This window comes from Streptomyces sp. NBC_00057 (genome assembly GCF_045041165.1).
Taxonomy (GTDB): Bacteria; Actinomycetota; Actinomycetes; order Streptomycetales; family Streptomycetaceae; genus Streptomyces.
This window is the reverse complement of sequence record NZ_CP108256.1, coordinates 2,179,279-2,236,566: the sequence shown is the minus strand read 5'-3', so window position 1 is coordinate 2,236,566 and position 57,288 is coordinate 2,179,279. Positions and strand designations below refer to the sequence as shown.

General features: G+C 69.9%; 51 protein-coding genes and 1 pseudogene (2 of these 52 cut by a window edge). 21 read left to right on the top strand and 31 right to left on the bottom strand.

From position 1 onward, the window contains the following. The 7 genes from OG953_RS10605 to OG953_RS10575 all read right to left on the bottom strand — a co-directional run. Positions 1-1,080: the 5' portion of a hypothetical protein gene (locus OG953_RS10605; protein WP_405683720.1), read on the bottom strand. 936 nt of this gene lie to the left of the window's left edge; 1,080 of the gene's 2,016 nt are visible here — the first part of the coding sequence; its start codon is at positions 1,078-1,080; its stop codon lies off the left edge, out of view. A gap of 309 nt (positions 1,081-1,389) precedes the next feature. Continuing rightward, the gene (locus OG953_RS10600; protein WP_405683719.1) at positions 1,390-2,427 is read right to left on the bottom strand and encodes a signaling protein; all 1,038 of its coding nucleotides are present in this window, start codon (positions 2,425-2,427) and stop codon (positions 1,390-1,392) included. Between the two features lie 166 nt (positions 2,428-2,593). After that, the gene (locus OG953_RS10595) at positions 2,594-4,723 is read right to left on the bottom strand and encodes a 3-hydroxyacyl-CoA dehydrogenase NAD-binding domain-containing protein (protein WP_405683717.1); all 2,130 of its coding nucleotides are present in this window, start codon (positions 4,721-4,723) and stop codon (positions 2,594-2,596) included. Next, positions 4,720-5,973 carry a thiolase family protein gene (locus OG953_RS10590; RefSeq protein ID WP_405683715.1) on the bottom strand — a complete coding sequence of 418 codons (1,254 nt, stop codon included), beginning with the start codon at positions 5,971-5,973 and terminating at the stop codon, positions 4,720-4,722. Before OG953_RS10590 ends, OG953_RS10595 begins: the two co-directional genes overlap by 4 nt. 325 nt (positions 5,974-6,298) lie before the next feature. Continuing rightward, complete coding sequence (locus tag OG953_RS10585) at positions 6,299-7,573, bottom strand: HRDC domain-containing protein (protein ID WP_405683713.1); 1,275 nt, start codon at positions 7,571-7,573, stop codon at positions 6,299-6,301. A gap of 117 nt (positions 7,574-7,690) precedes the next feature. After that, positions 7,691-8,353, bottom strand: a complete 663-nt coding sequence (locus OG953_RS10580) for a response regulator transcription factor (protein ID WP_093899280.1) — start codon at positions 8,351-8,353, stop codon at positions 7,691-7,693. Positions 8,354-8,621: 268 nt separating this feature from the next. Then, complete coding sequence (locus OG953_RS10575; protein ID WP_327272262.1) at positions 8,622-9,281, bottom strand: DUF3000 domain-containing protein; 660 nt, start codon at positions 9,279-9,281, stop codon at positions 8,622-8,624. 91 nt (positions 9,282-9,372) lie between these two features. Here OG953_RS10575 and hemE point away from each other — a divergent pair, with 91 nt between their 5' ends. Further along, positions 9,373-10,446: a uroporphyrinogen decarboxylase gene (hemE, locus tag OG953_RS10570; RefSeq protein WP_405683711.1), complete on the top strand. Its 1,074-nt coding sequence runs from the start codon at positions 9,373-9,375 to the stop codon at positions 10,444-10,446. 28 nt (positions 10,447-10,474) lie between these two features. On the opposite strand, the gene OG953_RS10565 is transcribed toward hemE, so the two are convergent. Beyond that, positions 10,475-11,863 carry an FAD-dependent oxidoreductase gene (locus OG953_RS10565; RefSeq protein WP_405683709.1) on the bottom strand — a complete coding sequence of 463 codons (1,389 nt, stop codon included), beginning with the start codon at positions 11,861-11,863 and terminating at the stop codon, positions 10,475-10,477. 37 nt (positions 11,864-11,900) lie between these two features. Continuing rightward, positions 11,901-12,881 carry a DUF4349 domain-containing protein gene (locus OG953_RS10560; RefSeq protein ID WP_405683707.1) on the bottom strand — a complete coding sequence of 327 codons (981 nt, stop codon included), beginning with the start codon at positions 12,879-12,881 and terminating at the stop codon, positions 11,901-11,903. Between the two features lie 127 nt (positions 12,882-13,008). On the opposite strand from OG953_RS10560, the gene hemG reads away from it, so the two are divergent. Together hemG and hemQ are read left to right on the top strand one after the other, a co-directional pair. Continuing rightward, the gene (gene hemG, locus OG953_RS10555) at positions 13,009-14,496 is read left to right on the top strand and encodes a protoporphyrinogen oxidase (RefSeq protein ID WP_405683705.1); all 1,488 of its coding nucleotides are present in this window, start codon (positions 13,009-13,011) and stop codon (positions 14,494-14,496) included. A gap of 4 nt (positions 14,497-14,500) precedes the next feature. After that, positions 14,501-15,214, top strand: a complete 714-nt coding sequence (gene hemQ, locus OG953_RS10550; RefSeq protein ID WP_405683703.1) for a hydrogen peroxide-dependent heme synthase — start codon at positions 14,501-14,503, stop codon at positions 15,212-15,214. A gap of 286 nt (positions 15,215-15,500) precedes the next feature. On the opposite strand, the gene OG953_RS10545 is transcribed toward hemQ, so the two are convergent. From OG953_RS10545 to OG953_RS10530, 4 genes are all read right to left on the bottom strand, one after another. After that, complete coding sequence (locus OG953_RS10545) at positions 15,501-16,298, bottom strand: TIGR04222 domain-containing membrane protein (protein ID WP_405683702.1); 798 nt, start codon at positions 16,296-16,298, stop codon at positions 15,501-15,503. A gap of 97 nt (positions 16,299-16,395) precedes the next feature. Beyond that, complete coding sequence (locus OG953_RS10540) at positions 16,396-17,433, bottom strand: TIGR04222 domain-containing membrane protein (RefSeq protein WP_405683701.1); 1,038 nt, start codon at positions 17,431-17,433, stop codon at positions 16,396-16,398. 5 nt (positions 17,434-17,438) lie between these two features. Continuing rightward, complete coding sequence (locus OG953_RS10535; RefSeq protein WP_405683700.1) at positions 17,439-18,746, bottom strand: DUF692 domain-containing protein; 1,308 nt, start codon at positions 18,744-18,746, stop codon at positions 17,439-17,441. 356 nt (positions 18,747-19,102) lie between these two features. Beyond that, the gene (locus OG953_RS10530) at positions 19,103-19,861 is read right to left on the bottom strand and encodes a peptidyl-tRNA hydrolase (RefSeq protein WP_405683698.1); all 759 of its coding nucleotides are present in this window, start codon (positions 19,859-19,861) and stop codon (positions 19,103-19,105) included. Positions 19,862-19,933: 72 nt separating this feature from the next. On the opposite strand from OG953_RS10530, the gene OG953_RS10525 reads away from it, so the two are divergent. From OG953_RS10525 to OG953_RS10510, 4 genes are read left to right on the top strand one after another with little or no spacing between them, the layout of a single operon-like run. Next, entirely contained in the window at positions 19,934-20,611 is a 678-nt protein-coding gene (locus tag OG953_RS10525) for an AIM24 family protein (RefSeq protein WP_405683696.1), read from the top strand. Further along, positions 20,608-21,522, top strand: a complete 915-nt coding sequence (locus OG953_RS10520; protein ID WP_405691766.1) for an ATP-binding cassette domain-containing protein — start codon at positions 20,608-20,610, stop codon at positions 21,520-21,522. The genes OG953_RS10525 and OG953_RS10520 overlap by 4 nt, the downstream gene beginning before the upstream one ends. Next, positions 21,519-22,187, top strand: coding sequence for an ABC transporter (locus OG953_RS10515; protein WP_405683695.1), 669 nt, complete (start codon positions 21,519-21,521; stop codon positions 22,185-22,187). The genes OG953_RS10520 and OG953_RS10515 overlap by 4 nt, the downstream gene beginning before the upstream one ends. A gap of 8 nt (positions 22,188-22,195) precedes the next feature. Further along, positions 22,196-22,450, top strand: a complete 255-nt coding sequence (locus OG953_RS10510; protein ID WP_405683693.1) for a hypothetical protein — start codon at positions 22,196-22,198, stop codon at positions 22,448-22,450. A gap of 81 nt (positions 22,451-22,531) precedes the next feature. Here OG953_RS10510 and OG953_RS10505 read toward each other — a convergent pair whose 3' ends face one another. From OG953_RS10505 to zapE, 3 genes are all read right to left on the bottom strand, one after another. Further along, on the bottom strand, positions 22,532-23,908 hold the full coding sequence (locus tag OG953_RS10505; protein ID WP_405683691.1) for an alkaline phosphatase PhoX: 1,377 nt from the start codon (positions 23,906-23,908) through the stop codon (positions 22,532-22,534). A gap of 124 nt (positions 23,909-24,032) precedes the next feature. Beyond that, positions 24,033-24,458, bottom strand: a complete 426-nt coding sequence (locus tag OG953_RS10500) for an OsmC family protein (RefSeq protein ID WP_405683689.1) — start codon at positions 24,456-24,458, stop codon at positions 24,033-24,035. A gap of 80 nt (positions 24,459-24,538) precedes the next feature. Then, a complete protein-coding gene (gene zapE / locus OG953_RS10495; RefSeq protein ID WP_405683687.1) occupies positions 24,539-25,678 on the bottom strand; it encodes a cell division protein ZapE in 1,140 nt (379 codons plus the stop codon). Positions 25,679-25,715: 37 nt separating this feature from the next. Between zapE and OG953_RS10490 the strand changes: the two genes are divergently transcribed. From OG953_RS10490 to OG953_RS10465, 6 genes and pseudogenes are all read left to right on the top strand, one after another. Continuing rightward, a complete protein-coding gene (locus OG953_RS10490; RefSeq protein ID WP_405683685.1) occupies positions 25,716-26,480 on the top strand; it encodes a pyrimidine reductase family protein in 765 nt (254 codons plus the stop codon). A 147-nt stretch (positions 26,481-26,627) separates the two neighbouring features. Next, positions 26,628-27,080: an indole-3-glycerol phosphate synthase gene (locus OG953_RS10485; protein ID WP_351255283.1), complete on the top strand. Its 453-nt coding sequence runs from the start codon at positions 26,628-26,630 to the stop codon at positions 27,078-27,080. A gap of 41 nt (positions 27,081-27,121) precedes the next feature. After that, positions 27,122-28,516: a UDP-N-acetylmuramate--L-alanine ligase gene (gene murC / locus OG953_RS10480; protein WP_405683683.1), complete on the top strand. Its 1,395-nt coding sequence runs from the start codon at positions 27,122-27,124 to the stop codon at positions 28,514-28,516. A 9-nt stretch (positions 28,517-28,525) separates the two neighbouring features. Next, positions 28,526-28,933 (top strand): peptide-methionine (R)-S-oxide reductase MsrB, encoded by a 408-nt coding sequence (msrB, locus tag OG953_RS10475; protein WP_405683681.1) that lies wholly within the window; start codon positions 28,526-28,528, stop codon positions 28,931-28,933. A gap of 1,262 nt (positions 28,934-30,195) precedes the next feature. Beyond that, positions 30,196-34,347, top strand: a complete 4,152-nt coding sequence (locus OG953_RS10470; protein WP_405683679.1) for a carboxypeptidase regulatory-like domain-containing protein — start codon at positions 30,196-30,198, stop codon at positions 34,345-34,347. Positions 34,348-34,535: 188 nt separating this feature from the next. Beyond that, positions 34,536-34,745 (top strand): annotated as a pseudogene (locus tag OG953_RS10465) (peptide-methionine (R)-S-oxide reductase); the annotation flags it as partial. Positions 34,746-34,779: 34 nt separating this feature from the next. On the opposite strand, the gene OG953_RS10460 reads toward OG953_RS10465, so the two are convergent. Continuing rightward, entirely contained in the window at positions 34,780-35,238 is a 459-nt protein-coding gene (locus OG953_RS10460) for a hypothetical protein (RefSeq protein WP_405683677.1), read from the bottom strand. A gap of 308 nt (positions 35,239-35,546) precedes the next feature. Here OG953_RS10460 and OG953_RS10455 point away from each other — a divergent pair, with 308 nt between their 5' ends. Further along, on the top strand, positions 35,547-36,626 hold the full coding sequence (locus tag OG953_RS10455) for a dihydrodipicolinate reductase (RefSeq protein WP_405683674.1): 1,080 nt from the start codon (positions 35,547-35,549) through the stop codon (positions 36,624-36,626). Next, positions 36,623-37,102 carry a carboxymuconolactone decarboxylase family protein gene (locus OG953_RS10450; protein ID WP_093899301.1) on the top strand — a complete coding sequence of 160 codons (480 nt, stop codon included), beginning with the start codon at positions 36,623-36,625 and terminating at the stop codon, positions 37,100-37,102. The genes OG953_RS10455 and OG953_RS10450 overlap by 4 nt, the downstream gene beginning before the upstream one ends. A 54-nt stretch (positions 37,103-37,156) precedes the next feature. Here the strand turns inward: OG953_RS10450 and OG953_RS10445 are convergent, their stop codons facing one another. Further along, complete coding sequence (locus OG953_RS10445) at positions 37,157-38,800, bottom strand: GMC oxidoreductase (protein ID WP_405683672.1); 1,644 nt, start codon at positions 38,798-38,800, stop codon at positions 37,157-37,159. Positions 38,801-38,976: 176 nt separating this feature from the next. Then, positions 38,977-41,415, bottom strand: coding sequence for a GTPase-associated protein 1-related protein (locus OG953_RS10440; RefSeq protein ID WP_405683671.1), 2,439 nt, complete (start codon positions 41,413-41,415; stop codon positions 38,977-38,979). Between the two features lie 405 nt (positions 41,416-41,820). Here OG953_RS10440 and OG953_RS10435 point away from each other — a divergent pair, with 405 nt between their 5' ends. Continuing rightward, positions 41,821-43,089 carry a hypothetical protein gene (locus OG953_RS10435; protein WP_405683669.1) on the top strand — a complete coding sequence of 423 codons (1,269 nt, stop codon included), beginning with the start codon at positions 41,821-41,823 and terminating at the stop codon, positions 43,087-43,089. Positions 43,090-43,299: 210 nt separating this feature from the next. Then, a complete protein-coding gene (locus OG953_RS10430) occupies positions 43,300-43,779 on the top strand; it encodes an RCC1 domain-containing protein (RefSeq protein ID WP_405683668.1) in 480 nt (159 codons plus the stop codon). Between the two features lie 88 nt (positions 43,780-43,867). On the opposite strand, the gene OG953_RS10425 is transcribed toward OG953_RS10430, so the two are convergent. The 3 genes from OG953_RS10425 to OG953_RS10415 are packed head-to-tail and all read right to left on the bottom strand — an operon-like array spanning position 43,868 to position 45,290. After that, complete coding sequence (locus OG953_RS10425; RefSeq protein WP_405683666.1) at positions 43,868-44,113, bottom strand: DUF397 domain-containing protein; 246 nt, start codon at positions 44,111-44,113, stop codon at positions 43,868-43,870. Next, positions 44,110-44,979: a helix-turn-helix domain-containing protein gene (locus OG953_RS10420; protein WP_405691764.1), complete on the bottom strand. Its 870-nt coding sequence runs from the start codon at positions 44,977-44,979 to the stop codon at positions 44,110-44,112. The genes OG953_RS10425 and OG953_RS10420 overlap by 4 nt, the downstream gene beginning before the upstream one ends. Beyond that, positions 44,892-45,290 carry a TetR/AcrR family transcriptional regulator gene (locus OG953_RS10415; protein WP_405683665.1) on the bottom strand — a complete coding sequence of 133 codons (399 nt, stop codon included), beginning with the start codon at positions 45,288-45,290 and terminating at the stop codon, positions 44,892-44,894. Before OG953_RS10415 ends, OG953_RS10420 begins: the two co-directional genes overlap by 88 nt. 75 nt (positions 45,291-45,365) lie before the next feature. On the opposite strand from OG953_RS10415, the gene OG953_RS10410 reads away from it, so the two are divergent. Beyond that, entirely contained in the window at positions 45,366-46,109 is a 744-nt protein-coding gene (locus OG953_RS10410; RefSeq protein ID WP_405683664.1) for an SDR family NAD(P)-dependent oxidoreductase, read from the top strand. Positions 46,110-46,307: 198 nt separating this feature from the next. Here the strand turns inward: OG953_RS10410 and OG953_RS10405 are convergent, their stop codons facing one another. Beyond that, entirely contained in the window at positions 46,308-47,294 is a 987-nt protein-coding gene (locus OG953_RS10405; RefSeq protein ID WP_405683663.1) for an LLM class flavin-dependent oxidoreductase, read from the bottom strand. Positions 47,295-47,485: 191 nt separating this feature from the next. Next, positions 47,486-48,214, bottom strand: coding sequence for a glucose 1-dehydrogenase (locus tag OG953_RS10400; protein WP_405683662.1), 729 nt, complete (start codon positions 48,212-48,214; stop codon positions 47,486-47,488). Between the two features lie 332 nt (positions 48,215-48,546). On the opposite strand from OG953_RS10400, the gene OG953_RS10395 reads away from it, so the two are divergent. Beyond that, on the top strand, positions 48,547-49,371 hold the full coding sequence (locus OG953_RS10395) for an LLM class F420-dependent oxidoreductase (protein WP_405683660.1): 825 nt from the start codon (positions 48,547-48,549) through the stop codon (positions 49,369-49,371). Positions 49,372-49,450: 79 nt separating this feature from the next. Next, a complete protein-coding gene (locus tag OG953_RS10390) occupies positions 49,451-49,879 on the top strand; it encodes a TIGR03668 family PPOX class F420-dependent oxidoreductase (protein WP_405683658.1) in 429 nt (142 codons plus the stop codon). A gap of 177 nt (positions 49,880-50,056) precedes the next feature. Here the strand turns inward: OG953_RS10390 and OG953_RS10385 are convergent, their stop codons facing one another. The 5 genes from OG953_RS10385 to OG953_RS10365 form a co-directional block, all read right to left on the bottom strand. Beyond that, positions 50,057-50,692 (bottom strand): SGNH/GDSL hydrolase family protein, encoded by a 636-nt coding sequence (locus OG953_RS10385; RefSeq protein WP_405683657.1) that lies wholly within the window; start codon positions 50,690-50,692, stop codon positions 50,057-50,059. Between the two features lie 85 nt (positions 50,693-50,777). Continuing rightward, a complete protein-coding gene (locus OG953_RS10380) occupies positions 50,778-51,551 on the bottom strand; it encodes a sugar phosphate isomerase/epimerase family protein (RefSeq protein ID WP_405683655.1) in 774 nt (257 codons plus the stop codon). Between the two features lie 195 nt (positions 51,552-51,746). Next, positions 51,747-53,174, bottom strand: coding sequence for a chondroitinase-B domain-containing protein (locus OG953_RS10375; RefSeq protein ID WP_405683653.1), 1,428 nt, complete (start codon positions 53,172-53,174; stop codon positions 51,747-51,749). A 128-nt stretch (positions 53,175-53,302) separates the two neighbouring features. Further along, entirely contained in the window at positions 53,303-54,736 is a 1,434-nt protein-coding gene (locus tag OG953_RS10370; protein ID WP_405683651.1) for a chondroitinase-B domain-containing protein, read from the bottom strand. A gap of 45 nt (positions 54,737-54,781) precedes the next feature. Continuing rightward, positions 54,782-56,137 carry an alpha-L-fucosidase gene (locus OG953_RS10365; protein ID WP_405683649.1) on the bottom strand — a complete coding sequence of 452 codons (1,356 nt, stop codon included), beginning with the start codon at positions 56,135-56,137 and terminating at the stop codon, positions 54,782-54,784. On the opposite strand from OG953_RS10365, the gene OG953_RS10360 reads away from it, so the two are divergent. Then, positions 56,136-56,402, top strand: coding sequence for a hypothetical protein (locus tag OG953_RS10360; RefSeq protein ID WP_405683648.1), 267 nt, complete (start codon positions 56,136-56,138; stop codon positions 56,400-56,402). The two genes, OG953_RS10365 and OG953_RS10360, sit on opposite strands and share 2 nt — an antisense overlap. Before the next feature lie 19 nt (positions 56,403-56,421). On the opposite strand, the gene OG953_RS10355 is transcribed toward OG953_RS10360, so the two are convergent. Next, positions 56,422-57,288 (bottom strand): carbohydrate ABC transporter permease, encoded by an 867-nt coding sequence (locus OG953_RS10355; RefSeq protein WP_398629859.1) that lies wholly within the window; start codon positions 57,286-57,288, stop codon positions 56,422-56,424. After that, positions 57,285-57,288, bottom strand: partial view of a carbohydrate ABC transporter permease gene (locus OG953_RS10350; protein WP_405683646.1) — the 3' portion only. Its footprint extends 971 nt past the window's final position; the window shows 4 of its 975 coding nt (coding positions 972-975); its start codon lies off the right edge, out of view; it ends in the stop codon at positions 57,285-57,287. The genes OG953_RS10355 and OG953_RS10350 overlap by 4 nt, the downstream gene beginning before the upstream one ends.

Genomic DNA, 57,288 nt, shown 5'->3' with positions numbered 1-57,288 from the left:
CGCATGCTTGATGCGCTCGTAGCGGTCGCGTCCGGCCCGTCCGGCCACCCAGATTTCGTCGAAGACCTTGCTGACGCGGTTACTGCTGGCGAGCTTGTCGCTGTCGCCGTGACCGATGAAGACGTGCTTGACCTCGTGCCGCTGGAGCATGTGCACGTTCTTGCCGGCGTTGCCGGGGTAGAGCGTCACCCGCAGTTCGGGCATCTCGACACGGGCCAGATATTCGGCCTTCGGGACGCAGATGACCGGTACGGAGGTGGCGTCCAGGAACCGCAGGGTGGCCCGCTCGCGCAGCACGATGATGGGGCGCAGATCCAGCGACTCAAGCGACTCCAGCCACATGTTCACCTGGTACATGAAGTCCCGGGAGACGGCGGCGAAGGTGAAGTAGAGCGCGACCTGCGGCCGGTACTCCCGCAGCTGCCAGTTCAGCTCGTCGATGGCGTCATTGGCGGTGGGCAGGATGAGCGCGTTTCGCGCCCCGGGCAGCAGGACCAGGAAGGCCACGAAGGCGAACCAGACCGAGGCGATCCCGCCGAACGTCACGTACTCCCACCGGTCGGTGGCGATCGTGCCTATCGCGCCGCCCACCAGCGGGACGTCCAGATGCAGCGTCTTGCGGACGTGCTTGTTCATCAGGAACGGGTGCGGCAGCCGCCGGATCCCCAGTGCGTCCAGGTCGAGTCCGCGCGTGGTGAAGGGCAGCGCGGCACGCTCCGTTTTGACCCGCTTGAGCAGAGCACCGTAGGCGAGCTGCAGGACGAAGAGCAGCAGTAGCCCCACTGAGGTCATCTGGACGACGAACGAGTCGAGGTCATTGATGGAGCCGCAGAGGGCCAGCAGCAGGAACTGCCGGATCAGGAACCGGATGGTGAGCCCGAATCGCGAGTCCCGCAGCCGGTCCAGGGTCGAGGACTCGGAGGTGTGCAGGAGCAGGTCGGCCGCGTAGCTGACCGCTGCGGCGTACGCGAAAACGGGCAGGGACGCCATCACCACCGCCGCCAGCATGGCGACGAAGCTGAGCACCAGGGCCGCGGTGATCAAGAACCCCAACGCTGCCTGACGTTGTGCTTTGCCCATGGGCGGCCGGCTCCTCCTTCAGTGTCTGGGTGCGGCGCATGGCTGCGTTGCCAGCGCGGACAGGGACTGCCGCACGTCACAGTGGGGGCCGAGCCGCGGTCTGACGGAATGCGGACGGTGCGTAAGGAACTTGTGAAGCATCCGACCGAACTTTAGACACCCATGATGCTTTCGGTGAACTTTCACAGGGTCAAAAGTCGAACATTTGACGTCTGGATACCGAACAGTTATGAATCAGGGGGCTCTGTGTGATCTCCGTAACGCCGAATCTCACGCTTGGTGATCAAGGCCGATGTGCGTTGCTCCCGGTCAGGACTGACACGAGTAGACAGTCAGCTCTCGCCGGCCCGGCGTCTTGACCGAGAAGGCCACGCACAGCCGCGGTTCCGGGCCCGGCCGCACGGCGATCCCTTCCGGCTCGCGGAAGTCCAGCCCCGGTGCCACTGTCACCTTCTGGCGCCCGGCGGCCCGCCCGCTCCGTATGTCGATCGCCGACACATAGGTGTTGCCCCCGCCGGACGGCGGATTGCTGCCCGCCGCGTCCGTGTAGGGCTTTCCGGTCAGCTGGTAGATGTGGTCTCCGTGCAGGGCACAGCCCTGGAACGTCTCGCCCTCCTGGAGGGCACTGTCCTCGACGTGATGCAGCGGCTCGTACCGCCCGGTGAGGAATTCGTCCATGCGGTAGACCGTGTAATGGTGGGTACGGCCGACCCAGTGGCTCACCAGAACACGGCGGCCCGGGAGGTCCAGCGCCGGATGGATCTTGTGGCTGCCGGGCAGCGGGCGATGATGCCGTACCCGCGGTGACGAACTGTCGATCACCGCGCCGTTACGGAACGGGATCCGGGCGATGGCGCGTCCGTACCCGGTCCGGACGTCCACGTCGGACTCCACCCACAGCAGCGCGTCCCCGCCCGAGGGCTCCACCCCGTGCGAGATCCCGTGTCCGAACCCCCGGAGGTACATGTGCCCGGCCTCGGCACCCGAGGGGGAGAGGACCGTCACACACATGTCGCCGGCCAGCCGCCGGGTCCGGCCACCGAGTGGCCCCTCCTCGTCGGGCAGCCGGACAGAGGCCGGCACGACCTGGAGCGCGTACACCTCGCCGGGCTCGCTGCCGTACGAGATCGACTGCGGGCCCGAGACATGGTGCAGCGGGCTGAGCGGCAGCAGCTTCGACGCCGTGTCGATGTCGAAGAGTCCGGCCTGTCCGGCGGGCGGCTCGCCGTCGCCCGCACCGACACCCGGGGTTCCGCCCAGGAGGACGGTTCCGGCCGCCGCGACCAGGCCCCCACAACTCGCGAAGAGCAGCGATCTGCGAGTGATGTGGCTTCTGGTGCCCACCATGCCTGCCCGTGACCGCCGTCTCTCCTCAGGGACGGGACACCGTCCACCTCTGGGGTTGGATCAGACATCCTGTCACGACCCCGTCGAGTCCGGACGACCTGGGCAATGCGTACGGAGGGTACGGCCCGTCCACCGAGCCGCACCCTCCGCCGGTCAGGCAGTGGTGTTACGCCGGAACGCTCGCCACACCCTGCGCCAGGAACTTCTTGCCGTTCACCCGCTCCGAAACGCCCTCACGGTCCAGGTACGGAGTGATGCCGCCCAGGTGGAAGGGCCAGCCCGCGCCGGTGATCAGGCAGAGGTCGATGTCCTGGGCCTCGGCGACTACGCCCTCGTCCAGCATCAGACCGATCTCCTGCGCGACCGCGTCCAGGACTCGGTCGCGGACCTGCTCCTCGGACAGGACGACATCGCCCTGGTTGAGGAGAGCGGCGACCTCCGGGTCGAGCTCCGGCTTGCCGGAGCCGTATACGTAGAAGCCGCGCTTGCCGGCCTTGACGACCGCCGCGAGGTTCTGGGAGACGGTGAAACGCTCCGGGAAGGCACGGTTCAGGGTCTCGGAGACATGCAGACCGATGGCCGGGCCGACCAGCTCCAGGAGCACCAGCGGCGACATCGGCAGACCGAGCGGCTCGATGGCCTTCTCGGCGACCTCGACCGAGGTTCCCTCGTCGATGACGTTCTGGATCTCGCCCATGAAGCGGGTGAGGATGCGGTTGACGACGAACGCCGGGGCGTCCTTCACCAGCACCGCGGTCTTCTTCAGCTTCCGCGCCACACCGAACGCCGTGGCCAGCGAGGCGTCGTCGGTCTGCTCGCCGCGGACGATCTCCAGCAGCGGGAGGATCGCGACCGGGTTGAAGAAGTGGAAGCCGACGACCCGCTCCGGGTGCCGCAGCTTCGACGCCATCTCGGTGACCGAGAGGGACGAGGTGTTGGTGGCGAGGATCGCGTGCGCCGGGGCGACCGCCTCGACCTCGGCGAACACCTGCTGCTTGACGCCGATCTCCTCGAAGACGGCCTCGATGATGAAGTCGGCGTCGGAGAAGCCTTCGGCCTTGTCCAGCACACCGGAGACCAGGGCCTTGAGGCGGTTGGCCTTGTCCTGGTTGATGCGGCCCTTGCCGAGCAGCTTTTCGATCTCGGTGTGGACATAGCCCACACCCTTGTCGACGCGCTCCTGGTCGATGTCGGTCAGCACGACCGGCACCTCCAGACGGCGCAGGAACAGCAGCGCCAGCTGCGAGGCCATCAGACCGGCACCGACGACGCCGACCTTGGTGACCGGGCGGGCCAGGGACTTGTCCGGGGCACCGGCCGGGCGCTTGGCGCGCTTCTGGACCAGGTTGAAGGCGTAGATCCCGGAGCGCAGCTCGCCGCCCATGATCAGGTCCGCGAGGGCCTGGTCCTCGGCGTCGAAGCCGGCGCTCAGGTCGCCGTTCTTCGCCGCGGCGATGATGTCCAGCGCGCGGTACGCGGCCGGGGCCGCACCGTGCACCTTGGAGTCGGCGATGGCCTTGCCACGGGCGACGGCCTGGTCCCAGGCGTCACCGCGGTCGACCTCGGGGCGCTCCACCGTGACCGTGCCGTTCAGCACGTTCGCGGTCCAGATCAGCGACTGCTCCAGGAAGTCCGCACCTTCGAAGAGGGCATCGGCGATCCCGAGCTCGAAGACCTGCTTGCCCTTGAGCTGACGGTTCTGGTTCAGCGAGTTCTCGATGATCACCGAGACCGCGCGGTCGGCGCCGATCAGGTTCGGCAGCAGGGCGCAGCCGCCCCAGCCGGGGACCAGACCGAGGAAGACCTCGGGCAGCGAGAACGCGGGCAGCGCCTTGGAGACGGTGCGGTACGAGCAGTGCAGACCGACCTCGACGCCGCCGCCCATCGCCGCGCCGTTGTAGTACGCGAATGTCGGGACCGCGAGGCCGGAGAGGCGGCGGAAGACGTCGTGGCCGCCCTTGCCGATGGCGAGCGCGTCGTCGTGCTTCTTGAGCAGCTCGACGCCCTTGAGGTCGGCGCCGACCGCGAAGATGAACGGCTTGCCGGTGATGCCGATACCGGCGATCGCACCCTCGGCGGCCTCCTTCTCGACCTGGTCGATGGCGGCGTTCAGGTTCGCCAGCGACTGCGGTCCGAAGGTGGTCGGCTTGGTGTGGTCCAGGCCGTTGTCCAGTGTGATGAGGGCGAACCTGCCCGCTCCCGCAGGAAGGTCGAGGTGACGTACGTGCGCCTGCGTGACGACCTCGTCGGGGAACAGCTCGGCCGCACCCTTCAGAAGCTCAGTGGTGGAGCTCACTTGCTGCCTCCGTCTGCCTTGTCGAAGTGCGGGTTCTCCCAGATGACCGTCGCGCCCATGCCGAAGCCGACGCACATGGTGGTCAGGCCGTAGCGGACCTGCGGCTGCTCCTCGAACTGGCGGGCCAGCTGCGTCATCAGACGCACACCGGACGAGGCCAGCGGGTGACCGTAGGCGATGGCGCCGCCGTACTGGTTGACGCGCGCGTCGTCGTCGGCGATGCCGTAGTGGTCGAGGAAGGCGAGCACCTGCACGGCGAACGCCTCGTTGATCTCGAACAGGCCGATGTCACCGATCGACAGGCCGGCCTTGGCGAGGGCCTTCTCCGTCGACGGGATCGGGCCGTACCCCATGACCTCGGGCTCGACACCCGCGAAGGCGTACGAGACGAGGCGCATCTTGACCGGGAGGCCGAGCTCGCGGGCGACGTCCTCGGCGGCGAGCAGCGAGGCGGTGGCACCGTCGTTGAGCCCCGCGGCGTTACCGGCGGTGACGCGGCCGTGGGCGCGGAACGGGGTCTTCAGACCGGCCAGGGATTCCAGCGTGGTACCCGGACGCATCGGCTCATCGGCGGTGACCAGGCCCCAGCCCGTCTCGCCGGCCGAGCCCGCGGCGGAGCCGCTATCGGCTGCAGCGGTGCGGCGCACGGAGATCGGCACCAGGTCCTGCTGGATCTTGCCGTTGGCGTATGCCTTGGCGGCCTTCTCCTGCGAGCGGACCGCGTACTGGTCCGCACGGAGCTTGGTGATCTGCGGGTACCGGTCGTGCAGGTTCTCCGCGGTCATGCCCATGAACAGCGCGGACTCGTCGACCAGCTTCTCCGATACGAAGCGCGGGTTCGGGTCCACGCCCTCGCCCATCGGGTGGCGGCCCATGTGCTCGACACCACCGGCGACGACGACGTCGTACGCGCCGAAGGCGATGGAGCCGGCCGTCGAGGTGACGGCGGTGAGGGCGCCCGCACACATGCGGTCGATGGAGTAGCCGGGGACGGACTGCGGCAGACCGGCCAGGATTCCGGCGGTGCGGCCCAGCGTCAGACCCTGGTCGCCGATCTGGGTGGTCGCGGCGATGGCGACCTCGTCGATCTTCGCGGGGTCCAGGTCCGGGTTGCGGCGCAGCAGCTCCCGGATGGCCTTCACGACGAGATCGTCGGCGCGGGTCTCGTGGTAGATGCCCTTCGGGCCCGCTTTGCCGAACGGGGTGCGGACGCCGTCGACGAAGACGACGTCCCGGATGGTACGAGGCACGGTGGCTCTCCTCCAGGGTGCGGGATGGCACTGCTGCGGGGCACGCCCACAGGCGCGCCGCTCCCCTCATGCTACTTGCGGGTAACCAGACTGCCCAGCCCCTGTGGCGGGAGCGGCGAAGGTCACATGCGGGTGGGGCGGGCGCGAGGGCCGTTCGGCCTCGAAGGCCGGACGGGCCGGCAGCGGACTGCCCGACGTGTCGAGGCCGCGCCGGAGACGGCAATCGCCGGACGGGGCGGTGAGAACAGCCCGTCCGGCGATTGAGGACAGAGCGCGGCCGGAGGCCGCGCAACCTGGCGTGATTACGACCCTCAGGGGCGAGCCCTCAGGCCGCCGACACCAGCGCTCGGACCAGAATCGGGGTCACCTGTTCGATCTGCCAGCGCCGCGCGCCGTACCCGGTGAGCGCGGACTCGATCGCGTCCGTGGTCGGATTCTTCGGCGGCTCCCAGCAGACCCGGCGCACCGTGTCCGGGGTGATCAGGTTCTCCTGCGGCATGTGGAGCCGCTCGGCGAGCTCCGACACCGCGGCGCGGGCGGCCGAGAGCCGCGCCGCTGCCGCCGGATCCTTGTCCGCCCAGGCGCGGGGCGGCGGCGGACCGGCGAGGGTCTGGCCGGGCTGGGGGAGCTCGGCGTCCGGCAGCGCCTTGGCGCGGTCGATGGCCGCCTGCCACTGCTCGAGCTGACGCCGCCCCATGCGGTGGCCGAACCCGGGCAGCGCGGTCAGCGCATGCGTGTTCGGCGGGAGCGCGAGCGCCGCCTCGACGATCGCGGCGTCACCCAGCACCTTGCCGGGGGAGATGTCCCGGCGCCGGGCGACCTGGTCACGGGCGGTCCACAGCTCCCGTACCACCGCCATCTGACGGCGGCGGCGGACCTTGTGCATGCCGGAGGTGCGGCGCCACGGGTCCTTGCGCGGGGGAGCGGGCGGCGCCGAGGCGATCGCGTCGAACTCCTCCCGCGCCCACTCCAGCTTGCCCTGCCGGTCGAGCTCGTCCTCCAGGGCGTTGCGCAGATCGATCAGCAGCTCGACATCGAGCGCCGCATAGCGCAGCCAGGGGTCGGGCAGCGGACGGGTTGACCAGTCGACGGCGGAATGGCCCTTCTCCAGCGAGTACCCGAGCACGCTCTCGACCATGGCGCCGAGGCCGACCCGCGGGAAGCCGGCCAGCCGTCCGGCCAGCTCGGTGTCGAAGAGCCCGGTGGGAGTCATCCCTATTTCGCGCAGACAAGGCAGGTCCTGAGTGGCGGCGTGCAGGATCCACTCGCTGCCGCTCAGGGCGTCGCCGAGCCCCGACAGATCGGGGCAGCCGACAGGGTCGATCAGCGCGCTGCCCGCGCCGTCGCGGCGCAGCTGCACCAGGTAGGCGCGCTGGCCGTAGCGGTAGCCGGAGGCGCGCTCGGCATCGACGGCCACCGGGCCGGAGCCCGCGGCGAAGGTGGCGATCACCCGGGTGAGGGCGTCGTCGGATGCCACCACCGGGGGAATGCCCTCTCGAGGTTCGAGCAAGGGGATCGGCGCCGGGGCGACGTCGTCCGGGGGAGCGCCCCCGGTGGTTCGCAGTGAAGTGTCTGCTGCGGTCTCTTGGGCGTCGGTCACGTGTCAAGGGTATCTGTGTATGTACGGCGCCCGTCGACGGAACGTTCCGTCGACGGGCGCCGATGAATGTAAACCAGCCGGTGTGTATGGCTGTGTGTACTTGCCGGGGTGCGGGGGTCAGTGGATGATGCCCGTTCGCAGGGCGACGGCGACCATTCCTGCGCGGTCTCCGGTGCCGAGCTTGCGGGCGATTCGGGCGAGGTGGCTCTTGACGGTCAGGGCGGACAGGCCCATGGAGACGCCGATGGCCTTGTTGGACTGGCCTTCGGCGACCAGCCGGAGGACCTCGACCTCGCGGCCGGACAGTTCGCGGTAGCCGCCCGGGTGGCTCGGGGTGCCGGGGGGCCGGCGGTGCATACGGGCGGCAGTGGCGCCGATGGGAGCGACGCCTGGACGGGTGGGGTGGCCGATATTGGTTCGGGTGCCGGTGACGACGTAGCCCTTCACGCCGCCCGCGAGGGCGTTGCGTACGGCGCCGATGTCATCGGCGGCGGAGAGGGCGAGGCCGTTCGGCCAGCCGGCGGCTCGGGTCTCGGACAACAGGGTCAGCCCGGAACCGTCGGGCAGGTGGACGTCGGCTACGCAGATGTCGCGTGGATTGCCGACGCGGGGACGGGCCTCCGCGATGGACGACGCCTCGATGACGTCACGTACTCCGAGTGCCCACAGATGGCGGGTGACGGTGGAACGGACGCGCGGGTCGGCCACGACGACCATGGCCGTCGGCTTGTTCGGGCGGTAGGCGACCAGGCTTGCGGGCTGCTCTAGGAGAACGGACACCAGGCCTCCTGGGGAGTGGCGGGACGGGCCGGCTCGGGGATGAAGCCGGGGCGAACCGTGCTTGAAGGGTCATTGACCTCTTCGGCAGCAGACCCGTCCTCCTTTAGAGGAAGATCACTATTTGGTGAGTAACAATTCGGGCAAATCGGACATGCGATCGATTGTACGAAAAAATTGCCGGTGACATTGCGACGGTTGTGACGCAGTGTTACCGGCAAGGGGAAGGGCTCGGGGTTCGGGACAGATTCAGGACAGGTTCAGGACAGGTTCAGGGAACCTGGGGGCCGCGCCGCTGGGGGAGTGTCACCACCGCGGCATCGGCGGGGCCGGATGGTGGCAGGCCGGCGATCTGACACAGCAGATCGCCCCACGCCATCAGATGCGCCGCAGTGTCCGGCACCCCGCCACGGCCCTCGCGCGGTGTCCACGACGCCCGGATCTCGATCTGCGTCGCCGGGCGTCTCGTGGCCAGCGCACCGAAGTAGTGCGACCCCGCCCGGGTCACCGTGCCGCCCGCCTCCCCGTACGACAGACCACGCGCCTCCAGCGCACCGGTCAGCCATGACCAGCACACCTCCGGCAACAGCGGATCGGAGGCCATCTCCGGCTCCAGCTCGGCCCGTACCAGCGTCACCAGGCGGAAGGTGCCGTGCCAGGCGTCGTGCCCGGCCGGATCGTGGAGCAGTACGAGGCGGCCGTCGGCGAGATCGTCCTCGCCGTCCACGACCGCGGCCTCCAGGGCGTACGCGTACGGAGCGAGCCGCTTGGGCGGCCGTGTCGGCTCCACTTCCAGCTCGGGACGCAGCCGCGCCGAGCGCAACGCGTCGACTGCCGACCGGAACGCGGGCGGGACGGAACCACCCTCCGCGCTGTCCTTGCTGTCAGCGCCATCGGTTTGATCGGAGAACTGTCCCTGAGCCGGAGCCATGCGGGGAAGAGTAGGCGGAACCGGAGCCTCGCGCAGGGAGGGACACCCGGGCGGGCCCGGCTGCTTGCGGCTTCGTGCGAAGATTCTGTGTGTGAGTGCCAACGACCGCCCCATGGGCCAGCAGACGAAGACATCCGCCACCCATGAGTCGGCGTTCCTGAAGGCATGCCGACGTGAGCCCGTGCCGCACACGCCGGTCTGGTTCATGCGCCAGGCAGGGCGTTCGCTGCCGGAGTACCTGAAGGTGCGCGAGGGCATCCCGATGCTCGACTCCTGCATGATGCCGGAGCTGGTCGCGGAGATCACGATGCAGCCCGTCCGCCGCCACAAGGTCGACGCCGCGATCTACTTCAGCGACATCGTCGTACCGCTCAAGGCCATCGGGATCGACCTCGACATCAAGCCCGGCGTCGGCCCGGTCATCGCCGATCCGATCCGCACCCGCGCCGATCTGGCCCGGCTGCGCGACCTCACGCCCGAGGACGTCAGCTACGTCACCGAGGCCATCGGCCTGCTCACCGCCGAACTGGGCTCCACCCCGCTCATCGGTTTCGCGGGCGCGCCCTTCACGCTCGCGAGCTACCTCGTGGAGGGCGGCCCGTCCCGCAACCACGAGCACACCAAGGCCCTGATGTACGGCGACCCGCAGCTCTGGGCGGATCTGCTCGACCGGCTCGCCGAGATCACCGGCGCCTTCCTCAAGGTCCAGATCGAGGCCGGTGCCTCGGCCGTCCAGCTCTTCGACTCCTGGGTGGGCGCACTGGCCCCCGCCGACTACCGGCGTTCGGTGCTCCCCGCCTCGGCGAAGGTCTTCGAGGCCGTCGCCCCGTACGGGGTCCCGCGCATCCACTTCGGTGTCGGCACCGGCGAACTCCTCGGCCTGATGGGCGAGGCCGGCGCGGACGTCGTCGGCGTCGACTGGCGGGTTCCCATGGACGAGGCCGCGCGCCGCGTCGGCCCCGGCAAGGCGCTCCAGGGCAACCTCGACCCCGCGGTGCTGTTCGCGCCGACGGCGACGGTGGAGGAGAAGACCCAGGAGGTGCTGGACGCGGCCGCCGGTCTCGAGGGCCATGTCTTCAACCTGGGCCACGGCGTCATGCCGTCGATGGACCCGGACGCGCTGACGCGGCTCGTGGAGTACGTGCACGAACGGACCGCGCGCTGAGCGGGAGAGGACACCGGGCGCCGCGCACTCAGGCGGTGCCCGCCCTCCGCAGTACCGTCACCGCCTTGCGGGCCGCCACCAGGACGGGGTCCCAGACCGGTGAGAACGGCGGGGCGTAGCCCAGGTCCAGCGCGGTCATCCGGTCCACCGTCATCCCGGCCGTGAGCGCCACGGCCGCGATGTCCACGCGCTTGGCCGCCCCCTCCCGGCCCACGATCTGCACGCCGAGGAGCCGCCCCGTGCGGTACTCCGCGAGCATCTTCACGGTCATGGGCTGCGCCCCCGGGTAGTAGCCCGCCCGGCCCGTCGACTCGATCGTCGCCGTGACGAACCGCAGGCCCACCGCGCGGGCGTCCTTCTCCCGCAGCCCGGTGCGGGCGATCTCCAGATCGCACACCTTGCTCACCGCGGTGCCCACCACCCCCGGGAACGTCCCGTAGCCGCCGCCCACATTGGCCCCGATGATCTGGCCGTGCTTGTTGGCGTGGGTGCCCAGCGCGATATGGCGGGTACGGCCCGCCACCAGGTCGAGGACCTCGACACAGTCGCCGCCCGCATAGATGTTGTCGTGCCCGACGACCCGCATCGACAGATCGGTGAGCAGACCGCCGTGCGGGCCCACCGGAAGGCCGACGGCCCGCGCCAGCGTCGTCTCCGGCTCCACACCGATACCGAGCACCACCACGTCCGCCGGGTAGGAGGTGTCGCCCGCGACGACGGCGCGGACCCGGCCGTCCGGGCCGGTGCGGATCGCGGTGACCTCGGCCCGGTTGACCGTGGTGATGCCCAGGCCGTCCATCGCGTCATGGACCAGCCGCCCCATGTCGGGGTCGAGCGTCGCCATCGGCTGCTTGCCGCGGTTGAGCACGGTCACCTCGAAGCCGTGCTTCAGCATCGCCTCCGCCATCTCGACGCCGATGTAGCCCGCCCCGACGACGACCGCCCGCCTGCGCCCCGGCGCCACCCGGTCCAGCGACTCCAGCAGCGCCTGCCCGTCGTCCAGCGTCTGCACCCCGTGCACCCCGGGCGCGTCCATGCCGGGCAGCGCCGGACGCACCGGCCGGGCTCCCGTCGCGATCACCAGCTTGTCGAAGCCCGTCCAGTACGTCTCACCGGTTTCCCGGTCCAGGGCCCGCACCCGCTGCCCGGCCACATCGATCTCCGTGACCTCTGTTCGCATCCGCAGGTCGATGTCGCGGGCCCGGTGCTCCTTCGGCGTACGGGCGATGAGGTCGTCCCGCTCCTCGACGTCGCCACCGACCCAGTACGGGATGCCGCAGGCGGAGTACGAGGTGAAATGGCCCCGCTCGAAGGCGACGATGCTCAGCTCGTCGGGACCCTTGAGCCTGCGGGCCCCGGACGCGGCGGACATGCCCGCCGCGTCACCGCCGATGACCACCAGTCGCTCCGCCGTCATGTCTGGTCCCTTCGACGCCGAGTCCGAAGGGACCACGCTACGACGCCGGGGGCGTGGACGAGGACTCGGACCGCTCGGGCGCCCGCGGCGCGCGGCGTCCGGGCAGGCGGCCCGGGAGCAGCCGCCACAGCAGCAGCAGTACGGCGGCCGCGGCCAGGAACGGGGCCGCGGCACCCACCGCCATCGCGAGCCACCGCAGCATCGTGACGAACGCGTGCCAGCCGCCGCCGAGCGCGTCCAGGAAACCGGGGTCGTCGTCGCCGTCCTTCGTCACCGTCTCCGGCTCGGAGAGGTCGAGCGTGATCGTGGCGAGCGTGGTGCGGTCCTTCAGCGACTCCTGCTGGGCGAGCAGCGACTCCAAGGATGCCTGACGACTGCTCAGTTCACCTTCCAGCGCGACCACATCGGTGAGCTTCTCGGCCCGGTCCATCAGCTTGCGCACCCGCGCCACACTCGCCCGCTGGGTGGCGATCCGGCTCTCCACGTCGACCACCTGGTCGGTGACGTCCTTCGCGGACGACGTGCGCGACAACAGCTTCCCGGCGCCCGCGAGATCCCGCAGCACCGCGTCGTACTCACCCTGCGGAACACGCAGCACGATATGTGACATTTCATGCGTGTCGTCGACCCGCTCCGTCTCCTCGCGGGCCACCAGACCGCCCGAACTCTCCGCGACCGAGCGGGCGGCCGCGGCGGCCTTCGGCACGCTCTTCACCTCGACCGAGAGCGTGGCGGTACGGATGACATGGGTGCCGGCGGGCTGGGCGTCGGGCTTCTTCCGCTCCGCCGAGGAACCGCCGGCCTCCTGCGGATCCTGTGCCGTCTTCCCGGCCGCGGCGTCCGCGGCGCCCCGCTCGTCCGCGGAGAGCGCCTTCTTGTTGTCCCCGGAACTCGCGTCGCTCGCACTGTCGGCCGCCCCGCAGCCGCTCAGTGCGAGGAGGCCGGCCAGCAGCCCGGCGGCCAGGATCGTGCGCGAACGACGGACGGATGAACGGCCAGGATGCCGGTCTGTCTGCATAACTGCTCCCCCGAGGTGGGTGGTTGATGGTGCCGGTTCGACGTGCGGGGCGGTGGTGCGGGTTGCCGGATACCGGTTTCGAAGCGGTCACGTTCAGGACTCGGAAGAGGTTTGAGAGAGTGGAGGCATGCAGCGTTCAACAAACCGCGCGGACACAGGTACGGGTCATGTCGTCGTCATCGGCGGTGGCATCACCGGTCTCGCCGCCGCCCACCGGCTCCTCGGAGCAGGGCTGCGGGTCACCCTCCTCGAGGCCACCGACCGGCTCGGCGGCAAACTCATGACCGGTGACATCGCGGGTACCCGGGTCGACCTGGGCGCCGAGTCGATGCTCGCCCGGCGCCCCGAAGCGGTCGCCCTGGCGCGCGCCGTCGGGCTCGGCGACCGCCTCCAGCCGCCCGTCACCGCCACCGCATCGGTCTGGACGCGCGACGCCCTGCGGCCCATGCCCAAGGGCCATGTGATGGGCGTACCCGGCGACCCGGCGGCGCTCAGCGGGGTGCTCTCCCCGGAGGGCCTCGCGCGCATCGCACAGGAGCGCGACCTCACCCCGACCACCGTCGGCGACGATGTCGCGGTCGGCGCTTACGTCGCCGACCGGCTGGGCCGCGAGGTCGTCGACCGGCTCGTGGAACCGCTGCTCGGCGGCGTGTACGCGGGCGATGCCTACCGGATCTCGATGCGCGCCGCCGTACCGCAGCTCTTCGAGGTGGTGCGGGAGGGCGGCTCGCTGCTCGACGGTGTCCGGCGCATCCAGGAGCGGGCCGCGGCCCGGCAGCAGACCGGACCGGTCTTCCAGGGCATCGACGGCGGCATCGGCACCCTGCCGTACGCGGTCGCGGACGCCGTACGCGCGGCGGGCGGGGAGATCCTGACAGCCACCCCCGTCCTCGGCCTGACCCGTACCACCGACGGCTGGGACGTCCGCACGGACACCCGGGTGATCACCGCCGACGGCATCGTGCTCGCCGCCCCGGCCTGGTCCGCCTCCACCCTGCTCGCCGCCGAGTCCCCGGCCGCCTCCGCCGAGCTCGCCGGTGTCGAGTACGCGTCGATGGCGCTCGTCACCATGGCGTTCCGCCGCTCCGACGTGGCCGCCACCGGCGCACTCGACGGACGCTCCGGCTTCCTCGTACCGCCGGTCGACGGCCGCACCATCAAGGCCTCCACCTTCTCCACCCACAAGTGGAACTGGGTCGCCGACTCCGCCCCCGATCTGTTCGTCCTGCGCACCTCCGTCGGCCGGTACGGCGAGGAAGACCACCTGCACCGCGAGGACAGCGAGCTGGTCGACGTATCGCTGCGTGATCTCGCCGAGGCGACCGGACTGGCCGCGAAGCCCGTGGACACCGAGGTCACCCGGTGGATCGGCGGACTGCCCCAGTACCCCGTGGGCCACCTCTCCCGGGTCGCCCGGATCCGTGACGAGGTCGCCAAGCTGCCCGGCCTGCGGGTCTGCGGAGCGGTCTACGACGGGGTCGGCATCCCGGCGTGCATCGCGAGCGCGCACCGTGCCGCCGACGAGATCGCCCGCGACCTCACCGGCGGTTCCGGGGAAGAGATCATCGCCACGTCGACCCTGGTTCAGGGCACTCGGAGCGAGGCGGGACAATAGCCGTATGAGTGCGCCTGAGAAGATCCCCAACGCCGGCAAGAAGGCCAAGGACCTCAACGAGGTCATCCGCTACACGCTGTGGTCCGTCTTCAAGCTGCGCGATGTCCTGCCCGCGGACCGTGCCGGTTACGCCGACGAGGTCCAGGAGCTGTTCGACCAGCTCGCGGCGAAGGACATCACCGTCCGCGGCACCTACGACCTCTCCGGCCTGCGTGCCGACGCCGACATCATGATCTGGTGGCACGCCGAGACCGCGGACGAGCTGCAGGAGGCGTACAACCTCTTCCGGCGCACCAAGCTGGGCCTGGCGCTGGAGCCGGTCTGGTCGAACATGGCGCTGCACCGCCCCGCCGAGTTCAACAAGTCGCACATCCCGGCGTTCCTGGCCGACGAGACGCCGCGCAACTACGTCAGCGTCTACCCCTTCGTGCGCTCCTACGACTGGTACCTGCTGCCGGACGAGGACCGTCGCCGCATGCTCGCGGACCACGGCAAGTTGGCCCGCGGCTACCCCGACGTCCGGGCCAACACCGTCGCCTCCTTCTCGCTCGGCGACTACGAGTGGATCCTCGCCTTCGAGGCCGACGAGCTGCACCGCATCGTCGACCTGATGCGCCACCTGCGGGCCTCCGAGGCGCGGATGCACGTCCGCGAGGAGGTCCCGTTCTACACGGGGCGCAGGAAGTCCGTTGCAGACCTGGTGGCCGGACTCGCGTAGCGAGCGGGCTCCGACCACCCCAACCCGGAAGATCAGACGACGGGCACCGGCGCGTTCCGCGCTGCCCGTCGTTCCAGCGACACCGGGTTCGGCTCCGGGTTCGCCGCAGGCTCCGACCTGCGGCGACCCCGGAACCCACAGGGAAGCACACGGAGCACGGTTCGATGTGACAACCGACTGGACCGGCTGCGATGCGGGGGCATCAGCCCGTCCTGGTGTCGGCCCGTCGTGCCGCTGCTGTCCCTGCTTGTCAACAGCGGCCTCCATGACGAGAACTGACTCCTCATCAGCGATCAGCTGGACGGTGGACCCCGAGTGCGGCCCGCAACACCGGATCGTCCACGGCGCGCACACCCAGCACGGCAATCGCCGCCAGGAGGCCATGGTCCTTCGACGCCGCCGGGATCTCGTTCGCGGCAAGCAGTCGCCGCCCGGCGGGTGAGGCCCAGGAGCTGTACGGATGGATCTCCATCCGGGCGATGACCAGACAGCCCAGCGTCAGTGCGAGCGGCAGCCCGAACCGGACGAGCAGCGGGACCACCGGACCGTCGGCGCCGCGCTCCTGATCGGGTATCAGCAGCGCGACAGCGCCCATCGCGACCACCAGCAGAGCCGCGCCGCGCACCGCCCGGACCGCGGCGGCGACATCGGTTCCGGCGCCGCCGGGGACGGCCAGGCCGGCGGTGACGAGCCGGTCGGCCAGGGCGCGCACGGTTTCGGCAGCCGCCGCGGCCGTCCGTACAGGCGGTATGGGGGACTGGCCCTGCGGACCGATGGCACGGATCACCGTCCGCTCCATCTCGTCCCGGCCCTCCGGGTCGACGACCGTCGCCCACCCGGTGTGGGCGAGCAGCAGCCGCTGCCGCAGATGCATGGTGACCAGCGCCAGATCGACCACCCGGTGCGGGCCGCCGGCCAGGAACGCGGTCTCGTACAGGGTCAGTTCAGGAGTATCCGGCACCTTCCGTACGGAATCCGCGGATGCGTCGTGCAGCAGCCCCGTGCGGGCGGCGACGATACAGAGCCGGATGCACGAGATGGCTGCCGCACCCCATGCGACCAGCAGAAACAGTACCCAGAGCATGGCGGATTTCTATGCGAGACGGGCGTGGAACGCCATGGCCTGTTCATCATGCGGACGGTTCGGCGGCGTGGGCCGAGGAGCGGGACGCCGCCGTCGCTCAGGAGCTGCTGCCACAACTGGACCCGCCACCGCAGCTGGAACCGCTGCTGCTGGAGCAACTGGAGCCGCTCGACCCGCCGCAGCCGGACGCTGAGCTGCAACTGGACCCCGAACCACAGCTCGACCCCGAACTGCATCCGCCGCCCCCTCCGCTGCTGCCACTGCCATTGGAGCTTCCGTAGCTGCCGTTGCCGGGGCCCGTACCGGCGCACCACACCGCCGGTGCGACGAACATCGCGGAGGAGTCCGAGGACGAGCGCGAGCCCGGGCGCAGGGGCTGTCCCGCCGGGCGCATCCGGGCCGCCGCGATCAGCTGCGTCTGCAGTACGGGATCGGGGAGGGCCCGCAGTCCGTGCGTGGCCACCAGATGGGCCGGGTGCGGGTTGTACGCATGGGCGGTGCGGTATGCCTCGGCGGCCCGGCGCCCCGCCTTGGTGACCCGCCCCCGGGCGACAGCGGCGCAGACGAAGCCGATCGGGAAGCCGACCAGCAGGAAGGGGAGGACTTTGAAGATGAACGGTACGGAGAAGTCCACGTCGGCCGCGTAGTCGGCCGTGGACTGCACAGCCGTCATCACGACCGCGAGCGGGATGGCCAGCACACAGACCAGCCCCTGCGCGATGCCCCAGCGACGCCACGTACGGCTCGTCGTGGGCGAGGCCAGCAGACCGCGGGCCGCGAGCCCGTCGCCGATCTCCTGCACCGCGGGGTGCCGCATCACCGCATCGCGCAGGGTGTGCAGCGCGCCGCTGGGTGCCATGGCGTGTTCCTGGAGCACCGCACGCTCCACCGGGTCACGGGCGTCCATCTGCTGGACGGCGACGATGCCGGGACCGCCGATGGCGAGCCGCCCGTCCGTCTGCATCGCGGTGAGCGCGGTGTCCACCACTCTGCCCGGACCACCGTTCAGGAAAGCGATTTCGAAGAGGTCGTGGGCGGGGCCGCCGGACCCGCCACGGGCACGGGTGAGCCCCACGATCAGGAGGACCGACGAGACCACGATGCCGAGATCCACCAGCACTGCGAGGGTGTTCATGCCGGTCACCTTCCGACCAGGGCCGCGCGGGCCGCTCGTACCAGCCGGGTGGAGCGGCGCGGCGGTCGCGCGGAGGCCCGGTCCTGCCACCAGTGGGTCAGCCGGCGCCGTGCCGCGTCGTCGGCGGGCCGGCCGGCGATCAGCAGCTCCTCGACGAAGTCCAGCGCGTCGCGCCGGTAGCCGGCGGACATGGGACGGGTCCTGGCGTACGCGAGGAAGGCGTCCCGGTAGCCGGCGCCCAGAATCTCCGGCAGTTCGGGCGCCACCTTGGCGACGACCCCGGCCCGTTTGGCGGCCAGGGCACGGCTCTGGATCCCGAGTCGGCGGTGTTCGAAGCCCTGCGGGGCGGGGGTGCCCGCGACGAGGGAGGAGAGCAGCGCGGTCTGGGCGACCGCGACCCGGTCGCGCACGGATTCCGGGGACGGACCGGGTCGCCGGACAGGTCGCGATACGGAATTCCCGGCGTGCGCCGACGCACCGGCGCCGAGGGCAGCCGCCCGGTCCAGCGTGGCGCGGATCGTGATCAGTTCGCCCGCCAGCTCCTCGGCCGGCGGGAAGTCGTCGTCCCGTTCCAGGAGTACGCCGGGCGGGTCGACCCGGGAGCGGAGTTCGGCGAGGACGTCGAGCACGGGCTCGGTGACCGGGTGGGCGTGGGTGTCGTGCCAGACGCCGTCCTTCTCGACGCCGCCTGCCACATGTACGTACGCGATGGCCTCCACCGGCAGCTCGTCGAGCGCGGTGGCCGGGTCCTCGCCGCGGTTGACGTGGTTGGTGTGCAGATTGGCGACATCGATCAGCAGCCGGACGCCGGTGCGCTCGACCAGCTCCGCCAGGAACTGCCCTTCGGTCAGCTCCTCGTCGGGCCAGGAGATCAGCGCCGCGATGTTCTCCAGTGCCAGCGGCACGGGCAGCGAGTCCTGGGCGATCCGTACGTTCTCGCACAGCACGTCCAGCGCGTCCCAGGTCCGCGGCACGGGCAGCAGATGGCCCGCTTCCAGCCCCGGCGAAGCGGTGCGCGGCCCCCCGGCACGTACGAACGCGATGTGCTCGGTGACCAGTGGCGTGGAGAGCAGCTCGGCCCGGGCCGCGAGATCCGCGAGCCGGCCGGCGTCGGGGCGCTCCGCCCCGCCGAGGCCGAGCGAGACGCCGTGCGGGACGACAGTGACACCGCGCGCCCTGAGCCGCACCAGCGAATCGGGCAGATGGTCGGTGCATATGTTCTCCGCGACCGCCTCCACCCAGTCGATCCCCGCCAGCGCCTCGACGGCGTGCGCTATCTCCGGCCGCCAGCCGATGCCGATTCCCAGCTTCATGTCGTCCCCCTCCTCCACTCCGTGCAGGGCTAATGGCCCCGGCGGGCGGTGGTGAATCCGAAGAGGGGGACGTTCAGAGGTTGATTTGAGGTTCCCGGCCCGGGGTGGTCAGGGCACCGGCATCGTGGAGGGCCGCGAGGTGAACGACATGTCCCCGGTCGGCTCCGCCGGCACCGGCACCGGAGGTACGACTGTGCGGGCCGGGTCCCGTCGGGCCGGCCGTCGCCGCGCCCGCCGCCTCGCGTGCGATCGCGTCGAAGTCGAATACTGCCGGTACGGCAGTACCGGCAGGCACGCATCACCGCACCGGGATGTTCAACGGCCCGCGGACAAAGGGGGAGCGGCCCCGTCCCCGCTCAGCCGCGCAGCGCGGGATGGTCGGCGACCACGGTGCACGACCCCGGAGCGATCTCGGTGAACCCGGCGTCATGCACCACCGGAAGCCCGCTCACCGTGAGTTCCTGCCAGCGGCCCGCCTCCGCAGTGGCGACCGACAGCGGGAAGCCCGCCTCGCGCCACGCCTTGCGCTCCGTCTCCGACAGCTCCCACCAGGCGAGCTGCGCACCGTGCCCGGCCTGCGCCATCGCCTTGCCCGCCGACATGTCCAGCTCCGGGTTCAGCCACAGCACCGGGCCCGCGGGATCGGGCGCGGCCGGCGGCTCGGGGTCGTCCAGATCCGTTCCCGAGACCTGGAGCTTCGCCAGTTCCTTCGGCCAGCCGTCCAGAGGCACGGGCGGGAAGACCCGCACCTCGGCGCTCTCGCCGGTGACCGTGATGCCGGGCAGCGCGGACGCCTTGCGCCACTCCGCGCCGCGCGCCCGGCGCACCACCTTGCGGATCCGGGCGTCCTGCCAGTCCCGCATCGCCTGCGCCCACTCACCCTCGCCGGCCGACCGCTCGTCGGAGAGCATCACGAGCACAGCGCGGGCGGCGGTCCGCAGTGCGTCGGTACGGGCCGGGGGAGCCGTCTTCTCGATGTGCACGACCAGCGGCAGCACGTACTGCTGGGCCTCGTCCCGGCGCGTCCGCTCGGACCTGAACGGGCTGTCCGCCGCGGGGGAGTAGGACGTGGCCGGGGATACGGACGGGGATACGGGGGTGTCGTTGTCGCTCACTCGCCCCAGTCTGCCAGCCGCCCGAGAATCGCTTCTTGGCGGAATGAATCGCTCCGGGTGAGGATGCACCGCATGAAGAGCGATCTCTTTTCCAGTGAGAACATGGCGCAGCAGGCAACCGCCCCCGGGATGACCCTGCAGAACGCCAAATCCATCAAGTACGCCGTCAACGGTGAGATGCACGCCCGCCAGGGATCGATGATCGCCTTCCGCGGCGATCTGCAGTTCGAGCGCAAGGGCCAGGGCCTCGGTGGCTTGCTCAAGCGCGCCGTCACCGGCGAGGGGCTGCCGCTGATGGCGGTCCGCGGCCAGGGCGAGGCATGGTTCGCGCACGAGGCCGCCAACTGCTTCATCGTGGAGATGGAGCACGGCGACGTCCTCACCATCAACGGCCGCAACGTGCTCTGCTTCGACGCCACGCTCTCCTACGAGATCCAGACTGTGAAGGGCGCCGGGATGACCGGTGGCGGCATCTTCAACACCGTTTTCACCGGATATGGCAAGCTCGGCCTCATGTGTGAGGGCCACCCCATCGTGATACCCGTCACGCCCCAGCAGCCGGTCTGCGTCGACACGGACGCGGTGGTCGGCTGGAGCGCCAACCTGACCACATCGCTGCACCGCTCGCAGAGCTTCGGCTCGATGATGCGCGGTGGGTCCGGAGAGGCCGTCCAACTGCGGCTGGACGGGGAAGGATTCGTGATCGTACGACCCAGCGAGCTCAAGCCCGAGAAGGCGTCGGCCAACTGAACCTGCGCGGGGTGGGCCGCCGGTACGGCCTCGGCGGGCCATGGGTGCTGCGCGGGGTCGACCTCGACCTGCCCGCGCACGCCCTGATCCGGATCGAGGGTGCCAACGGCACCGGCAAGTCGACGCTGTTGAGGCTGCTCGCCGGTATCGACGCCCCGACAGAGGGCCGGGTCACCGGCCGCAGGCCCCGTACGGCATACGTCCCCGAGCGCTTCCCGGCCGCGCTGCCGTTCACCGCGGCCGGGTACCTGGTCCACCTCGGCCGGATCCACGGCCTGCGGACCCCCGAAGCGGCAGACCGGGCGCAGTCGTGGCTCGCCCGTTTCGGGGCCGCCGACCATGCCCGTACACCTCTTCCGGAACTCTCCAAAGGGACCAGCCAGAAGGTCGCCGTCGCTCAGGCGCTCCTTGCCGAACCGGAGCTGCTGGTCCTGGACGAGGCATGGACCGGCCTGGACGCCGCGGCCCGCGACGAGCTGGACCGGGCCGTGGCCGAGCGGGTCGCGGCGGGCTCCACCGTCGTCTTCGTCGACCACGATCCGCGCCGGCTCGCCGGGGTGGTCGACGCCGCGTTCCGGGTAGAGAGGCACGGGCTCACCGCCGTACCCGTGGCGCGAGCCGCGCGGACCGGGCCGCAGGTACGCATCGAGGCGGCGGCCCCACCGGGCGCCGCACTCCCCGCCGGGCTGCCGGGTACGCCCGAGCGCATGCCCGCGGCAGACGGGGCCGTACGGCTCACCGTCGCGGCCGCGCACTCCGACGCGCTGCTGCGCGCCCTGCTCGCCGCGCGTCCGCCCTGGCACATCCGACACCTGACGACCACCCCCGGCGCCGCTCCGAAGCCGGAGGCCGCTCCGCATACGAAGGCTGCCCCGGCCCCCAGTGCCCGCTCGACCCCCGAGGCACCATGACCGCCCTCCTCCGCTACCAGACCGCCCTGTTGATCCGCTCCCAGCGCTGGCTCGCCCCCGTTCTGCTGTACGCGGCCTTCCTCGGCATCGGCGTGCAGTCGGGGCAGCCCGTCCTCGACTCGCTCGGATACGCCGCCGCCGGGCTCCTGCCCGTCACCGCCTGGCTCGTACAGCTCTGTGTCAACCAGGAGCCGCCCGCCGCCCGGACCGTCACCGCCGCGGTGGCGGGATCGCCGCGGGTCCATCTGGCGTCGCTGCTCGCCGCGCTCGGTTGCGCCGGGCTGCTGGGCGCGGCCGCCACCCCGATCGTGCTGCTGATCAGCAAGCCGGCCAGTACCGACAACGCTGTCCGGGTGCCGCTGCTGCCCGCCGGGCTCGCCGGACTGCTCGCCGCCGCCCGTTGCGTGCTGCTGGGGGCGGCTGTCGGTGCGCTGTGCACCCGGCCACTGCTGCACCGGCGCGGCTGGTCCGTCGCCACCACCGTGCTCGCCGCACTGCTGGCCCTGGTGACCAGCGGCTCGCCCGCGAACCACGCCGTGACGGGCCTGGTCACCGGCTCGCGGACCGGCACGGTGCACATGCCGCTCCTGCCGTTCGTCGCAGCCGCCGCTCTCGCAGCGGCGGTGGCCGCGCTCGCCTGCCGGCTCACTTCGCTGCGCGGCTGAGTACGCTCGTGTCTGCGAATGGCAGGAGGCCCAACGCACGGCGTGCTCCGGCCAGGACGGGCGCGAGCGCGCAGCGACGCATCGTTGTAGCAGCCGCCGGCCTCTTCATCGAACGGCCCACGGTCCTCCCCGGGCGGGCCGAGCGCAGCGACCTGCCCGGTATCGGTGTCGTCATCGACCGCGACGAGGCCCGCAAGTACCGGGCCACTGCCGCCGAACGACCTCATCTGCGCACGGCGGACGGGGCGTTCACCAATGGGTAGAGGCTTCGCAGGTGCCCGGCCCGTAGTGCGCAGGGGGCGGGCAACAGCTGCCCACCCCCTGCGCATCAACGCATCAACGCATCAACGCCACGGCCCCGTGACCGCGAACGTCGTCCCCGGCGTATAGCAGTTGACGAACATCGTCCCGCCGTCCGGAGCGAACGTGACCCCGGCGAACTCGCCCCACGCGGGCTCCTCGGACGTTCCGATGTTCTGCCGGCCCCGCGCCATGGCGTACACCTCGCCGCCCCGCGTCAGGCCGAACACATGCTGCGCGCCGTCGCCGTCCTCGCACACCATCAGTCCGCCGTCGGACGCCAGGCAGATGTTGTCGGGGGACTCGCCGGGCAGTTGCACGTCCGTACCGGGACCGAAGGCGATCACCAGCGTGAGACGGCGCCGCTTCGGCTCGTACTTCCACACCTGGCCGTAGTGGTCGGCCGCCGAACCCTGCGAGCTGTGCGCGAAACTGGAGACGAAGTAGACCGCGGACCCGCCCCAGTAGCAGCCCTCCAGTTTCTGCGCGTGCGTGATGCCCTTCGGGCCGAAGTCCTGGAACCGGATCGGGGTCCCGGCCGCCTGCGGATCCGGTACGGGAACCCACTCGACACCCTCGAAACTCGCACCGGTCTCCTGGATCACGGAGAGGTCGGGGACGCCGGGCACCCGCATGGCCTCCAGATGGCCGCCGGCCCGCAGCGAGCCCGTCCCGCCGAGCGGTTTCCTCGGCAGGAAGCGGTAGAAGAGCCCGAACGGCTTGTCGAACGCGTCCTCCGTCTCGTACACGATCCCGCTCTTCGGGTCGATCGCGATCGCCTCGTGCTGGAAGCGGCCCATCGCGGTGAGCGGCACGGCTCCGGTGCGGTGCGGATCGGCGCCGTCCACTTCGAAGATGAAGCCGTGGTCCTTGGTGTAGCCGTTGGTGCCGGCCTTGTCCTCGGTCTCCTCGCAGGTCAGCCAGGTGTTCCAAGGGGTGCGGCCGCCCGCGCAGTTCACCGCCGTACCAGCGATGGCGACGCGTTCGCCGAGGACGTTGTTGCGGCTGTCCAGCTCCAGGGCGGTACAGCCGCCCTTGCCCATCGGGTCGTAGGTGAGGCCCTCGACGGTCGGGACCGGGATTCTTCCGGTGGCGCGGTTCTCGTGATTGCGTACGAGACGGATGTGTCCGTGCCGGCCCGTGAAGGCGGCCATGCCGTCGTGGTTGCTGGGGACCTGGCCCTCGCCGGAGCGGAGCGGGTCGCCCTCCCGGGACAGGACCCGGTAGCGGAAGCCCTTCGGGAGGTCGAGCAGACCGTCCGGGTCGGGCACGAGCGGGCCGTAGCCGCTGTGTCCACGGGCGGCGGCGGTACCCGCGAAGAGTTCGGAGAACGCCCCGGCGAAGGCGATCGAGGCAACGGCCGCGCCGCTGCCGGCCAGGACCTGTCGTCGTGTTGCGAGTCGTCGTGCTGCTGATGACATGAGGCAACTCCCTGCTGGCGGACAGGAGATGTGACCCGCATGTGTGTACCACGTGTATCGCCGCGCGGGAACCATGCGGGTCACTGAGCCTCGTGTGTGTCACGGGCCCACAGGGGCCCGTGGGTCAGGCCAGGGACGCGGTGAGCGTGATCGTCGTGCCCGTGAGCGCCTGGCTGACCGGGCAGTTCGCCTTGGCGTCCTCGGCGGCCTTGACGAAGCCCGCCTCGTCGAGACCCGGCACCTCGCCCTGGACGGTGAGGTGAATACCGGTGATGCCGGTACCGGGCTGGAAGGTGACCTCGGCCCGGGTGTTCAGCCGGGTCGGCGGGTTGCCGGCGGTGGCCAGGCCGTTGGACAGCGCCATCGAGAAGCAGCTGGAGTGTGCCGCCGCGATGAGCTCCTCGGGACTGGTCTTTCCGTTCGCCTTCTCCGCGCGGGACGGCCAGGAGACCTCGTAGTCGCCGATGCCGGAGGAGTCGAAGGTGACGACTCCCTTGCCCTCGATCAGGTTGCCTTCCCAGACCGTGTGCGCCTGACGCGTGGTAGCCATGCTGGATCCCTTCAAACGGTGTGCGCGGTGATACGGGAGATGCGAGGCGCCGCGGGCGCCTCGGGTGGTACGCCCCGAACCTACTGCGCCACCAGGCCCTTCGCGTCGCGCGCCAGCGCCGTCAGCCGGGAGATCGCCCGGAAGTACTTCTTTCGGTACCCGCCGTTCAGCATCTCCTCACTGAACAGCTTGTCGAACGGGACCCCGGAGGCGAGCACCGGAACCTCCCGGTCGTACAGCCGGTCGGCGAGGACGACGAGCCGCAGCGCGGTCGACTGGTCCGGCACCGGCTGGACCTCGGTGAGGCAGACTGCCCGCAGTCCGTCCGTCAGTGCGCCGTAGCGGCTCGGATGGACCCGGGCGAGATGGTCGAGGAGCGAGGGGAAGTCGTCCAGGCTGGCGCCCTCGGTGGCGTACGCGGCCTTGGTGACCTGCTCGTCGGAGTACGGCGCGGGGGCCTCGGGCAGCCCTCGGTGGCGGTAGTCCTCGCCGTCGATCCGCAGCGGACGGAAGTGCGAGGACAGTCCCTGGATCTCCCGCAGGAAGTCGGCGGCGGCGAACCGGCCCTCACCGAGCTTGCCGGGCAGCGTGTTGGAGGTGGCGGCGAGCGCGACCCCCGCCTCGACCAGCCTGCTGAGCAGCGAGGACACCAGTACCGTGTCGCCCGGGTCGTCCAGCTCGAACTCATCGATGCACAGGAGCCGGTGCCCGCTCAGTGTCTGCACGGTCTGCTGGAAGCCCAGCGCACCCACAAGGTTGGTCAGCTCGACGAAGGTGCCGAACGCCTTCAGTGACGGTGCGGCGGGCGTGGCGTGCCAGAGGGAGGTCAGCAGGTGCGTCTTGCCGACGCCGTAGCCGCCGTCGAGGTAGACCCCGAGAGGCGCCGCGGGCGCCGCCGGCTTCTTGCTGAACCGCCCACCCGTCGCCCGCCACCACCCCTGCGAGGATGCGCTTCGCGCTCTTCTGTTCTTGCCGGAGCCGGTGGCGTGCGCCCCGCCGAGCCCGGTCGCGAAGCCGCTCAGGACCTTGACCGCCTCGACCTGGCTCGGCCGGCCGGGGTCCGGGACATACGTATCGAAGCGTACGGAGTCGAAGCGCGGCGGCGGCACCATCTCGGCGACCAGGCGGTCGGCGGGGACGTGCGGCTCAAGGGCACACAGGGACAGCGGGGCCGTTTCGGCTATGGGGCTCTGCCCCGGCACGGCGGTGGAGGACGACACAACTCTCAACCTTAAGCGCCGTGCCAGACTGCAGAACATGCGACGCCTCTTCCCTGTGACCGACCTGACACCGGCTGACGACGAGGGGGAGTGGGATCTGGACCATCTGGCCGACGCCTACGCGTACCCCGAGCAGGACGGCCCCTGGCTCCGCGCCAACATGGTTTCGACGCTCGACGGCGCCGCTCAGCACGACGGGCGCTCACAGCCGATCTCCTGCGAGAGCGACATGCGGATCTTCGGCACCCTGCGCGGTCTGGCCGATGTGGTCGTGGCGGGGGCGGAGACCGTACGGCTGGAGGGCTACCGGCCCGCCAGGGCCCGTGAGGCCTTCGCCGCCCGCCGGGCAGCGGCCGGGCAGGGGCCCGCACCGGCGATCGCCGTGGTGAGCGGCAGCCTGGACCTGGACTTCTCGTTGCCGCTCTTCGTCTCGCCGCTCGTCCCGACCCTCGTACTGACCGGCGCCGGAGCCCCTGCGGACCGGATCGAGGCGGCGCGGAAGGCGGGCGCCGAGGTGGTGATCGCGGGGGAGGGCTCCAGGGTGGACCCCGCCAGGGCCGTACGGGAGCTGGCGGACCGTGGACTCAAGCGGCTGCTGACCGAGGGCGGACCCAGGATGCTGGGCCAGTTCGTGGCGGCCGGGGTGCTGGACGAGCTCTGTCTGACCCTCTCGCCGATGCTGACCGCCGGAGACGCGCAGCGGATCGCCGGTGGCCCCTCGGTGGCCGTGCCAGAACGATTCGCCCTGACATCGATGCTGGAAGAGGCCGGGTTTCTCTTCACCCGATACCGTCGGATCTGACTATCGGCGGAATTTACCGTTCCGGTTAGCTTCCGGTGGGCACAATTACTCGCAGACCCCGTGCGAGCACGGGGAAGGATGGTTTCAGCAGAGACCGGCGACGGTTACTGAAGCAGAAGGGCGCCCGTGGTGTTCACCAGCGTTTTGATGATCGAGAAGCCCCTCACTTCCGAGGACGTCGAGTTCGTCACCACTCTGCACGGGGAGGAGCGGACCTCCTTCGTCGTGCTCATGCAGCCGCGCGGTGACCAGGCCGATGTGCTGTTGCGGGCCATCGACGACCTGGCGATGGGCGAACTGAAGGAAGCCGCCCGCGAGGGTGAGGAGCCGGAGGGCAAGAATGCCAGGCAGTCCGCCGAACTGGCGCTCGAAGTGTCGCTCGAGGCCCTGCGGCAGGCAGGCTCCGAAGCGGTCGGGCAGGTGATCGAGGAGCACCCGCTGGACAAGCTGAAGTCCGTGGTCGACGACGCGGAGGCTGATGAAGTCATCGTGCTGACCGCGCCGCACTACGTGGAAGAGTTCTTCCACAGGGACTGGGCGTCCAGGGCCCGGCACAAGGTCGGCGTACCGGTGCTCAAGCTCTTCGCGCACAGCGAATAGGCTGGGCGGGTACTCGTTTCGACTTCTGGGGAGACACACGCATGGCACCCGGTATTCCTGCCGCCATGGAACGACCGCACTTCATCGGCATCGGCGGCGCCGGAATGTCGGGCATCGCGAAGATCCTCACCCAGCGCGGTGCGAAGGTCGCGGGCAGTGATGCCAAGGAGTCGGGAACGGCCGAGGCGCTGCGGGCGCTGGGGGCGACCGTCCACATCGGGCACGCCGCCGGAAATCTGGCGGACGACGCCTCGTGCGCGGTCGTCTCCAGCGCCATCCGCGCCGACAACCCGGAGCTGGTGCGCGCCGCCGAGCTGTCGATCCCCGTCGTGCACCGCTCCGACGCGCTGGCCTCCCTGATGGGGGGCCTGCGCGCGATCGCGGTGGCCGGTACGCACGGCAAGACGACCACCACATCGATGCTGGCCGTCGCCCTGTCCGAGCTGAACCTCGACCCCTCGTACGCCATCGGCGGCGACCTCGCGGGCCCCGGCACCAACGCCGCGCACGGCGAGGGCCAGATCTTCGTCGCCGAGGCGGACGAGAGCGACCGCAGCTTCCAGAAGTACGACCCCGAGGTCGCGATCGTCCTCAACGTCGAGCTGGACCACCACGCGAACTACGCCTCGATGGACGAGATCTACGAATCCTTCGAGACGTTCGCAGGCAAGATCGTCCCCGACGGCACCCTGGTGATCGCCGCCGACCAGCCCGGCGCCGTCGAGCTGACCAGGCGGGTGCGCGCCCTGTCCTCGGTGAAGGTCGTCACCTACGGCGAGTCCGAGACCGCCGACGTACGCGTGCACAAGGTCACCCCGCGTGGTCTGACCAGCGAGGTCACGGTCATCCTGAACGGGAAGTACCTCACGTTCACGGTCTCCGTGCCCGGCCGCCACTACGCCCACAACGCGGTCGCGGCCCTCACCGCCGGTGTCGCCCTCGGTATCCCGGCCCACAACCTGGCCTCGGCCCTCGGCAAGTACACCGGGGTCAAGCGCCGCCTCCAGCTCAAGGGCGAGGCCGCGGGCGTGCAGGTCATCGACTCGTACGCACACCACCCCACCGAGATGACCGCGGACCTCGAAGCGATGCGCGGCGCCGCATCCGACGCCCGCCTCCTGGTCGTCTTCCAGCCCCACCTCTTCTCCCGCACCCAGGAGCTCGGCGCCGAGATGGGCCAGGCCCTCGCACTGGCAGACGCCTCCGTGGTCCTGGACATCTATCCGGCCCGCGAGGACCCGATCCCCGGCATCACCAGCGACCTGATCATCGACGCCGCGAGGTCCGCGGGCGCCGATGTCACCGCCGTCCACGACAAGGCGGCGGTCCCCGAGGTCATCGCGGGAATGGCGAAGCCCGGCGACCTCGTTCTCACCATGGGGGCGGGCGACGTCACGGACCTCGGCCCGCAGATCCTGGACCACCTGTCGAGCTGAGGGAGCGACGTGTCGTACGACATCGAGAAGCCGGACGAGCAGTGGCGGGCGGAGCTGACGCCCGCCGAGTACGCGGTCCTGCGCCAGGCCGGCACCGAACCCGCCTTCGTCGGCGAGTACACCGACACCAAGACCACGGGCGTCTACTCCTGCCGCGCCTGTGACGCGGAGCTGTTCCGCTCCGACACCAAATTCGAGTCGCACTGCGGCTGGCCGTCCTTCTACGACCCGAAGGACACGGACGCGGTCGAACTGATCCAGGACCGCAGCCACGGCATGGTCCGCACCGAGGTCCGCTGCGCCCGCTGCGGATCGCACCTCGGCCATGTCTTCGAGGGCGAGGGCTACCCGACCCCGACGGACCAGCGGTACTGCATCAACTCGATCTCACTGCGCCTGACGCCCGACGAGGACTGACGTCCGCGCCTTCCGGGCTGACGTCCCCCGTGCGAGTGACGCAGAGGGGATGCCGGCTCGGTGGGTCGATGCTTGCATTAACCTCTGCCGGTCTCCGCCTCGTTGTCGATACTTGCGGCGCTCGGCCTCGGCGGCTTGCCGCACGGAAAGCCGTTCGATCAACCTGGCCAGGTCCTGGAAACTCATCCCGGTCAGCTGCGGGTCGCCGAGGGTGGCCAGACGGTTCGGCCGTGCTGGCATGGTGTCGGTGGCCAGGAAGCGGCCGTCGGCGCCGTCAGGATTCCGCCGCAGGCGACGGCCGCGGTGGTGAGCGCGATGGCGATGCGCTTGGAGGGTCTCATTTCGTGTCCCTTCCCATGCCGGCCCGGTCGTCACCGAGCCGTCGAGGTCGCATTTCGTGGTTCCAGGAGTGGCGGCGTGACCGGACCGGCTCGGCACAGCCCGAGCGCAGCGGCCGGCATGTCACGAAGGCAACTCACCCGGGTCAGTACGACGACGTCCTGCCTTCGTAGGTGCGAGCGCCGCTGTCCCACATGCCCATGGCGAACGAGGTGACGTTCGCGTCGCTGACCATCTTGGTGTAGCAGCCGGTTCCCCCTGTGGCACATAGCAGGTGTACTGGCGCCCGTCGCTGTTCCGTCGAACGGTGGCGTACGGCGCCGGCGAGTCGTACACGTTGTAACTGGCTTACGGGATACCGGCCCACGCTGCTCGGCGGCTCGGGCTGTAACGCAGCTCCAGGTACGCCTGGCCGAGCCAGACGCCGCCTCTTCTCGCCGGCTGCGCTTGTACATCAGCCCATCACCGGCCAGGCGGTCGAACGACTGTCGGAGCCAAAAGAACCTGGTACGGCGGTACCAACGAACCCTCGTACAAACAACCTGACGGTTGATTCAGGGTTGAAGCCCGGCCGCTGAGCACCGCCGTCACCGAGGCAACAACGCTGTGCGCCCCTGCGCCGAGGAAAGCGGAGTGTGCAGCCGGTCCTCATGGCGCAGCTCACGGAAACGCATGGGGAGCGGCCGGGCAATATGGTGATGGTTCATCGGAAAAGTCTTGTTCGGTACATGGCGAATTGCCGCCATGTCACGCATCCGCCATACGTGGCTTCTTGCTGCGGTGGCGGGTTGCCACGCCAATGGGTGACCGGCGGATGAATGCCATTCGCTGTCGACCGGGAACCAGCGCACGGGTCGACCCCAGCTCAACAGCATGGGAGTCACACATTGCGCACTTCGAGGCAATTGAGACCAGCTGCGCGGATGATATCCGCGCAGCTGGCCGCACTGGCCGCGGCGGCCGTGGCCGTCATGGGCGCGGGCTTTCCCGCCGCTCAGGCCGCCACGGGTAGCGCGGCCGCAGCTTCGGGTACCTCCGTATCAGCGGCCCGTCCCGGGGTGGAGCAGGTCTGCAGCACCCCCAAGAAGGGCGAGTTCAGCTGCTTCGCCCTGCGTCGCACCGACATCAAGGGCGTCAAGGGGGTCCAATTGGCGGCCGCCGCACCGAGCGGCTTCGGCCCGGCTGACCTGCAGAGCGCCTACAATCTGCCGGCGGACGGTGGCGCGGGCCAGACGATAGCCATCGTCGACGCCTACGACAATCCGAACGCCGAGGCGGACCTGGCCGTCTACCGCCAGCAGTACGGCCTGCCCCCGTGCACTACCGCCAACGGCTGCTTCCAGAAGGTCGACCAGCGCGGCGGCACCAACTACCCGTCCCCGAACGCAGGCTGGGCGGGCGAGATCGCGCTCGACCTCGACATGGTCTCCGCGGCCGCCCCCAATGCCCACATCCTTCTCATCGAGGCCGACAGCGCCGGCTTCGCGGACATGGGCGCGGCCGTCGACCAGGCCGTCGCCATGGGTGCCAAGTACGTGTCCAACTCCTACGGCACCAACTACACCAGCACGGCGGGCAGTGGCGAGGACTCGTCCGAGCTCCTGCTGGACGCCCACTACAACCACCCGGGTGTCGCCGTGGTCGCCTCCTCCGGCGACAGTGGCTACGGCGTCTCCTACCCGGCGGCCTCGCAGTATGTGACCGCGATCGGCGGCACCGCCCTGAAGCGGGACATCACCACCAGCCGCGGCTGGTCCGAGTCGGTGTGGAACAACGCTTCAGGCGGCACGGGCTCGGGCTGCTCGCTGTACGAGCCCAAGCCGGCCTTCCAGACCGACACCGGCTGCCGCAAGCGGTCCGTCGCTGATGTGGCCGCGGTCGCCGACCCGGCCACCGGGGTCGCGGTGTACCACACCTACAGCGGCTCCGGCTGGGCCGTCTACGGCGGTACCAGCGCCTCGGCGCCGATCATCGCGGGCGTGTACGCGGCCGCAGGCACCCCCGTCACGGGCAGCTACCCCAACTCGTACCCCTACCAGAACTCCCAGAACTCGTCGGCGCTCAACGACGTGACGACGGGCGCCAACGGCAGCTGCAACCCGGCCTACCTGTGCACCGCCGGCCCCGGGTACGACGGCCCCACCGGTCTGGGCACGCCCAACGGCACCGCAGCGTTCCGCAGCGGCCCGCATGGCAAGGTCTCGGGAACCGTCACCGACACCTCCGGCGCGGCCCTGTCCGGCGTCTCCGTCGCCGCCGGCGACTACCGGGCGACCACCGACGCCAAGGGCCACTACAGCCTGGTCGTGCCGGCCGGCACCTATGACGTCACCGCCTCCGCCTACGGCTACGCGACCAAGAAGACCACCGGGGTCACCGTCCTCGACAGCGGCACCGTGAACGCCGACTTCGCCCTGGCCGCGGTGCCCCGCCGGACCATCACCGGCAAGGTGACCGACGGCTCCGGCCACGGCTGGCCGCTGTACGCGAAGATCACCGTCGACGGTGTGCCAGGCGCACCGCTGCACACCGACCCGTACACCGGCGCCTACAGCATCGAGCTGCCGCAGGACACCTACACCCTGCACATCGACGCCCAGTACCCCGGCTACCAGCCCGTCACCAAGCAGGTGACCGTCGGCGGCTCGGCGCAGACCCTGGACGTCGCCGTCCCGGTGGACGCAAAGGCGGCCAGGGCCCCCGGCTACGCGGTCAAGCTGACCGGCCCGACCGAGCCCTTCGACTCCACCACGTCCGCTCCCGAGGGCTGGAGCGTCGTCAACGCCGATGGCACCACCGGCGGCTGGGACTTCAGCAACCCCGGCAAGCGGACCAACATGACTGGCGGCTCCGGCGGCTTCGCCATAGTCGACAGCAGCTACTACGGCACCGGCAAGAATCTGGACAGCTCGCTGCTCTCCCCGGTCTTCGACCTGACCGACTACGCCGACCCCAAGGTCGCCTTCGACACCCAATACCTGAGCGTCGGCGACATCCAGACCGGCACCATCGACGTCACCACCGACGGCGGTGCCACCTGGACCAACATCTGGAAGCGCACCGCCACCCTGACCGGCCCGAGCCACGTCGAGGTCCCGCTGACCGCCTACGCCGGCAAGTCCGGTGTGCAGCTGCGGTTCCACTTCACGGGCTGGGGCTACTGGTGGGCGCTCGACAACGTGTTCGTCGGTCAGCGCACCTACGAGCCCGTCCCCGGCAGCCTGGTCGCCGGCAACGTGACCGACGACAACACCGGCGAGGCCATCGTCGGCGCCACCGTGGTCAACGGCGACGCCCCGCAGGAGAAGGCCATCACGGCCGCCACCCCGGACGACCCGGCGCTCGGCGACGGCTTCTACTGGATGTTCACCACCAAGACCGGCGACCGTGCCTTCACCGCCTCCAGGCCCTACTACTCCGACCTGGCCAAGACGGTGAACGTCGCCCCGGACAGCACCACCCAGGCCGCCTTCGCCCTCAAGGCCGGCCGGCTCACCACCACCCCCGGGTCCGTCAACAAGACGCTTGACTGGGGCAAGCAGACCACCCAGGACCTGACGGTGAAGAACACCGGTGGGGCGCCCGCAACGCTCACCCTGGGCGAGCGGTCGGGCGGTTTCCACATGCAGGCCGCCGGAGGTGCGCCGCTCAACCTGGTGAAGGGCACCTTCTCGCCGCTGGCCACCAAGGCCGGCACGGGAACCGGGACGCAGCCCGAGGTGACCGCCAACGCGGCCGGCGATGCCTGGCAGCTGGCGGCCACCCTGCCGACCGGCCTGCAGGACAACGCGGTGGACGCCGGTGGCGGCAAGCTCTACTCCGCCTTCGGCTACACCGGTACCGAGGACACCAACGCGCTGTACGCCTACGACCCCGGCACCGGCTCCTGGTCCCAGCTGGCCTCCGCGGCCGACACCCGCAGGGCCCCGGCCCACGGCTTCATCGGCGGCAAGCTGTACGCGGTCGGCGGCTGGGGCGCCTCCGGCAGCCCCGACGCCAAGCTCGAAGTCTATGACCCGGCCTCGAACGCCTGGACCACCAAGACCCCCTCACCCAAGCCGTACGCGGGCTCGGGCAGCGCGGTGGTCGACGGCAAGCTGTACGTCGTCGGCGGCTGCACCACCAGCTCCTGCGGCACCAAGGACGTCACCGTCTACGACCCCGCGTCCGACAGCTGGTCGCAGATCGCGCCCTACCCGGAGCCGACCTCCTGGGCGGCGTGCGGCGGCATCGGCGGCAAGCTCTACTGCGCCGGCGGCGTGACCGACACCGCCTCTGTGAAGCACACCTACGTCTACGACCCGGCGTACGACAGATGGTCTGCCATCGCCGACCTGCCCACCGACCTGTGGGGCTCGGCGTACAGCTCGGCCAACGGCCTGCTTCTGGTCTCCGGCGGAGTCACCGCACAGGGTGTCACCAACCAGGGCTTCGCCTTCGACCCGCGCACCGGCGGCTGGACCGCCCTGCCCAACGCCAACCTCGGCGTCTACCGGGCCGGCGGCGCCGCCGGCTTCTACAAGGTCGGCGGCAGCCCCGGCGGCAGCGTGACGCCGGTGACCATCGTCGAGGTGCTGCCCGGCTACGACCAGGTGGGCTCCTCGGACGTCAGCTGGCTGTCCACCTCCCAGCAGAAGGTGACGCTCCAGCCCGGGGCGAGTACCACGGTCACGGTCACCCTGGACGCTTCGGTCCCCGAGATCACCCAGCCCGGCGACTACTCCGCCGCGCTGACCGCCCGGACCGACACTCCGTACGCGAGCGACAGCATCGACGTGACCATGCACGTCAACCCGCCGACCAGCTGGGGCAAGTACGCCGGCACCGTGCTCGGTGAGGACGGCAAGGGCGGCACCGTGCCGCTTGCCGGGGCCACGGTCCAGATCAACGGCTCGACGGCGAGCTACACGGTGCTGACCGCCAAGGACGGCACCTTCGCCCTGTGGCTGGACAGCCGCAACAACCCGCTCACCGTGATCGTGTCCAAGGACGGCTACCAGCCGACCACCACCAGCGCGAAGATCAAGAAGGGGGAGACCACGATCGGCAACTTCACGCTGAAGAAGGCCTCCTGACCGTGTCCCTCTGACACAGCGCGCGGGCCGGTCCTCCGGGACCGGCCCGCGCGGCACTCAGATACCAACCGTCGTCGAGGAAAGCGGGGTGTACCGCTGGCAGGTCGGGGCACGGGTGGGCACGGCAGATCTGCGCACCCAGGGGACGGAGGCGGTCTGCCGGAGAAGTGTGAATGGCCAAGGCCGACGGCCGGCCGTCCTTCTACGACCCGAAGGACACGGACGCCGTCGAACTGATCCAGGACCGCAGCCACGGCATGGTCCGCACCGAGGTCCGCTGTGCCCGGTGCGGATCGCACCTCGGCCATGTCTTCGAGGGAGAGGGCTACCCGACCCCGACGGACCAGCGGTACTGCATCAACTCGATCTCGCTGCGCCTGGCACCGGACGAGGGCTGACGGGCACGACCCGGGCGAGAGCTGACGCCGGGCGTCAGCCCTCGGGGTTCTCCGGCCGCAGCAGCGGGTGGGCGACCCCCGGGAAGACCCTGGCCCGCACGACCGGCTCCGCGGACCCGCCCTGGACCACCGTCTCGGCGACACCCCAGGGGCGGCCGCGCAGGACGACGATCAGCGTGTACGAGGACGAGCACCCCATGCAGTCGTACCGGTCCGCCCACGTCTCCACATCCATGGCGCTGCCGGGGTAGCGCGCCACGTGCCGGTGCCGGGCATGGCAGTGGTCGCACCTCTCGCCGGGCTCGCAGGTCCCGCCGCAGGGGCACGGCATGTCGAGTGAGTCCGCCGGGTGCCAGCGCTGCGTGAGGACGGCGTCACGCGTGGCGCCCATGTCCTTCATCGCCTTCAGATTGCGGGCGGCGACGTTGTACGACTCGCCGGTCGCGGCCATCCGGTCCCGGATGACGTCCTTGCGTCCGCGGTTCGTCGTCATGGCTTCCTCATCTGTTCCTCTGGCGGTTCACGCAGCCCGTCAGGAGGCCCACGAGATTGTACGTTCTACGGTACCGGTCGCTCCGAGGAAGCCGTGACGTATGTCCGGCCGGGTCCGGAAGCTCAGGACGGGCCGCAACCTCACCGCCACCCTTCGGTGCGCCTGGGTGTGCCTCAGCTCGTGCCGGAATTGCTGGAACGGCACGCTGTCCGGGAAAGCCCACTCATCGCCCTGCTACGCACGAGCGATTGGAATTCTTTCCGGTCACGCCACTATGAACTGATGCGCTCTCTCGCTACCCTCCGCGCATGATTTCCACGGTTGTCTGGGGTACTGGCAACGTCGGCCGCGCGGCGATCCGTGCCGTCGATGCCCATCCGGCGCTGACGCTCACTGCCGTGCTCGTCCACAACCCCGACAAGGTCGGCCGCGACGCGGGCGACCTCGGAGGGCTCGACCGCGGTCTGGGGGTTGCCGCGACCGACGACATCGACAGTGTGCTGGCCGCCGGTCCCCAGGCGGTGGTGTACGCGGCGTCCGGCGACATCCGCCCCGACGAGGCCCTCACCGACATCGTCAGAGCCATCCGGGGCGGAGCCGTAGTCGTCACCCCTGCGGTGTACGCGCTCTACGACCCGTTGGGCGCCCCGCCGGAGTTGCGGGATCCGGTGCTGGCTGCCATCGCCGAGGGCGGCGGCTCGCTGTTCGTCTCCGGTGTCGACCCCGGCTGGGGCAACGACGTGCTGCCGCTGCTGATCAGCGGACTCGGCACCACCGTGGACGTGATCCGCTGTCAGGAGATCTTCGACTACTCCACCTACGACCAGGAGGACTCGGTCCGGTACTTGGTCGGCATGGGACAGCCGATGGACTATGAGCCGCTGATGCTCGCGCCGACGGTCCCCACGATGGTCTGGGGCGGCCAAGTGCGGCTGATGGCCAGGGCCCTCGGTGTCGAACTCGACGACATCCGCGAGACGTTGGACCGGCGCCCTCTTGAGACCATGGTGAGTACCAGGACGATGGGCGAGTTCGAGGCGGGCACCCAGGGCGCTGTCCGGTTCGAGGTGCAAGGCATCGTCGAGGGCGAACCCCGCATCATCATCGAGCACATCACGCGCATCCATCCGTCCTGCGCACTGGACTGGCCGACGCCGCCCGACGGCGACGGCGCACACCGGGTGGTCATCGAGGGCCGCCCGCGCATCGAGGTCACGGTCGAGGCCACCGACGAGGGCGAGAACCGGTCCGCGGGCGGGAACGCCACCGCGGTCGGCAGGCTCGTGAGCGCCATCGACTGGCTTGTGGGCGCGGAACCCGGACTTTATGACGCGCTCGACGTCCCACTGCGCCCCGCGGTCGGCAGGCTCGGAAGGAGACAACGATGAACATCGATATCCCCGAAGGCAAGGATGCGATCGAGTACGTGTGGGGGGAGATGATCCCCGGGATCGGGATCGCCGCCGCGAATTTCTCGATGTCGGTGTATGCCCATACGACCCTCGGACTACGCGAGTTCGAGGCCGCGCGGTTGCGGATCGCACAGATCAACGGGTGCATCTTCTGCCTTGATTGGCGGACCGAACGGGACGGAGCGAAGGTCGAGGAGGAGTTCGCCGACGCGGTGGCCCAGTGGCGCACCACTGATGCCTTCGACGACCGGACCCGGTTGGCCGCCGAGTACGCCGAGCGGTACGCCCTGGACCACCATGGCCTCGATGACGAGTTCTGGACTCGGATGACCGCGCACTACAGCCAGCCCGAGATCGTGGAGCTGAGCATGAGCATCGGCTCGTGGCTGGCGTTCGGCCGGCTCAACCATGTGCTGGGCCTCGACACCGTGTGCGCGCTGCCCGGGCGCTGAAGTGGTCCGGGGCCGCTCGGTGAGCCCGCCCGGCCCCGGGCTTCGATCTCATCGTTACAGGTCGGCGGCGATGATCTCTTCGATGTTCCGTTCGGCGAGCGCGGTGATGGTGACGAACGGGTTGACACTGGTGTTGCCGGGGATCAGCGAGCCGTCGATGACGTACAGGCCGGAGTAGCCGTGGAGGCGGCCGTAGTTGTCGGTGGCCTTGTTCAGCACCGCGCCTCCGAGCGGGTGGTACGTGAGGTGATCGCCCCAGATCTTGTAGGTGCCGAAGAGGTCGGTGCGGTAGATCGTCCCCTCCGTCTTGTTGATCTTGTCGAAGATCGTCTTGGCCGCGTCGATGGACGGCTGCTTCCAGGAGGTCTGCCAGCTCAGATCGACCTTGCTCGTCGCGGTGTTCCAGGAGAACTCGGCTCGGTTCGGGTTCTTGGTGATTGCCAGATAGAACGAGGCGTACGTCTCGATCCCGGTGGGCAGCGGTGCGACCTCGGCGAACGCACCACCAGTAGCCCAGTTGTCGATGCCGCCCGTGGGTATGGACGCCTGGACCTTGCCGGTCGGGTCCCACAGGTGGTTGGCGCGGCCGCACATGACGTTGCCGTTGTCGCCCCAGCCCTTGCCGATCTCGTCGTTCAGGCGGGGCAGCGCTCCGGTGGCCTTCAGCGTGACCAGCAGCTTGCTGGTGCCGACGCTGCCTGCCGCGAAGAACACCTTGTCCGCGGTCACGGACTTGGTGGCCGTGGTGTCCCCGTTGGTGTCGATCTGGTCGATGACGACGGTGTAGCCGCCACCGGCCGCCGGGGCGACCGAGGTGACTTTGTGCAGTGGAGAGATGGTGACCTTGCCGGTGGCCTTGATCTGGGCGATGTAGGTCTTCGGCAGCGACTTCTTACCGTAGTTGTTGCCGTAGAGGATCTCGCCGTCCAGCGCCGATCTGGGGACGGTACCGGCCGCCTCCTGCTTCATGTAGTCCCAGTCGTACACGGCGGGAACGAAGACGAACGGGAAGCCGGAACGCTGGGCTTGCTTGCGGCCGACCCGGGCGTACTGGTAGCACTCGGCGGTTTCGAACCAGGCCGGGTCGATGGTGTTGACCCCGAGCCCGGCGTTGGCACGCGGGTAGTAGATGCCGTACATGTCGTCGGCGTTCACCGACGGGAGGATGGCGCCGAAGTTCTCGCGCTTGGGAGTGACCGCCATGCCGCCGTTGACCAACGAACCGCCTCCGACACCGCGCCCCTGATAGACCGTGATGCCGCCGAATTCCTCGGCGTCCAGGATCCCGGTGTAGCGGGAGATGTCCTTGTCGATGGGGAAGCCGAGGAAGTTGCTGAGGGGCTGTTTGGTTTTGGTGCGGAGCCAGTAGGACCGGTTGTCCGGCTGGGTCGTGTTGGCGAAGATCTTGCCGTCCGGGCCGGGCGTGTCCCAGGCCATGCCCATCTCGATCATGTGTACGTCGACGCCGGCCTGGGCGAGACGCAGGGCGGCGACGGAGCCCCCGTATCCGGTGCCGATCACCAGGGCCGGGACATGGGCCCCGGAGTCGATCGGAGCGGCAGTGGAGACAGCTTTCGCCTGAGCCGAGGAGGCGTGGCCGATGAGAGCCAAGGCTCCCAGAACAGAACTGGTTCCTGCGATGAACCTTCGACGCGAGACACTCTTGGATCCAGCATCATGCATGGTGGTGTCACTCATGTGGCGTCCTTCACTCTCGACAGAGTGAAGCAGGTTCTACTGTCGATTGCGCGCAAAGTCACTACATACTTATAGGTAACTTCTGCCTGATCGCGGACTCCGGGCAGCACGGTCCGGCACAACTGACGCCCGCGGGTTGCCCGAGGACTCGCGACCTCTTGATGCTCTGAGCTCGGCTACGACCGCCGCACCCGTGCCGTCAGCCTGCTGCCGAGCCGTCTGCCGAAGCCACCCGGCCGGTTCCACGCCCGGAACGCCTCCGCCGTTCGGCTGCTGCCCGTACGCTCGGCGGCCTCCTCCACGGCCGCCACCTCGCCGGCGGACAGTCCGCGCACCACAGGCCGCAGCACCTCCTCCAGCAGCGCCGCCCGCGTCTCGCTCCAGGCGCGGCCCGCATGCGGGTGTGAGCTCCAGACGGTGAAGCAGTCGGCCACATAAGCAGGTTCGGAACGCAGCCGGGCGAGGACGGTGTCATGGCGGGCGGCCCTGCCGTAGGCCGCGATGAGGTCCGCGTCGTTGCTGTGGACGAACGCGTACAGCTCCGCCTCGGGCCGGTCCGGAGCGAGCAGCCTGCCGGCCAGTGCGCCGAGCGCCCGGTCGCGCACGCCCGGCTCCACCGGGCCGGCCCCGGCGCACAGCTTCCGGGCCCGTTCCGTCCAGCCGGGCTCCGCCGCCCCCGACCGCATGTCCCGAGCGAACTCCAGGAGCAGCAGGGCGCCGCGCGCCCGCGCGTCGATCTCCTGCGGGAAGCCGCGCAACAGGTCATGGGCGAGTTCGGGGGCCTCCTCGTCGTCGGCGGGGGCGCCGAGCGCCGCCGAGACGAGAGCGGACCACGTACCGGCCGTACGGTGCGCGTCGGAGGTGGTCCCGCCCAGCAGCAGCCGGGCCTCGCCCGCTGTGGGCGTGTCCTCGCCCCAGACCAGCCCCACCGCCGTGCGCAGCACCAGTGGTTCGGTGAAGGGTGACATTCCACCGGCGCGGAGCACCGTGTGCAGCACCTTCACCCGGTCGCCGCCGCCCGCCCTGGCGTCCGGTGCCGCCGCGCACATCCGCAGATGTGGCAGCGCCTGCGTCCCGGTGAACGGCAGGGCGACACCGGTCAGCAGCCGCTCCGTCCCCGCCGGATCGTGCGGGGCGATCCGGTCCAGCTCGCCCAGCAGCGCGGTACGGACATCGAACTGTTCGTCCAGGAGGTCGAGCAGCACCGGCCCGCAGCCGGCCGCCCCTTCGTCCAGCAGGGACCGGGCCATCCGGTGTACGACATCGGGGAGCAGGTCCGCGCAGTCCACGTCGAGCAGCCGCGCGATCCGCAGCAGCTGCACGGTGCGCGCCACACTGCGGCCGGGCACGGTGGGCACGGCGGGCGCACCGGTGGCGAGTTCGGTACGGAGGTCGTCGCCCAGGGCCGTGACGAGTGCGGCGGCGGCACGCTCCCCGGCCGGTTCGGCGAAGGCCGAGCGCGCGGGCGGTTCGAGTGTGACATTGCCACCGCGTACCGCCTCCGTCACCAACAGAGCGGCGAGCGATGCGGTCGTGGCGGCGGGAGACCGTCCGTCGAGTGCGGTCAACAGCCTTGCCACGCAGGACAGTTCGGCGCTCGTACGGTCGACGCCGGAGGCGGTCAGCGCGTCGGTCAGCCGCCGCGTCCGCTCCTCGTCCAGCGCGTACGGCCGCTCGGCGGCCCAGTCGGCGGCCGCGGCACGCTCGGCGGGGCCGAGCGCGACGCCCGCGCAGAGTGCTGTGACGGCGAGTGGTCCGGCGGCGTAGGGCTCTCCGGGCAGCTCCGCCGCCGCCCGGAACAGCTCCGGGGACCGACTCCGCCAGATCCGGGCGCAGGTCTCGGCCCAGGCGTCGTCCACCGGCCCCGCCGGGCGTGGCCCGGTGCAGGTGTGCACCCGCAGTCCGTTGTCGGAGCCGTTCGGTTCCGGCGTGTCCTCCGGCAGCACTCCGACAACCCGGTGCGGGGAGTGCGCCGGACGGCGGGTGTAGGTCGTGAAGGTCAGCCGCTGTACGTTCTCCGGCGGGAGTACGGCTCCGGCCAGGGCGATCCACCGGGCCACATCGGTGCTCTGCCGCTCCACGAGAACCACTCGCGCCGACGACGATTCCTCGCTCGCCCGGCGCAGGTCGGCGAAGACCGCCGCCAGCCAGGGGCTCCGGGAGACCGCGAAGTCGTTCAGCGCCTCCGGCCCGAAGGCGGCGGAGGCGGGCAGGGAGGCCATTCGGCCGGGCAGGCCGCCGTCCGGTGTGGTGGAGGCCCAGTTCGGTGACCGCCAGGCCGTGATCGCCGGCACGTCGCCCGGCAGCCCGGTACCGGCCGGGAGGTGCACCGCGTGCGCGTGGAATCGGCCGGCTCCGGGGCCGCCGAGCGCCACCGTACGGCTCAGCAGATGGCTGCCGTCGGACAGTGCGCTGAAGCTGAACGCCTCGGGGAACGACCGGAGTTCAGCGGTCGTGGGGTGGTACGGGGCCCCGGCCGGCGGCTCGTAGCCGAGGAGCTGCTCGGCCTCGGCCAGCACCGGCGTGGGTATACCGGCGCTGACCGCCGTGAACCGTGCGCCGCCCCTGTCGTCCCCCGCAGAGGCAGAGGTGTAGTGCAACTGCGCGAGGCTCATGCGTCGGCCCTCTTCGTCCTTGCCGCGAACGTCCCCGTACCGTCAGCACGCCCGCTCGTCGGCCGTCCGTCGAGGGCAGGCCGTCCGGGCGCAGCGGCGACCCCGGCGGGGAGCGGTCCGCAATCGCGGGAGCGACGCTATCAAGGCACACCGCTCCGGCATGCACCCTGCCGGAAGGTCACCTGAGCAAACCCCGGCCGAGGCGTTCAGCCCAACGGGACGGTACGCAGCGCCCGTACGCCGGCGGTCGGGGTTCCGACGTTCAGCCGGCCCTTGTGGGCCACTCAAGGCGCCGAGAGGTGAAACCACCCCCATCATGACAGTTCAGCGGCCCTTTTTCGTAGGACCGACGGCACAGCTCCGGAGCCTTGTCCCGCCCTGTTTCCGGCTCTCAGAATCACCGTCATGAATCACTCCGAGAACGTCGATCAGGACGCAGTGTTGCGAGCACGGACGATGCTGCTCGGATCCGGTGGGCTGAGCGTCGAGCAAGAGATCGAGGCGTACCGGGTGCTGGCCGAGGTGAGCCCGCTGACCTACCTGCCGAAGCTGTCCGAGGCACTGGTCTCGTTCGGTTACGCGCAGGAGTTCCGGGACCGCCCGGACATACAACTGGCTCTGCACGCCCAGGCGGCGGCCGCCGCCCGACGGATCGACGCAGGCGAGCCGAGAAGGACGGACTTTCTTATCCGTGCCCTGACCGCCTACCAGCACCAGCTGTACTCCGTCGGCCGACGAGTGGATGGTTTCGCGATATGCGAGGAGATGGCCGAGGCCGGGCGGCAGGGGTTCAAGCAGGGGCAGGTGCAGAGCCCCGTGCACGGGCACGGGCGGCTGGCCGCCGTACTGGCCGAGGAGGGACGCCACCGGGAGGCTGCGGAGATCTGCGGGAGGATCGTCCAGGCCGCACGCTCGGAAGGCTCGGCCGATGTTTCCTTCTGGGCCACGGTGGAATGGGCGGCTGAACTGGACGCAGCCGGATTTCACGACGCGGCCCTGGACGCCTTCGCGGAAATGGTGGACGCCGACCGCAGCAAACTCGTTGCCGGGAGCACGTCGCTGGCCATCCTGACGTGGGAACTGGTCCGCCATTCCCAGATGCTGGACGCCGCCGGGCACCGGGCCGGGGCCGGAGCGGCCCGGAAAGAGGCTCTCGGCCTCCTTGCCGAGCTGGGGGAGACCGGGGAGCGCAGGAGCTGGAGCGACATCCTCTCCTGGTGGATCATGCTGCTCGGCCTGTCGGGCCGAGCGCAGGAGCCGGCGGCGTCTCCCCGTGCACCGGCACCGCCGTTCGGTTCGACTCTCTGGTCGCACGACACCAGGCAGGCTTACTTCGGCAGCCTCCCTGCCCTCGAAGAGGAGACCGCCCGACTGACCGAGGCGGCCGCGGCCGACCCCCGCCGCCATCTCCCGGGGCTGATCGCCACCCACCGCAGGGTGACCATCCGTTCGGCGCTCCACCGGGAGAACCGCACCCACTGCATTCTGAAACCGCTGCGGCCGCTCTTCGACAACGGTGTGGCACTCGCCCGCCGCCTGGACGACCTGGGAGCGGAGGAGGGCCGGGCCCTGCTGGCCAGGGCCCTGACCGACCGTTCCATGTTCCTCCTCGCCGCCAAGCAGTACGGCGAGGCTCACGACGACTTCCTGGTGGTCACGGCCCTGCTGGACTGAACAGTCACGAAGGCGTGGGGGCGCGCCCGATTCGGCTGCGACGACCGGGCGCGCCCGCCGGCCCGGGCATTCGTGCCGGGCTTGCCAACCCTTGTCGGGGCGTTCAGTTCAACGGGACGGGACGCAGTGCTTGTACGCCCGGCGCGGTCGGAGTTCCGACGTCCAACTGGCCCTTGTCGGCGGAGGATGCCGCCGAATCCGCACCCACCGGTGTGCTGGTCATCGGCCGGGACGCGACGCAACGCTGCTTCTCCGCCTCGGACATGGGGCCGGTGCCCTGGAGGATGCGGTCCGGTACGGCCCGCGAGGGTCAAGGACGTCGGCGCCGGCTGCACCTTCAGTGCCGCTCTTCGCCAGGACGGCACCGTCTGGACGTGGGGGGCGGGCGCCAACGGCCGCCTCGGCACCGGCGACAACAACGACCGCAACACTCCGCAGAAGGTCGAGGACCTCACCGACGTCGTCTCCATCTCCGTCGGTTGCTACCACGTCCTTGCCCTTACGGCGGACGGCGCCGTCAAGTCCTGGGGCTGGAACGGCAATGGCCAGCTCGGCAACGATTCTCTGACCGACAGCAACGTCCCGGTCGACGTCCAGCAACTCGAAGGGGTCGCCAAGCTCTCTGCCAACTCGTACAACAGCTTTGCCATCCTGGAGGCCGACAACGTCATAGAGTTGGCGCTGCCCTGACGCATGATGCTTGACCACTGATACCCGCCGCGCCGCGCAACGGAGTTGATCCGGTGCGCGGCGCAGTGTCGTGCCCGTCTGCCTACGGTCAGCCGTTCACGGCGTACGCGACGAAGCCGGTCCAGGCGGCGGGGGAGAGAGCGAGCTGGGGGCCCTGCTCGACCTTGGAGTCCCGGACGTGGACGGTGGTGGGGCAGGTGGCTACCTCTACGCAGTCGTCGCCGGACCCGCCGCTGTAGGTGGACTTGTGCCAGGAGAGGGCGACTTCTACGCAGGAGTCGCCTGAGCTTCCGCTGTAGCTGCTCTTGAACCAGTCCAGGTCTGTGGTGCTCATGCCGCTCCTCGCATCCGCTGCAACAAGCTCACGGAGTATTCGGGAGAGTGAGCCTGTGAACGCATCCTGGCATACCGCATCTGGAGCATGCTGACCACTTTCGAGTCGGAGATGAACTGGCCGCTCTCCTGTGCCTCGCAGTAGCCGAACCACATGTTGTCGGGGGTCTCCAGCAACTGAATGGGACCGTCCAGCCCGGCGTGGTCGTTGCAGACCAGGGGCATCAGCTGGACCTCGATGTTTCGTAACTGTGTCAGGTCGAGTAGGTGATCAATGAGACCAGCGGTGACCTCCGGTCCGCCCGCCTGTCGCAGTAACAGATGCTCTTCGATAATGAAGCTGTACGACGTGTTGGGCCGCTCACGCAACAGCCGCTGGCGCTCCATCCGCGCCGTGAGCCGAGCCTCGATCTGATCGTCATCCAAGGGCGGCAGACGGTTGACGAACAATGCTCGCGCGTACGCCTCCGTCTGCAACAGGCCCGGAATCAAGCGGCATTCGTACGTGGATAGGCTGACCGCCTCCGTCTCCATCTGCGCCCACTGCCGGAACCAACTCGCCAATCCTGGTCGCCGCGACAAATGCTTGGCCGCGGCCTTGATGACCCCGAACGCATCCAGCACGTCCTCCGCCCGGTCTACGAAGGCCGGTGGCGGAAACCGGCGCCCCTGCTCGATCGAGGCGACCGTCGGCACGGAGTACCGCACTTGCGGGGCGAACTGCTCCTGTGTCAGCAGCGCTCGTTTACGGAAGACCTTGACGACCTCCCCGAACGCCTTCAGGCTGTCCGAGGGTTCCGGCTCCCCGTTCGCGCCCGTCGCCCCGCCCGTACCGCCGACGCGGCGCTCGCACTGATGAACGCGCAGCCACGGAATCCCGGCTCGGTGAACGACAGCCCCTGCACCTCGAACGCGCCGACCAGGCGCTCCTTCGGGGTGTCGTAACGCGCTTCGAGCTCGTGTGGCATGCGCTCGGCGTTCGCGGCATGCCGTGCCTGGAGGTAGGCCCGGACCAGGCCGTCCTTGCTGCCGAACGCGCTGTACAGCGTTGCCTTCGCGACTCCGGCGTGCGCGATGACTCGGCCGATCCCGACCGACTGGACTCCCTCGGCGTAGAACAGCTCGTTGGCGGCGGCCGGCAACCACGCCCGCGCTGCCGTGCTGCGTGCCTGCGGCATTCGGGCAGGTTTGTCTAGATTGGAAGTGTTACCGGACATTCCGGTCTGGAGAACAATTCGGAAAGGCGCATCCCCATGTCCGTGGAGCACGCGAACCCCGACCTGCACCCCATTACTGCCCTGGTCACCGGGGCTACGTCCGGCATCGGCCGGGCGGTCGCCAAGAGGCTGGCCGCCGACGGAATGTCCGTCGTCGTGGCCGGCCGTAACGCCCAGCGTGGCGCCGAGACCGTCGACGAGATCACCGCGGCCGGTGGCCACGCGCGGTTTGTCGAGGCGGACCTTGAGGACCCGGCCGGCATCGACCGGCTCGCCTCGGAGGTCGGCGAGATCGACGTCCTGGTCAACAACGCCGGGCGAGCCGTCTGGGCACCGACTGAGGAGATGAAGGTCTCCGACTACGACGCGATGTTCGCCGGCAACGTCCGCGCACCGTTCTTCCTCGTGGCGGCCTTCGCCCCGGCCATGGCGGCGAAGGGATCGGGCAGCGTGATCAACATCGGCAGCATGGCCGGCAGCCTGGGCCTGGCCAACGGCGCCGCGTACGGTGCGACCAAGGCCGCGCTGGCGTCACTGACGCGAGGCTGGACGGCCGAGTACAGCGGCCGCGGCATCCGCTTCAACACCGTTGCCCCCGGCCCCGTCTACACCCGGCCCGAGGCACGCGACCTGTTCGACGCAATCGCCGAGACCACCGCGATGAAGCGGGCGGCCGAACCCGCCGAGATCGCCGAAGTCGTCGCATTCCTCGTCTCGCCGAAGGCCGGCTACGTCACCGGCGCGACCGTCGCCGTCGACGGCGGCCGCACCGCCATCTGAGCCCGCCAACTCTGAGACTCGCCCACTTCTGGGTCGAGGCGTTCCAGCCCTCCTTCGAGGCCGACGCGCAGCGGCTGGGCGCGCTCGGCGCCTCCCGGATCCGTGATGTCGCCCAGGAGCCGGCTCGCTCAACCGGAGGCTTCGATCTGCGGAGGGCTGCGGTGCACGCCGCGCACGAGGTGTGCGACGCGTCGGTCCCTATACGTCGCGGGCGATGGCGATGAATCGTTCGAGCTCGCCGGGGATGTCGGGGCCGGTGGGCTGGTAGGAGATTTCGGTGATGCCGTCTCGGGCGTAGGCGCTGAGCCTGTCGCGGATGCGGTCGGGGGTTCCGGTGACGGTGGTGGAGGTGATGGCCCGCCAGCTTCCCGCGTTCCAGGCAGCGGTGTCGGCCGCGTTGAGGTCGGTGAGGTGCTGGTCGTGTACGGCCAAGTGGCGTTGGGCTCGGGGATGGGCGGTGATGGCGTCGAGCCAGACTTGTCCGCCGGGCAGGGCGGTGGGGTCGCCGCCGAATTCGTAGGCGGCGTGGTAGGCCAGAGCGTTGCCGGGTCCGGCGGCGGCGCGGACGCGCGGGGAGTCGAGTGGTTCGTCCTCGCCCAGGACGGTGCCGTGGATGCCCAGCGCGGCCCAGGTGAACTCGTGGGCGTGGGCGGTCTCGCCGTTGACGCTGAAGAGGCCGTCAGCGATCTCGCGGGTGACAGCGAGACCTTTGGGGCCGAGCGCGGAGACCAGTACCGGAATGTCGATGGGGCGCTGCGGTGCGTTCGTGCCGGGATGCATCATGCGCATGGGGGCGCCGTCCCATTCCACGGTCTCACCGCGCAGCAGACCGCGTACCGTTCGGACGTAGGTGCTGAGATAGGACCAGGTGGCCGCGGGTGCGCCGAGGGCGCGCGTGCCGTTGAAGCCGGTGCCGAAGGCCAGGGCCACGCGGCCGGGTGCGAGGGCGGCGAGAGTGGCGGCGCCGGAGGCGTTGACCATCGGATGGCGCAGTGTCGGGACGAGGACACCGGGGGCGAGGCCGATGCGGTGGGTGCGTTCGGCGGCCAGCGCCAGCATCGCCCACACGTCGGGACTTTGGGCGGGTGTGTCGTAGAGCCAGGCGCGGTGGTAGCCCAACTGATCCGCGACGGCGATGTGTTCGGGCGAGTACAGGGATGTGGCGAACTGACAGGAGATGTCCATCGGTCGGGCTCCTTGGGCAGGTAGGAAATTCCCACCTCGCAGGCTCAAGCCTTCGGGGCTCTGAGCCGGGCGGATGATCAACCGGCATGTGCGGCGTCAGCGGAGTGGGGCTGATCCGAAAGCTCTCTGTCCGCGGGTGGTCACGACGGGTCCACGAACTGAACGACACTGTCAGATGCGCCGTTGCGGTATCAGATTTGCGCTCTGCCGCCATCAACGAAAAGTTCGATTCCCGTGACGAAGCTGGAGTCGTCCGAGGCCAGGAAGAGCGCCGCCTTGGCAACCTCGTCGGGCTCCCCCATGCGGCCCATCGGAATGGTGGACGCAATCCTCTCGATGGCCTCCTGGGGTTGCGCCGCCACAAGCGGCGTTTCGATCGGACCAGGGCTGAGGACGTTGGACCGGATACGGCGATCCTTCAGCTCTACCGTCCATCCTCGAACGAAATTCCGGATGGCGGCCTTGCTGGCGCCGTAGACCGAGAACGCGGGGGTTCCCTTGACGCTCGCAACGGAGCCCGTGAGGATGATGGAAGCACCGTCATTCAAGAGCGGTAGGGCCTTTTGTGCCGTAAAGAGCGTCCCCTTCACATTGATATCGAAAATTTTGTCGAAATGGTCTTCCGTGACGTCTTCCAGCGAAGCGAACTCGGCTAGACCGGCGTTGGCGAAGACGATATCGATCCGCCCCTTCGCCTTGACGGTCTCGTAGAGGCGGTCAAGGTCGGCCAGTTCGGCGACGTCGCCCTGAACGCCGCATACATTGCTGCCGATTGCCTGCACGCCTTCATCGAGTTCTTTCTGGCGGCGGCCCGTGATGAAGACATAGGCGCCCTCTCTGACGAAGAGCTTTGCTGTGGCCAGCCCGATCCCTGTGGTGCCGCCGGTGATGACCGCCACTTTTCCTTGTAGTTTGCCCATGGTCACTGCTCCCGATAGCGGTAGATATGGATGGTCGACGGCCCGGGTTCATCCCGGATGACGCAATCATCGTTCGGATGGAACAGGTCGAGCCGGCACACGCACGCCGAATGGAGAATTAAACAGCCAAGCGGCGGTCCGAGCGGTGCTGTCTGCCGCACCTGGTGGCTGAGAAAGTGGCGCTGACCGGCGCGAGGTTGCGACCGCGGGCCCGGAACCGTGCCCCGCGATGGTTCTCTCGGGTGGTGATGGTGGCGGGATCACCCGGGGCGGGTAGTCAGGGATCTGTGCCACCAGTTCTTTTCCCGTACTCGTCCCTTTGAGGAGCCGTCGTGAAATTCGGGGTCTCGACCTTCATCACCGACCAGGGCATCCGCCCGACCTCGCTCGGAACCGCCCTTGAGGAACGTACGTTCGACTCGTTGTTCATCGCCGAGCACAGCCATATCCCGGCGAGCCGCGAGACGCCCTACCCCGGCGGTGGTGAGCTGCCGGAGATCTACTACCGCACCCTCGACCCCTTCGTGGCCCTGACCGCGGTCGGTGTGGTGACCGAGCGGCTGCTGCTGGGGACCGGCATCGCGCTGATCCCGCAGCGCGACCCGATCACCACGGCGAAGGAGGTGGCCTCGCTCGACCTGGTCTCCGGTGGCCGGGTGATTCTCGGCGTCGGTGTCGGCTGGAACCGTGAGGAGATGAGGAACCACGGCACCGACCCCTCCACCCGCGGCCGGCTCACCGATGAGCGGCTGCGCGCCATGCGGGAGCTGTGGACCGAGGAGAAGGCCGAGTTCCACGGCGAGTTCGTGAACTTCGATCCGGTCTTCGCCTGGCCCAAGCCCGTGCAGCGCCCCCATCCACCGATCTACGTCGGCGGTGGCGAGGGCGCGTTCCGACGGGTGGCGCAGTTCGGAGACGCGTGGCTGGCCAACAGCATGTCGCCGCAGGAGCTCGGTCCGCAGATCGAGCGGCTGCGCGCCCTCGCCGACCGCGAGGTGCCGGTGACGGTGTACGCGGCTCCCGACGACCCCGAGCAGATCGAGGGCTACATCGGCCTGGGGATCGAGCGGCTGCTGTTCTACGTACCGACGATGCCGGAACGGGAGACGCTGGAGTACCTGGACCGACTGGCCGAAGTCGCTGCCCGGTACCGCTGAGGCGCCGGAGACCGTTGCGCCTCGGAAGTGGGGCCGATCCGAAAGTCCGTAGCCGCCACGACTGTTGGGAAGACGTGCGATGCCTGATCTGACAAGTGCTGAGGCACGGGAGCGGTTCGTCGAGGCCCGCGTCGCGCATCTCGCGACGGCCGACACGGCGGCCCGCCCGCACCTGGTGCCGGTGGTGTTCGCCCTGGACGGCGACACGGTGATGCTGGCCGTGGACCACAAACCGAAGCGGACGACGCGGTTGAAGCGCCTGGCCAATATCGCCGCCAACCCCTCGGTCTGCCTGCTCACCGACCACTACGAGGAGGACTGGGACTGCCTCTGGTGGGCCCGGGCCGACGGCACGGCCCGCGTGCTCCCGCCGCCGGACCGCTCCTCCGAGGCGGCCCGCGGCATCGGCCTGCTCACGGCGAAATACCGGCAGTACGCCGACCGGCCCCCCGACGGACCGGTGGTCGAGGTCTCGGTCCTGCGCTGGAGCGGCTGGCGCGCGTCGTGACAGCACGTCGCCGGAGAGTGTGTGCACACTTCGGCCCCTCAAATCCACAAGGCGGCAGCACTTCGACGTAACGGGCGGGCATGCCCGTACCGCCTGCACCGGGCTCTGCCCGGCTGTTCAGTCACGTACACCGTCCCGTCCGGGCCTACCTGGGGCGTCCTCCGCTGCCGTCGCAGGTCAGGGGCGGACGGAGTCGACCGCGGCGAGCCAGGCATCGGCGATCAGCCTGTGACCGAGGGGACTTGGGTGGACCCCGTCCGGGGCCAGCTCCGCTGCCGCCCTCTCCTCCGCGGCGCGGAGCAGGGCGAGGTCCGCACGGACCACCTGGGCTTCGTTGGCCAGCGCGGCGCGAAGCACGGCGTCGGTACGGGGCGACAAGTCCTCGTACCAGTCGTTCTGGTCGGAGGTGACCGGGAGCAGAAAAGGGGTGATGACGACCAGTCGTGCGGACAGTTTGCGCGCGGTGTCCGCGAGGAGGCGGTCGAGGCATGCCTCGAACTCGTCGACCGGGCTGATGATCCCCCGGTCGTAGCGCCGCCAGGTGTCATTGATGCCGATCTTGACCGTGACCACAGTGGGCCGGTGGTCGATGACGTCGGTGGCCCAGCGGGATTCGAGGTCGTACACACGATTGCCGTTGAGGCCCTTGTTGATGACAACAGGGCCGGGTCCGGCGTCCGCCCGGGCGCGCAGGGTCCGCGCGATCTCCTGGACGTATCCGCTGCCGAGCGATGCGGAATGTGTGCGGTCGCGGCCCGCGTCGGTGATGGAGTCACCGATGAACAGGAGTGTGTCCTTCTCGTTGATGCGCATGTCTGCCGTCCTGGCGTCGGGGTGGTGGGGTGGGAGCCGCTCGTCAGTAGGTTGTGTACACCAGCAGACCGCCTCCTGTGGTCAACTACGCCGGAGAGCCGGGTCGGTGAGCCGCCGCGTGCCGCAGCGTAGCGGCCTCGCGCGCCAGTACGGCGGGATCGTCGCCGGGCACGAATTCCAAGAGTGCCTCAAGTTCCACGCGCCGCTCCTTCAGCAAGTCGAAGACCCCGGCCCACAGGTCCGCACGCTCTGCCAGCCGCAGTCGGCGATTGCCCGGCCACCACGAAAAGACATGCACCGCGCTGACCCGGTCGCCGAGTTCGGCGAGCCCCGCCAGCGCCTCCACGTCGGAAGCGTCGAGCGGCGGCTGCCAGTACGTGCGGAGATTGTCCGCGCCCACCTCGTCCAGCAGCCGGAGAGTCGAGGCGACGGTGTCGGTGAGGGTCATCGAATGGAACTCCAGCGCGAGCTCCAGCCCGTGGTCCGCGGCGATCCCGGCCGCCTCCCGGAGGCCGGCCACGATCCCGCGCCGCTCCTGCGGCGTGGCGGCCCGCGACCCGACTCCGCCCGCCCAGACCCGCACCCGCGGCGCCCCGAGGAGCACCGCGGCGCGGGCGACCGCCGGAAATTCGGCCGGCTCGCCGGGGGTGGCGCGGAAGTACGAGCCGTACGAGCAGCAGGTGAGCCCGTACCTGTCGGAAGCGTCACGGGCCGCGCGGACAGTGCCGGGGTCCTCCGGAGGCGCATGCACGTCCGCTCCCCACTCGACCACCTCCAGTCCCGCGTCCGCGGCGCGGCGTGCGACCTCGGCGGCGGGCAGCCGCCGGAAGGTGACCGAGCACAGACCCAGCCTGGTCACGGTGCCACCCGACCCGGTCGGTGGACAGCTCGGAACGCGGTACGCCGCGCTACGCCCTGTTGCCTCACGGTCACGTCATTCCCTTTCTGCGGTCGCCTCGCGGCGGCATTTCTGTGGCCCTTTCCGGGGCCGTACGGTGGCGGCCGGTGGGCCGGGGCGGACCGTCTCACCGGCCGCCCCGTCACCGGTGGCCGCTCACGATGCGTTCGGACCCACGTCCGCAGTCGTGAGGGGGTGGCGAAGGGCGGGCAGTGTCGAGTACTCGTCGGCACCGATGTCCCGCGCGCTGCCGCGCTGGTCGCCGTCGATGTCATCGACCACTGCCGGGCTGCCCAGTGTGGCCGCGCCGATCGCCGGGCTTCCCGCCGACAGCCGCAGGACGCCGTCCGATCCCTGACTGAGCCGGGGGTCGGCCCGTGTGTGACCTCCGGACGGGATATTGCCGTTGGAGGCCGCACCCCACACCATGTTGCTCTGCCAGGTGAAGCCGGTCGTAGCCCCCATCGCGACGAGGCTGCCGGAGTCGCCGACCAGCAGGTTGTCGGCGATGACGACGTCCCGCGGCTCGTACTCCCGGGTCTCGCCCGAGAGCATGCCGACGTTGTTGAGCAGGGAGTTGTGCACGATCACCGCGCGGTCGCACGCGTCGTTCCCCCGCCTTTCGTCCGCCGTCTCACCGGAGTTGTGGTCACGGGTGGTGCCACTGCCGACCACCAGGGCCCGGCCCGACAGTCCGTTGAGGTAGTTGTTGACGATCAGGTGGTCGTTGCCGTACAGCCGCACCCCGTCGGTGCCGCCGATCAGGTAATTGCCCTCCACCGTGGAGTGGTTGCCGTGGCGCAGCACGATCCCACCGCGGCTGTTGCGGATGGTGTTGTAACGGACGGTGTTGTCGGAGGACTTCACCGAGATGGCCTCGGGGTCTCCGTCGCAGCGCTCGAACAGGTTGTACTCCACGACCGCGTGGGCGCTGGACAGCGCCCGGCCGCTGACGCCGAGCCGGATCGGCTCACCGCCGTTGGCACCGGTGAAACTGTGGTCGGAGAAGTGGTTCTTGAAGATGTGGAGGTTCTGGGCCATGTCGGTCGAGCCGGGGCCGTCGACGACGATGAAGATGCCGGCGGTGGTCTTGTCGTGGAAGTGGTTCCGGTCGATCTTCGAGTCGTTCGCCCGCACGACGACCCAGTAGAGGCCGTCGATGTCCGCGAACTGGAAGTCGTTGCGGGTCAGCCGGATCGCCGAGCAGTTCGCCGGGATCTCCATCGAGGCGCTCTGCCGGAAGGCGAAGCCGCTGACGGTGATGTTGCTCGAATTGTTGAAGACGAAGCTGCGTTCGCCGCGCAGCACGGCACCGCCGCGGGTCTTCGAGACGATGGTGATCGGTGCGGCGCCGGTGCCGTTCTTGCCGGAGACGTTGATGGCGCCTCCCGACGGAACGGTGTAGGTACCGTCGGCCAGCACGATCCGGTCGCCGGGTGCGGCGCCGTTGATCGCACTTTGGAGTTCGGCCAGGGAGCCGACCGGCGTGTCGACCGCCGACGCGCTGCCCGCCGGCATGGTGGTGAGGGGCACGGCGGCGAGCGCTGCCACCGCGGTGCTCCTGAGGAACGTGCGTCGCTGCATGATGGCCTCCTGTTGCGACAAGGACGTACCGGGCCGGATCCGTACAGCCCCCGCGGCTGGACGTACCGGTGACCCGCGGTGGGACAGCCGGGGGCGAACCGGGCCGGCTGTCCCTCTCGTGGGTGTGCTCAGCGAGCGTAGGGGCCGACGTCGGCAGGGATCAGCGGCCGGCGCCCGGGCAGCCTGCTCGAGTACTCGTCCGCGCCCACGTCCCGGGCCCGCCCGCGCGGCCGGCCGTCGATGTCGTGGGTGACGGGCGGCCACCTGAGTGTGCCCGCGTCGATCGCCGGACTGTCCGCCGCCGGCCGGGCGACGCCGTCCGGACCCGTCACCAGCTTCGGGTCGATACGGGTGTAGCCACCGGCCGGAATGTTGCCGTCGGCGGCGGCGCCCCACAGGATGTTGCCCGACCAGGTGAAGCGCACGGTGTTCGCCATCGCGACCAGTTCGCCCGAGTCCGAGACGAGCAGGTTGTCGGCGACGGTCACGTCCCGCGGCTCGTGCGGGCGCTGGCTCTCCCCGGAGAGCGTGCCCTTGTTGTTCACGAGGGTGTTGTACGCGATGAGGACCCGGTCGGGTGCGTCGTTGCCGCGGCGCTTGTCGGGCGACTCGCCGGGCAGGTGGTCGCGGGCCGAACCGCTGCCGATCACCAGGGCCCGCCCGGACAGGCCGGCGAGGTAGTTGTTGACGATCACGTGGTCGTTGCCGTAGATCCGCAGACCTTCCGTGCCGGCGACGAGATGGTTGCCCTCCACCCGGTTGCGGTTGCCGTGCCGCAGGACGATCCCGCCGAAGCTGTCGTGGATGGTGTTGTACCGGATGACGTTGTCCGAGCTCTTGACGGAAATCGCCTCGGGGTCGCCGTTGGCGCGCTCGAACAGGTTGTACTCCACGACCGCGTGGGCGCTGGACAGCGCCCGTGGGCTGACGCCGAGCCGGATCGGCTCGCCGCCGTTGGACCCGGCGAAGCTGTGGTCGGAGAAGTAGTTCCGGTACACGTGGACGCGCTGGGCCATCTCCTCCGTGCCCGCGCCCTCGATACCGAGGTAGATGCCGAGCGTGCTCTTGCCGTGGAAGTGGTTGTGGTCGACCGAGCTGTCGTCCGCACGCACCATCACCCAGTGCACGCCCTCGATGTCGGCGAGCTGGAAATCGTTGCGGGTGAGCCTGATGTGCGAGCAGGTCTCGGGGATCTCCAAGGTGGTGCTCTGACGGAAGGAGAATCCGCTGACAGTGATGTGGCTGGACCGGTCGAAGACGAAGCTGTGGGCACCGTCGAGGACGACGCCGCCGCAGGACTGGGCGACGACGGTCACGGGCGCGCGCTCGGTGCCCTGCTTGTTCCGGATGGTGAGGGGCCTGTCCGACGGGACGGTGTATGTGCCGTCGGCGACGACGATCCGGTCACCGGGCCGTGCCCGGTCGATCGCGGCCTGGAGCTCGTCCAGCGAGCTGACGGCGGCCGGGGCCGCCGTCGCACTCGCGGTCAGGAGTCCGCCGGCGGGGACGGCGGTCAGCGCTGCCGCTGCCGCGGTGCCCATGAGGAACGTTCGGCGTTGCATGGTGCCTCCGTGAGTGTGGTGGTGGACCGGGGGCCGGGCCCTGGCTCAGCCGTCGGTCCGGTCGGCCGGAGCGTCCAGGTACAGCTCGATGACGGGCACGGGGGTGTCGGGGCGCTGGACGGGGATCTGGAGCGTGAGCGTTCCGGCGGGCTGCCCGCCCATCTCGGTGTTGAGCGCGGGACGGTCCGGGTCGATATGGACCTGGGTGATCTCGGACGCGTCGTTCAGCAACTGGGCGTAGCGCACCCGGCCGGCGAGTCCCGGCAGGTGCAGATGGCGCAGCGGCCAGGCGAAGAGGTGGACGTAGAGCCGGTCGCCGCGCTGGGTGTACCGGCACTCGGAGGGGGCGGTGTAGGGGGACGGGCCGCAGCCGCGGACCGACCGCTCGTGCAGGTCCATCCACCGGCCGATGTCCCCGAGGACGGCGACGGCGCGCGGGTCGAGGTCGCCGCGGCCCGTGGGGCCGACGTTGAGCAGCAGGTTGCCCCCCTTGGACACCCCGTCGACGAGCATGCGGATCAGCAGGTCGGCACTCTTGTGGTCGAGGTTGTCGCGGTCGTAGCCCCAGCTTCCGTTGAGCGTCTGGCACGCCTCCCACAGCACGGGCCGCCCATCCTTGGTCATGGGGCCCGAGGGCTGGTACTGCTCGGGGGTGACGAAGTCGCCGGGAAGGCCGGTCCTGTCATTGACGAGGACGTGCGGCTGGAGTTCGCGGATCGTGTCCAGGAGCTTCGGGGAGTCCCAGTCGTCCGGGCCCTTGCCGCCCCACCAACTGCGGCCCGCGTAGGAGAAGTCGAAGAACAGGTAGTCGACGCGTCCGAAGGACGTGAGCAGTTCACGGACCTGGCCGTGCAGATAGCGCTGGTAGTCACGGATGTCGCGGTCGGCGGTCGCGGCCTTGAACTCCTCGTCGTCGCGCTGGGGATGGGTGCCGTCCACGGGGAAGGACGGGTGGTGCCAGTCGATCAGGGAGTAGTAGAGGCCGACCTTGAGCCCTTCCGCGCGGCACGCCTCGACGAACGGCCCGACGAGGTCGCGGCCGTGCGGGGTGTTGGTGACCTTGTAGTCGGTGAGGGCGCTGTCCCACAGGCAGAAGCCGTCGTGGTGCTTGGTGGTCAGGACGACGTACCGCATGCCCGCCGCTCTGGCCGCCCTGGCCCACTGGACCGGGTCGTAGCGGTCGGGATCGAAGTGGTCGAAGTAGACCTGGTACTGCTCGTCGGTCAGCTTCTCCCGGTTCTTGACCCACTCGTGCCGTGCGGCGAGGGAGTACAGGCCCCAGTGGACGAACATCCCGAACCGGTCAGTGGTGAACCAGGTCGTGTCCGGGGTCGCCGCGGGACCCGTGGTCGCGGCGGGCGCGGACGGGTAAGCCCGTGGGGTGTCGGCGCTCGGGGTCATGGGGGCATCGCTCCTTGTCGTCGGCGTCTGGTGGTGCGTTCGGTGCGCGGTCGGCGCTCCGGTCGGCGCGACCGGAGGGCTGGTGGTGCGGGGTGGGTCGAGGTACGGCTGGCGCGGGCGGGATGTGGACCGGTCGACGGACGTCCTCGCGCAGCCGGCCGCCGGGGCGAGGACGTGCCACGTGGGCGGTGTCGTCGCCACGCGTCGGCCCGCAGGCCGGGCACCGCTCGCGCGGGCGGGCGAGCGCGTCGCGGGGCGGGCCTGACGGCGGACGGCTCGCGGTGTCAGCCCTTCAGGGCGCCGGAGGACAGACCGTGGACGAAGGAACGCTGGAAGAAGAGGAAGACGATCACGGAGGGGAGCAGGGCCAGCAGGGAGGCGGCCATCACCACTCCGGGGGTTACGGCGGGGTCGATCCGCAGGGTCCGCAGCGCCAGCGGGAGCGTGTAGGAGGAGGAGTCGGTGGAGACGAGGAGGGGCAGCAGATACTGGTCCCAGATCATGGTGAAGCCGAAGACTCCGATGACCCCGAGCGCGGGCTTGCACATCGGCAGGATGATCTGGGCGAAGATGCGCAGGTCGCCGGCGCCGTCGATACGAGCGGCCTCTTCGAGTTCCCGGGGCACGTCCTTCATGAACTCGGTCATCACCAGGATGGAGAATCCCCAGGCGCCCAACGGGACGATCATTCCGGCCAGGGTGCCGATGAGGTTGAAGTGGACGACCGGCAGGTCGGCGAGGATCAGGGACAGCGGGAGGGCCAGGATCTCCTCGGGCAGCATCAGCGTTGCCAGGATGGCGACGAGCACCAGCGTCATCCCGGGGAAGACCTTCCTGGCCAGCGCGTATCCGGCCAGGACGGAGACGGCCACCTGGAGCAGCAGTCCGAAGCCGACCACGAAGAACGAGTTCAGCAGGTACGCGAGCACGCCCTGGTCGAAGGCGATCCTGAAGTTGTCCAGAGTGGCGCCCGAGGGGATGATGCTCAGCTGTGTCGGGTCCTTGACATGGCCGAAGGCGCTGACCAGCAGGGCCAGCAGGGGCCCGGCGAAGACGATCAGGACCAGCAGGTAGGTGACGGCCTTCAGGATCCGCCCGCCCGGGCTCCTGCTCTCGGTCAGGCCCAGCGCGGTCTCGGTCGGGGCGTTCAT

Coding starts and splice junctions, on each gene's coding strand:
- OG953_RS10540 (WP_405683701.1), bottom strand. CDS start 17,433: ATGAACACCCTCGCAGTGCTGGTGGATCTCGGCATCGTGGTCTCGTCG.
- OG953_RS10400 (WP_405683662.1), bottom strand. CDS start 48,214: ATGGGCAAACTACAAGGAAAAGTGGCGGTCATCACCGGCGGCACCACA.
- OG953_RS10435 (WP_405683669.1), top strand. CDS start 41,821: ATGAATCACTCCGAGAACGTCGATCAGGACGCAGTGTTGCGAGCACGG.
- OG953_RS10525 (WP_405683696.1), top strand. CDS start 19,934: ATGAAGAGCGATCTCTTTTCCAGTGAGAACATGGCGCAGCAGGCAACC.
- OG953_RS10460 (WP_405683677.1), bottom strand. CDS start 35,238: ATGACGACGAACCGCGGACGCAAGGACGTCATCCGGGACCGGATGGCC.
- OG953_RS10415 (WP_405683665.1), bottom strand. CDS start 45,290: ATGCCGCAGGCACGCAGCACGGCAGCGCGGGCGTGGTTGCCGGCCGCC.
- OG953_RS10410 (WP_405683664.1), top strand. CDS start 45,366: ATGTCCGTGGAGCACGCGAACCCCGACCTGCACCCCATTACTGCCCTG.
- hemG (WP_405683705.1), top strand. CDS start 13,009: ATGCAGCGTTCAACAAACCGCGCGGACACAGGTACGGGTCATGTCGTC.
- OG953_RS10545 (WP_405683702.1), bottom strand. CDS start 16,298: ATGCTCTGGGTACTGTTTCTGCTGGTCGCATGGGGTGCGGCAGCCATC.
- OG953_RS10385 (WP_405683657.1), bottom strand. CDS start 50,692: ATGCGCATCAACGAGAAGGACACACTCCTGTTCATCGGTGACTCCATC.
- OG953_RS10535 (WP_405683700.1), bottom strand. CDS start 18,746: ATGAAGCTGGGAATCGGCATCGGCTGGCGGCCGGAGATAGCGCACGCC.
- OG953_RS10485 (WP_351255283.1), top strand. CDS start 26,628: ATGATCGAGAAGCCCCTCACTTCCGAGGACGTCGAGTTCGTCACCACT.
- OG953_RS10600 (WP_405683719.1), bottom strand. CDS start 2,427: ATGGTGGGCACCAGAAGCCACATCACTCGCAGATCGCTGCTCTTCGCG.
- OG953_RS10425 (WP_405683666.1), bottom strand. CDS start 44,113: ATGAGCACCACAGACCTGGACTGGTTCAAGAGCAGCTACAGCGGAAGC.
- OG953_RS10365 (WP_405683649.1), bottom strand. CDS start 56,137: ATGACCCCGAGCGCCGACACCCCACGGGCTTACCCGTCCGCGCCCGCC.
- OG953_RS10360 (WP_405683648.1), top strand. CDS start 56,136: ATGGGGGCATCGCTCCTTGTCGTCGGCGTCTGGTGGTGCGTTCGGTGC.
- OG953_RS10405 (WP_405683663.1), bottom strand. CDS start 47,294: ATGGACATCTCCTGTCAGTTCGCCACATCCCTGTACTCGCCCGAACAC.
- OG953_RS10445 (WP_405683672.1), bottom strand. CDS start 38,800: ATGAGTGACACCACCATGCATGATGCTGGATCCAAGAGTGTCTCGCGT.
- OG953_RS10515 (WP_405683695.1), top strand. CDS start 21,519: ATGACCGCCCTCCTCCGCTACCAGACCGCCCTGTTGATCCGCTCCCAG.
- OG953_RS10500 (WP_405683689.1), bottom strand. CDS start 24,458: ATGGCTACCACGCGTCAGGCGCACACGGTCTGGGAAGGCAACCTGATC.
- murC (WP_405683683.1), top strand. CDS start 27,122: ATGGCACCCGGTATTCCTGCCGCCATGGAACGACCGCACTTCATCGGC.
- OG953_RS10390 (WP_405683658.1), top strand. CDS start 49,451: ATGCCTGATCTGACAAGTGCTGAGGCACGGGAGCGGTTCGTCGAGGCC.
- OG953_RS10575 (WP_327272262.1), bottom strand. CDS start 9,281: ATGGCTCCGGCTCAGGGACAGTTCTCCGATCAAACCGATGGCGCTGAC.
- OG953_RS10565 (WP_405683709.1), bottom strand. CDS start 11,863: ATGACGGCGGAGCGACTGGTGGTCATCGGCGGTGACGCGGCGGGCATG.
- OG953_RS10355 (WP_398629859.1), bottom strand. CDS start 57,288: ATGAACGCCCCGACCGAGACCGCGCTGGGCCTGACCGAGAGCAGGAGC.
- OG953_RS10450 (WP_093899301.1), top strand. CDS start 36,623: ATGAACATCGATATCCCCGAAGGCAAGGATGCGATCGAGTACGTGTGG.
- OG953_RS10470 (WP_405683679.1), top strand. CDS start 30,196: ATGATATCCGCGCAGCTGGCCGCACTGGCCGCGGCGGCCGTGGCCGTC.
- OG953_RS10490 (WP_405683685.1), top strand. CDS start 25,716: ATGCGACGCCTCTTCCCTGTGACCGACCTGACACCGGCTGACGACGAG.
- hemQ (WP_405683703.1), top strand. CDS start 14,501: ATGAGTGCGCCTGAGAAGATCCCCAACGCCGGCAAGAAGGCCAAGGAC.
- OG953_RS10370 (WP_405683651.1), bottom strand. CDS start 54,736: ATGCAACGCCGAACGTTCCTCATGGGCACCGCGGCAGCGGCAGCGCTG.
- OG953_RS10455 (WP_405683674.1), top strand. CDS start 35,547: ATGATTTCCACGGTTGTCTGGGGTACTGGCAACGTCGGCCGCGCGGCG.
- OG953_RS10560 (WP_405683707.1), bottom strand. CDS start 12,881: ATGCAGACAGACCGGCATCCTGGCCGTTCATCCGTCCGTCGTTCGCGC.
- OG953_RS10375 (WP_405683653.1), bottom strand. CDS start 53,174: ATGCAGCGACGCACGTTCCTCAGGAGCACCGCGGTGGCAGCGCTCGCC.
- OG953_RS10440 (WP_405683671.1), bottom strand. CDS start 41,415: ATGAGCCTCGCGCAGTTGCACTACACCTCTGCCTCTGCGGGGGACGAC.
- OG953_RS10505 (WP_405683691.1), bottom strand. CDS start 23,908: ATGTCATCAGCAGCACGACGACTCGCAACACGACGACAGGTCCTGGCC.